The sequence below is a fragment of the Gimesia benthica genome, from assembly GCF_009720525.1.
Taxonomy (GTDB): domain Bacteria; phylum Planctomycetota; class Planctomycetia; order Planctomycetales; family Planctomycetaceae; genus Gimesia; species Gimesia benthica.
Map to the genome: position 1 here is coordinate 3110858 of NZ_CP043930.1, position 57671 is coordinate 3168528.

At 53.7% G+C, this 57671-nt stretch carries 43 protein-coding genes (1 of these 43 cut by a window edge); 19 read left to right on the forward strand and 24 right to left on the reverse strand.

The features are described from left to right. Positions 1-46 precede the first annotated feature (46 nt). On the reverse strand, positions 47-526 hold the full coding sequence (locus F1728_RS11770) for a CBS domain-containing protein (protein ID WP_145036263.1): 480 nt from the start codon (positions 524-526) through the stop codon (positions 47-49). A gap of 446 nt (positions 527-972) precedes the next feature. Here F1728_RS11770 and F1728_RS11775 point away from each other — a divergent pair, with 446 nt between their 5' ends. Continuing rightward, positions 973-1953, forward strand: a complete 981-nt coding sequence (locus tag F1728_RS11775; protein ID WP_155364263.1) for an AAA family ATPase — start codon at positions 973-975, stop codon at positions 1951-1953. Between the two features lie 69 nt (positions 1954-2022). Here F1728_RS11775 and F1728_RS11780 read toward each other — a convergent pair whose 3' ends face one another. The 7 genes from F1728_RS11780 to F1728_RS11810 all read right to left on the reverse strand — a co-directional run bounded on the left by F1728_RS11780 (position 2023) and on the right by F1728_RS11810 (position 13694). Beyond that, entirely contained in the window at positions 2023-6606 is a 4584-nt protein-coding gene (locus tag F1728_RS11780; RefSeq protein ID WP_228030841.1) for an outer membrane protein assembly factor BamB family protein, read from the reverse strand. 106 nt (positions 6607-6712) lie between these two features. Next, the gene (locus F1728_RS11785; protein ID WP_155364265.1) at positions 6713-7414 is read right to left on the reverse strand and encodes a hypothetical protein; all 702 of its coding nucleotides are present in this window, start codon (positions 7412-7414) and stop codon (positions 6713-6715) included. Positions 7415-7574: 160 nt separating this feature from the next. Then, on the reverse strand, positions 7575-8177 hold the full coding sequence (locus F1728_RS11790; protein WP_155364266.1) for a peroxiredoxin: 603 nt from the start codon (positions 8175-8177) through the stop codon (positions 7575-7577). 58 nt (positions 8178-8235) lie between these two features. Next, entirely contained in the window at positions 8236-10410 is a 2175-nt protein-coding gene (locus tag F1728_RS11795) for an outer membrane protein assembly factor BamB family protein (protein ID WP_155364267.1), read from the reverse strand. A gap of 105 nt (positions 10411-10515) precedes the next feature. Further along, entirely contained in the window at positions 10516-11289 is a 774-nt protein-coding gene (locus F1728_RS11800; RefSeq protein ID WP_155364268.1) for a hypothetical protein, read from the reverse strand. A 298-nt stretch (positions 11290-11587) separates the two neighbouring features. After that, positions 11588-12661 carry a tetraacyldisaccharide 4'-kinase gene (gene lpxK / locus F1728_RS11805; RefSeq protein WP_194242784.1) on the reverse strand — a complete coding sequence of 358 codons (1074 nt, stop codon included), beginning with the start codon at positions 12659-12661 and terminating at the stop codon, positions 11588-11590. Positions 12662-12902: 241 nt separating this feature from the next. Next, on the reverse strand, positions 12903-13694 hold the full coding sequence (locus F1728_RS11810) for a hypothetical protein (protein WP_155364270.1): 792 nt from the start codon (positions 13692-13694) through the stop codon (positions 12903-12905). Positions 13695-14776: 1082 nt separating this feature from the next. Between F1728_RS11810 and F1728_RS11815 the strand changes: the two genes are divergently transcribed. After that, positions 14777-15700: a DUF1573 domain-containing protein gene (locus F1728_RS11815; protein ID WP_228030689.1), complete on the forward strand. Its 924-nt coding sequence runs from the start codon at positions 14777-14779 to the stop codon at positions 15698-15700. A gap of 81 nt (positions 15701-15781) precedes the next feature. Here the strand turns inward: F1728_RS11815 and F1728_RS11820 are convergent, their stop codons facing one another. After that, positions 15782-16177 (reverse strand): sirohydrochlorin chelatase, encoded by a 396-nt coding sequence (locus tag F1728_RS11820; protein ID WP_155364272.1) that lies wholly within the window; start codon positions 16175-16177, stop codon positions 15782-15784. 136 nt (positions 16178-16313) lie between these two features. On the opposite strand from F1728_RS11820, the gene F1728_RS11825 reads away from it, so the two are divergent. Then, positions 16314-18044 (forward strand): serine/threonine protein kinase, encoded by a 1731-nt coding sequence (locus F1728_RS11825; protein ID WP_155364273.1) that lies wholly within the window; start codon positions 16314-16316, stop codon positions 18042-18044. Continuing rightward, positions 18037-18570, forward strand: coding sequence for an adenine phosphoribosyltransferase (locus F1728_RS11830; protein WP_155364274.1), 534 nt, complete (start codon positions 18037-18039; stop codon positions 18568-18570). Before F1728_RS11825 ends, F1728_RS11830 begins: the two co-directional genes overlap by 8 nt. A gap of 11 nt (positions 18571-18581) precedes the next feature. Here F1728_RS11830 and F1728_RS11835 read toward each other — a convergent pair whose 3' ends face one another. The 8 genes from F1728_RS11835 to F1728_RS11870 all read right to left on the reverse strand — a co-directional run bounded on the left by F1728_RS11835 (position 18582) and on the right by F1728_RS11870 (position 29474). Continuing rightward, entirely contained in the window at positions 18582-19379 is a 798-nt protein-coding gene (locus F1728_RS11835; RefSeq protein WP_155364275.1) for a class I SAM-dependent methyltransferase, read from the reverse strand. 24 nt (positions 19380-19403) lie between these two features. Continuing rightward, a complete protein-coding gene (locus F1728_RS11840) occupies positions 19404-20585 on the reverse strand; it encodes a hypothetical protein (RefSeq protein ID WP_155364276.1) in 1182 nt (393 codons plus the stop codon). A 144-nt stretch (positions 20586-20729) separates the two neighbouring features. After that, positions 20730-22625 carry a hypothetical protein gene (locus F1728_RS11845; RefSeq protein WP_155364277.1) on the reverse strand — a complete coding sequence of 632 codons (1896 nt, stop codon included), beginning with the start codon at positions 22623-22625 and terminating at the stop codon, positions 20730-20732. 177 nt (positions 22626-22802) lie between these two features. After that, complete coding sequence (locus F1728_RS11850) at positions 22803-23975, reverse strand: amidohydrolase family protein (RefSeq protein ID WP_194242785.1); 1173 nt, start codon at positions 23973-23975, stop codon at positions 22803-22805. A gap of 125 nt (positions 23976-24100) precedes the next feature. Next, positions 24101-26632, reverse strand: coding sequence for an ABC transporter permease subunit/CPBP intramembrane protease (locus tag F1728_RS11855; RefSeq protein ID WP_155364279.1), 2532 nt, complete (start codon positions 26630-26632; stop codon positions 24101-24103). Further along, on the reverse strand, positions 26629-27399 hold the full coding sequence (locus tag F1728_RS11860; protein WP_145180500.1) for an ATP-binding cassette domain-containing protein: 771 nt from the start codon (positions 27397-27399) through the stop codon (positions 26629-26631). Before F1728_RS11860 ends, F1728_RS11855 begins: the two co-directional genes overlap by 4 nt. Before the next feature lie 154 nt (positions 27400-27553). Next, positions 27554-28684: a cyclic dehypoxanthinyl futalosine synthase gene (gene mqnC / locus F1728_RS11865; RefSeq protein ID WP_155364280.1), complete on the reverse strand. Its 1131-nt coding sequence runs from the start codon at positions 28682-28684 to the stop codon at positions 27554-27556. Next, a complete protein-coding gene (locus tag F1728_RS11870) occupies positions 28653-29474 on the reverse strand; it encodes a menaquinone biosynthetic enzyme MqnA/MqnD family protein (RefSeq protein WP_228030691.1) in 822 nt (273 codons plus the stop codon). Before F1728_RS11870 ends, mqnC begins: the two co-directional genes overlap by 32 nt. Before the next feature lie 304 nt (positions 29475-29778). On the opposite strand from F1728_RS11870, the gene proC reads away from it, so the two are divergent. The 7 genes from proC (at position 29779) to F1728_RS11905 (ending at position 39843) form a co-directional block, all read left to right on the forward strand. Then, positions 29779-30597: a pyrroline-5-carboxylate reductase gene (gene proC, locus F1728_RS11875; RefSeq protein WP_155364281.1), complete on the forward strand. Its 819-nt coding sequence runs from the start codon at positions 29779-29781 to the stop codon at positions 30595-30597. 163 nt (positions 30598-30760) lie between these two features. Continuing rightward, the gene (locus F1728_RS11880) at positions 30761-33538 is read left to right on the forward strand and encodes an alpha/beta hydrolase (protein ID WP_155364282.1); all 2778 of its coding nucleotides are present in this window, start codon (positions 30761-30763) and stop codon (positions 33536-33538) included. Between the two features lie 117 nt (positions 33539-33655). Further along, positions 33656-34645 carry a metal ABC transporter solute-binding protein, Zn/Mn family gene (locus tag F1728_RS11885; RefSeq protein ID WP_155364283.1) on the forward strand — a complete coding sequence of 330 codons (990 nt, stop codon included), beginning with the start codon at positions 33656-33658 and terminating at the stop codon, positions 34643-34645. A 56-nt stretch (positions 34646-34701) separates the two neighbouring features. After that, complete coding sequence (locus F1728_RS11890) at positions 34702-35517, forward strand: metal ABC transporter ATP-binding protein (RefSeq protein ID WP_194242786.1); 816 nt, start codon at positions 34702-34704, stop codon at positions 35515-35517. Further along, on the forward strand, positions 35514-37016 hold the full coding sequence (locus F1728_RS11895; RefSeq protein ID WP_155364284.1) for a metal ABC transporter permease: 1503 nt from the start codon (positions 35514-35516) through the stop codon (positions 37014-37016). The genes F1728_RS11890 and F1728_RS11895 overlap by 4 nt, the downstream gene beginning before the upstream one ends. After that, positions 37016-38344, forward strand: a complete 1329-nt coding sequence (locus F1728_RS11900; RefSeq protein WP_155364285.1) for a metal ABC transporter permease — start codon at positions 37016-37018, stop codon at positions 38342-38344. Before F1728_RS11895 ends, F1728_RS11900 begins: the two co-directional genes overlap by 1 nt. Positions 38345-38478: 134 nt before the next feature. Beyond that, positions 38479-39843 carry a DUF1501 domain-containing protein gene (locus F1728_RS11905; protein ID WP_155364286.1) on the forward strand — a complete coding sequence of 455 codons (1365 nt, stop codon included), beginning with the start codon at positions 38479-38481 and terminating at the stop codon, positions 39841-39843. Positions 39844-39871: 28 nt separating this feature from the next. Here the strand turns inward: F1728_RS11905 and F1728_RS11910 are convergent, their stop codons facing one another. The 5 genes from F1728_RS11910 to F1728_RS11930 all read right to left on the reverse strand — a co-directional run bounded on the left by F1728_RS11910 (position 39872) and on the right by F1728_RS11930 (position 47692). Continuing rightward, on the reverse strand, positions 39872-40150 hold the full coding sequence (locus tag F1728_RS11910; RefSeq protein ID WP_155364287.1) for a hypothetical protein: 279 nt from the start codon (positions 40148-40150) through the stop codon (positions 39872-39874). An 84-nt stretch (positions 40151-40234) separates the two neighbouring features. Next, the gene (locus F1728_RS11915; RefSeq protein ID WP_155364288.1) at positions 40235-41533 is read right to left on the reverse strand and encodes a hypothetical protein; all 1299 of its coding nucleotides are present in this window, start codon (positions 41531-41533) and stop codon (positions 40235-40237) included. 92 nt (positions 41534-41625) lie between these two features. Beyond that, complete coding sequence (locus F1728_RS11920) at positions 41626-42972, reverse strand: NAD(P)/FAD-dependent oxidoreductase (protein WP_155364289.1); 1347 nt, start codon at positions 42970-42972, stop codon at positions 41626-41628. Between the two features lie 174 nt (positions 42973-43146). Then, positions 43147-44625 (reverse strand): DUF1501 domain-containing protein, encoded by a 1479-nt coding sequence (locus F1728_RS11925; RefSeq protein WP_194242787.1) that lies wholly within the window; start codon positions 44623-44625, stop codon positions 43147-43149. A gap of 7 nt (positions 44626-44632) precedes the next feature. Then, positions 44633-47692 carry a DUF1553 domain-containing protein gene (locus F1728_RS11930; RefSeq protein WP_155364290.1) on the reverse strand — a complete coding sequence of 1020 codons (3060 nt, stop codon included), beginning with the start codon at positions 47690-47692 and terminating at the stop codon, positions 44633-44635. 147 nt (positions 47693-47839) lie between these two features. Here F1728_RS11930 and F1728_RS11935 point away from each other — a divergent pair, with 147 nt between their 5' ends. The 4 genes from F1728_RS11935 to F1728_RS11950 all read left to right on the forward strand — a co-directional run bounded on the left by F1728_RS11935 (position 47840) and on the right by F1728_RS11950 (position 54138). Continuing rightward, complete coding sequence (locus F1728_RS11935; protein WP_155364291.1) at positions 47840-48625, forward strand: IclR family transcriptional regulator; 786 nt, start codon at positions 47840-47842, stop codon at positions 48623-48625. Positions 48626-49019: 394 nt separating this feature from the next. Next, a complete protein-coding gene (locus F1728_RS11940) occupies positions 49020-51164 on the forward strand; it encodes a diguanylate cyclase (RefSeq protein ID WP_155364292.1) in 2145 nt (714 codons plus the stop codon). A gap of 469 nt (positions 51165-51633) precedes the next feature. Further along, complete coding sequence (locus F1728_RS11945) at positions 51634-52533, forward strand: hypothetical protein (protein WP_155364293.1); 900 nt, start codon at positions 51634-51636, stop codon at positions 52531-52533. Positions 52534-52623: 90 nt separating this feature from the next. After that, complete coding sequence (locus F1728_RS11950; protein WP_194242788.1) at positions 52624-54138, forward strand: polysaccharide biosynthesis/export family protein; 1515 nt, start codon at positions 52624-52626, stop codon at positions 54136-54138. Positions 54139-54171: 33 nt separating this feature from the next. On the opposite strand, the gene F1728_RS11955 is transcribed toward F1728_RS11950, so the two are convergent. Further along, complete coding sequence (locus F1728_RS11955; protein ID WP_228030694.1) at positions 54172-54975, reverse strand: hypothetical protein; 804 nt, start codon at positions 54973-54975, stop codon at positions 54172-54174. A 19-nt stretch (positions 54976-54994) separates the two neighbouring features. Beyond that, positions 54995-55291 carry an FmdB family zinc ribbon protein gene (locus F1728_RS11960; protein ID WP_145180468.1) on the reverse strand — a complete coding sequence of 99 codons (297 nt, stop codon included), beginning with the start codon at positions 55289-55291 and terminating at the stop codon, positions 54995-54997. Between the two features lie 357 nt (positions 55292-55648). Between F1728_RS11960 and hpf the strand changes: the two genes are divergently transcribed. The 4 genes from hpf to ptsP all read left to right on the forward strand — a co-directional run. After that, a complete protein-coding gene (gene hpf / locus F1728_RS11965; protein ID WP_155364296.1) occupies positions 55649-56023 on the forward strand; it encodes a ribosome hibernation-promoting factor, HPF/YfiA family in 375 nt (124 codons plus the stop codon). Between the two features lie 203 nt (positions 56024-56226). Beyond that, a complete protein-coding gene (locus F1728_RS11970; protein WP_145036190.1) occupies positions 56227-56700 on the forward strand; it encodes a PTS sugar transporter subunit IIA in 474 nt (157 codons plus the stop codon). A gap of 219 nt (positions 56701-56919) precedes the next feature. After that, on the forward strand, positions 56920-57222 hold the full coding sequence (locus tag F1728_RS11975; RefSeq protein ID WP_194242789.1) for an HPr family phosphocarrier protein: 303 nt from the start codon (positions 56920-56922) through the stop codon (positions 57220-57222). Between the two features lie 75 nt (positions 57223-57297). Next, positions 57298-57671, forward strand: the 5' end (the start) of a protein-coding gene (gene ptsP, locus F1728_RS11980; protein WP_155364298.1) for a phosphoenolpyruvate--protein phosphotransferase. 1390 nt of this gene lie beyond the right edge of the window; 374 of the gene's 1764 nt are visible here — the first part of the coding sequence; its start codon is at positions 57298-57300; the stop codon falls past the right edge of the window.

Genomic DNA, 57671 nt, shown 5'->3' on the forward strand with positions numbered 1-57671 from the left:
TCAGGCAAGACTCACTCTTCTTTTTTACTCTGCAACAGGAGACCGATCAGGCAATCGGCGACTCTTCCCGGTTCATAATTCCACTCAGATACAACAGGTTTTTCTCCTGAGGCAGATTGGTCTTGAACTGCAGATGTTTCAGTTCCGCCTTCAACAGATCACGGCGACTGATCTGACCGACCAGGCAGTTTCCATCCCGCACGACCGGCAGACGACGTGTCGGAGTGCTCTGAAAAATCTGCGCGATGGTCAACAGATCCGTGTCTTCCGTGATACACCGCGGTTCCGTATCGATAAACGGAAAGATCTGCGTTGAAGGCAACTGCTCATAGCTGGCTTTAATCAGCACATCCATGCAGCACCGTTCTGAAAAGACACCCAGTAATCTGCGTTCTGAATCCAATACGGGTGCACCGGAAATCCGATGATTTAACAGCTTCCCGATTGCTTCATGTACATCCATGTCCGGAGTTAAGGTGATTAACTTCGTGACCATGATGTCTTTCGCGAGTACAGGCTTATCCATAGCTTTTCCCCCCTTCTAAATTGGCGATTTTAGAGACCAGGTCAGTGAGTCACACAATAAACAGTGACAGGAGATGACTTCAGAACGAGGTGATCAGTGTGAACTCAATATAGAAATGAAATAACGCCTGGCACGTTATTCATAATCGAATGTGGAAAACTTTTATATTCTATCAACCACTTTTTGATTACTCAAAATCTTTTCCGCTGATCACGTATCCGTACATGTGATCTGACCAACGTTATCTTTCACAATTTCAACGACTTAACGATTTCTGCAAAAAATGATTCCTGTGCCTTTTACACCAATTTCTCTCCCATCCTGGAAGTCGAGACCTGACAGATACGCTCCGGGACGCTTATAATCAGGCTTCGCCTACTCAACTTTAGAATCTCCTGCACCAGCGGTGTTTCACAGCCCCTGGTCAGACAATAGAAATCAGGGCAATGTCACAACGCGTGGAAATCGATGGTGTCGGACTGCATCTGGGACGGCCGGACCAGACCGTCAGCGACTGGATCGGACAACATGAAGCACTCAAGCAGTTGCTCGCCTGCTGGCTGGTGATCGACGAAAAAGATATGCCACTCACACCGCGACTGGTGGGCACGCCCGGTATCGGAAAAACATCGCTGGCCATCGCAGGCGCACGCACGCGCGAGCAGGAACTCTACATCTATCAATGTACTGCAGACACACGACCTGAAGACCTGCTGGTCACCCCGGTACTCGCCGAAAGTGGGAAGATCAATTATCACGCCTCTCCACTCGTCAGTGCCATGATTCGTGGCGGCATCTGTGTCCTCGATGAAGGCAACCGCATGAATGAAAAATCATGGGCCAGCCTCGCGCCACTGCTCGATCATCGGCGCTACATTGAATCCATTGTCGCCGGCGTCACAATCCCCGCACATCCAGATTTCCGCTGTGCGGTCACCATGAACGAGGATGAGTCCACCTTCGAAATCCCCGACTACATCCTCAGTCGTCTACAGCCCAGCATTACCCTCGAACATCCGAATCGCGAAGATGAGAAGATGATCCTGCACTATCATCTCCCCTTCGCCGATGAGCATATGCTCGACCTGACCGTCGACTTCCTGCAGCAGTCACACAACCTGAAGCTCGATTTCTCAACCCGTGACGGAATCAACGTGCTGCGACTGGCACTCAAACGTGCCGCTCAGGATAAAGAACACCCCCTCAGTAAAGATACCATCTGGCTCGAGTCACTGAAGAGCTGCCTGGGTGATGATGCCCTCGACCTCGAATCTCTCTCAGAAAAGCGTCAGCAGAATCTGGGTGGCAACATGATGCCGATGGGGCTCGGAGACTTCTTCTTCTCCCCGGATAACCCCCTGCATCCGGACCGGGATGATGACGATTTTGAGGACTTCGAGGATGACGAAGACGACGACAACTATTAAATCGTCATCCAATCCAGTCAGGCACTCGCGCGTCGACTCAGATCATTGGCACCGATTGCCTGAGCTGCCCTACTGAGGGGCCGCTGCAGGTTTCGGCGCGACTACCGGCGGTTCTTCAAAACTCAACCGGATCTGGAATGGTTCGATCAGAATATCTTTCTGCTCCAGATCGGGTACGACCCAGGTTCGCAGACGATTGCTGCTCGTTGTCTCTTTAAGTACCTGCGAACCATCCCGCAGATCGATGACCTCCAGATCAACCTGATTTCCCGAAGAAGTTGAAATACCCATGACCCGACGGATGCCAAACGTCATCACCGGCAAATCGAAGAACTGTGTGAAATCGATCCCCTGTGCCTCAAGCATCCGCGACCACATCAGCTCTCCCGTTTCACGATCGATGGAATACAACATCCCGTTGAACAGGAGAGATGTCATGCTCAAAGGGCGATACGTTACTCTGCTCTTTACGACATACGGCAGACTGACAAACACCAGGTACTGCTTTTTGTTCTCCAGCAGCAGCACACGCATCACATTGGGGGCAGCCTGGCCTTTGACTTCGACCTTCTTCTCGCCAGTCCGCAGGTCTCGTATGGAAATCGTTCCATCCGCTGCCACCATGGCGATTTCATAATTCTGCCCCAGCGTATAATTCGTATCTTTGTTGATCTCGAAACTCCAGACCACTTCATCGCTGACCAGGTCCCGCAATTCAAGTCGACGCGTATCATCGGCGGGCGGCCCCAGTGTCAGCAGGTAGCGTTCAAACGCAAAAATCGCCGAGTGACCTGGCTTCAGTTTGAAAGCATTGACCGACTCTCCATTCTGACCACTCCGAACCACGTACCGCGGCTCAGTCCGGCTCTGAGAAGTCATCAGAATCACATGCTCCGCATCGCCAAAATGCCAGCTGTTGTTGGGCAGTCCCTGACGTTTCCAGAGAATTTCCCCAGTCAGCAGATCGGCGGCGATTAATTCGCTTCCCAGTTGATAGCAGAGGAATTCAGAATTGATTGTGCCAATACGTCCCAGTTGTTCGCGATCCGAATTCCGCGTGATATATTCGCGTAGCACCGGCGCCAAACCACTGCGTTCAATGGAAATGTAATCACGCAGACTCGGCGGACCGGCGATCATCCTCTGTTTCCAGAGCAGGCTTGGCTGACCATCGGTTTTCCGATTGATGGTATCCAGCACAAAAAACTCGGCCCCAAAGTTCACGACCAGATAATTCTCGAAGACGCGGGCCGAGAAGAAAGGCTGTTGCGGAACTTCGATCCCGGCTTCCGACAGCGAGAAGGTCCACAACGGCTTCCCTGCACCGTCAAATGCCAGCAGTTGTTCTTTCGCCGGCCCCACTTCCAGCCGATGGTTTTCGAATAAAGGATTTGTCAGCCCGATAATCTCCACCGGCAGCGAAGTGTTCTGCCCTTTGGACTGCTCATCGCGATATACCTGGGCCGGATAGTCAGGCCAGACAGACCTGGAACGTGACTGTTTCTGAAACTCCGGATCTGACTGCCAGGACTCCACCACCTGTTGACCCGATTTTCCATCCAGACAGATGACATCGGGCCACTTTGTTTTCAGCTCCTGCAACAACTCCTCTGCCTGGGCATACTGATTGAGTGACACATAAATCTCAGCCAGTCTAGCCGTGGCGAAGGCGGCACTCACAGGCTGAGCTGAGTTGCGCAGCTGCTCAAGCTGCTGCATCAGCTGACGACGCAAGACCGACTGCTTTCCCGGAGAAGCTGTTTTCAGCTCTTGCGTCAGCCGCTCAACCAGCAGCATTCGCGCCTGACGTGTGGCCGACAGATTACCACAGCACTTCAGAAATCGCTGTAGTTCATCCTGATCGGCAGAGGCCAGGTGGTTCGTATAATAGCTGGAGAAGAACGCATCGATTTCCTGACGTTGCTCTTCATTCGCCCGCACCATCAACAGTTCCAGCTGCGATCGAATCCAGCGATCGGTGCGAACAAAAGCGCCTCCTTTGGCAGTCTCGGTAGAAAACAGATTCTTCAATTCCGAGAGCTTCAGGTAGTTCTCCAGAGCCGCTTTCAGATTTCCCTTGGACTGGTAATTCGTCGCCAGGATCTGGAAGAAACGACGCTGTTGATTTTCATCAACGAGCAGTGGTTCAATTTTACTGATCTGACTCTCATACTGACTGAAGTCATGATCGAGACTTTCCAGCATCATGTCTGCATACAGTCGCCGTGCACGGATGGTGGGTTTGATCTCAATCGACCGCTCAATTTTCGCCAGGGCCTGATTCACATTTCCGGAGTAAAGATACAACTCACCCCGCAAGAGTTCCGCCTCTGCCTGTTTCGCTGGCTGATCGGACTGACTGGCCAGGCGAATTTGTTCAATAATCGACGCCGCCGATCGAAACCCGACGACTTCGGTCTCATTCTGAGCGACCAGCATCCCGCTCCCGGCTGACAGATTTCCCACCAGCGTGTCAGTCTCGACCCGCGTCCGGGCCAGAATCAGACCATCGTCCAGGCGGATACTCAGGATCTCTCCTGTATCCACAGGTAGAAAATACGTATCCCGCACCACGATGCCCCGTCCGCTGGGAGCTGGAATCTTCTGAGCTTTCGGCCAGGCCGGACTTCCATCACTTAACTTGAGTGCCTCAATTGAACCCGGTCCTACCAGCAGGATATTCCCATCCTGCACCGAGGCAATAAACAGGTATTCCTGCCGCGGTCGCGACCAGATCAGTCGACCATCAAACAGATCCAGGCACTTCAGGTTCTGTCCCGTACGTGACTCTAACAGGACCCGGTCACCCACGATCAACGGCGTGAATTCCGCCCAGCCTTCGGCATTCTCGTTCGCATCGCGACTGAAGGCAGCGTAAGAGGTAATCGCATTTCGGCGTGGCTCCACATTTCTCCAGAGCAGTTGACGTGTTACGGCGTTGATCCCCACCGTACACCCCGAACCGGTCGGACAGACCAGAACGCCATGGGCCAGCGAGGGGCTCAATCCCATGCGGCGACGGATATGGTCCAGCGGACGACGATCCGTTGTATAATCGCGGGCGATCGGATACTCGCTACGAAACAACGACTGCGTCCAGAGCGTTTTCCCGGTCTGCGGATCCAGCACCAGCAGACGAAACTCGCGTCCCTCTTCTGCTAGAGCATACAGCTTGCCATTCAGGGGTAACGGCGGCCCGAGGAAGTAGTGCCCTGAGTAATTAATCGGGTTCTGTAACCGGGGACCTCCCAGTTCCCAGACGAACTTACCCGTGTCGACTTCAAAGGCCATCAGACGGTTGTAGGAGTTGGGTGAGAGAACGCTCTCCTGGTCTTCCCGACTGAAGTGATAGAAACCGCCGATAAAGCCAACGTTTTCCACGCTGAATACGAGCTTGCCATCTGAGCTTAAATGGCCGACCGTGTAATCCTGCCAGGCCCGCTGCGTCAGATATTTCTGTAACGGAGTCTGGGGCGTACCCAGAAATTCTTCATCGGAATTCTGCGGATCCTTCAGCATCTCGCGGAACAACGCATCCGAAACCGTCGTCTCCCACTTCAGTTTGCCGGATCGCAGGTCCAATCCCTTCAGGTTATTGTGCGTTCTCACGACAACCGTGTCGCCCGCCACGATCGGACTGGCAGCAGGTAATACCCCCGACAGATGCTTGCGACGGAAGTCACCCAGTTTCTGCAGGATCGCTTCCAGGGGAGGCAGATTTGGATTCTTCTGTAAGAATGGGTCGCGGATCGTGGAAAACTGCCACTCCGGTTTCGAGGAAGGGACGGCGAACTCTGCGGATGCGATTCGCTCTGCATTACCGCGATAGAGAGTCCAGTCAGACTGTTCCCGGGCTCCCTTCAGATTCAGCGTTCCCACCAGTTGGGATAACCATGCGACAGGGTTCTGCCCTTCCTTGAACAACGCGACCTTTTTGCCATTCGGAAAGACATAGTCTGTACCGTTGGTCTCACGAGCCAGCTTCATCAGCGACTGGCGGCTTTTTCCGAGGTTCCCCAGATGGTACCAGGCGACCGCCAGCTTGAACGTCAGATGTGGTTCCTTCTCAGTGGCCAGATCATGCCGTTCGCTGAGCGATTCCCACAACTGCGCTGCAGCCGGTAAATCACCCCGTTCGTAGTAATAAGAACCCAGCGTGTAAGCAGCCTCGGCTCCCGCCTGGGTATGAAAAAATCGGCGAACGACTTCGCGGAGGAGGTCCTGGTTGTCCTGTTCCCGTGCTTCGCGCAGCATCTGCTCAGCGGTGGGACCGTACTGCACCGAATAGTATTTTTTTCCGTCCGGAGGTAACGCCGCCAGTTGATCCTCGGCAGCCCGTTTCAGGCTGTGAAAGCCCACACCACGATCAATGGCCACAAAATCTTCCGGGGCATCCAGAATCGCCTGCAACTCAGGAATTCCAGCAGAATAGTTCTTCTCATCAATCAGCTGGCGGGCATCCTGATAGCGTTTTGAAAACTGACGACTCGCAGGAAACAGCTCCAGTTGATCGCGGCCATTGGGCCACGCATCCAGGGACTCCTGCCCGAAACAGAAACCGGGCAGCAGTAAACTCAGAATCAGCATGCCCCCATACAGGAAACAGCGGGTGCGTTCTGGTAGTAATCTGGTAGCGTCTGATGCAAACAACATAGGCAAAAGCGGTGTTTCCACGTCCTGTCTAAATAAAATAACTTTGAAATTCGAGCGAGTTTCGAATCTCCTGGCCCTGACCGGAATCACATCCCCGGCAACAGAACTAATTCACCATCAAGCGGGTGTCTTCGACGACTTCCTGAATGCCCGATTGATCCAGCTCCCCGGTACGGAATGCCCGGTTCGCTTTGACAACGCCCTCCCAGAGCATGACATTCACAGCAGCCTCCTGCTTTACGTTATAACCCAGCGGACTGTCAGTGCCTTCATACACCGTCAGCGGTACATGTTGAATTTTCTTCTCGCTGGCGATTTGTTTTAACTTCGATTTCTGCTCACCAGGATTCTCACTCAGCAATACGACGAATGCAGCCAGCTTATCATCTTTGTGAGCGGCCACCTCCTGATCGATCTTCTGAATTAGTGTCTCGGTCTGTGGTCCCAGTTCCCGGACGAAAATCCCCACAACAGGGCGTTCCCCATACAGACAACGGTAGCAGAGTGTCTTTCCCTCATAGGGCCCCGTGACATCTTCCACTTCAAACGGCATCGGGACCTCTCCGACTTCCATTCCCGACTGGAAGGAAACCGTCTCTGTCTGACTCATGTCAGGCTTCGAGGATGCTGATCCCGGGAGAGGCGCTGCTGCCCCCAGTTCGGCTTCGGCGACCGGCGTTTCGGAATCGGCGTCCGATACCGTCTCATTCGACGTTTCCGTTTTCCCGCATCCTGCCAGCGTCATCGCAGCCAGCAGAAGCACAGCGGCGGAGACAGACAGGATTTGATTCAAACGGTTACGGCTCATGGGCTTGTCTCCCTGGTAACAAACAAAAAACAACTCACCCGCACCGTCAATTGTATGCCTTCAGCCGGTTGACTGTCGAGTACGAATGACGATTTTTACGGGTGAGTGAACGCTTCTGAACCGTAGTTTTCGGCCCAAAGAACGGTTTTAGGAGCAGGAACTACTTCAGTTCGTTGACTTTCTTCAGGATGGCTTTGCTGTCATCAGCAGCTTTGACCTTGGTGTTCTTCATGGCAACCTTACCGTCTTTGTCGATCACAAAAGTCCAGCGGGCTGCTGTCACACCACGGGTCAGCTTCTCCTTTTTCCCGTCGATGGTCCGCTCAATCGTGGAACCGGGACGCAGGGGAACACCAAACTTCTTAGCCACACTGCCATCTTCATCCGCCAGCAGCGTGAAGTTCAGATCATACTCTTTTTTGAACAATTGATGATTACGTACCGAATCACCACTGACACCCACAACTTCTACGTCTTTCCCCTGCAGCTTCTTCATGTCATCTCGGAATCCACAGGCCTGCTTGGTGCAGCCACCGGTCATGTCGGCAGGGTAGAAGTAGACCACCAGAATTTTCTTACCAATATAATCAGTCGACTTCCAGCCTTTGCCCGCGTCATCTGTAGCTGTGAAAGCAGGAGCCGCATCGCCGACTTCCACTTTTCCTGGAGGAGCATTCACCTGCCCCTGGACACTGGCAGACAAACCACACAGACAAACCAGACTCAACAGGGAGCCGAGGATATTACGATACGATACCTTCATGTCAATCACCTTGTTTAAAATTAGAATTGGAGTTGGAGCTACATTACATCTTACATTTTCAACGTGCCTGCGTCTCCGCTGCAGACAAATTCTCATTCTCTTTTCGTGATCCAGGGACGATGCCGTGATTCTGGAACGCGGTCACCTTTCGGGGCTGCGCGATCAACAGCTGATCCCCCGCGATTACCAGGTTCCCTCCCGTTTCTCCCTGTAAGGCCTGCAACGGGATTCTCTGCTTGAGTGTGCCTCGCTCAATGTCTACGACCAGCAGTTCATCCCTCAAAGGCCAGTATACGTTCTCTACAGAAAGCAGCCCTCGACCATAGCCGAAACCCTCCGGATCGAGATAGCCTGCCTTCCAGCGTAACGCCCCACTTGCCCGATCGATGCCATACAGTTGATTCCCGCTGACCACCAGGGTCCGCGCCGTGACTCCCAACAGGTTTCGAATCTGCTCCGGCCATTCCCGCTCCCAGAGCAAAAGTCCCGAAGACGCATCGAAGGCCATGAGGGTTTTTGTATCCTGGGGAGCAACGAACAGAATTCCCTGGTCATACAGGCAGGGGACCAGACCACTCGCCATGTGATCGCTCAATTCCCGCCGGGAAACATCGTCTGCGGAAGGGTACGTCACGACCCAGTTGAGTTTCCCATCCTGAGTATTCAGTGATGCGATCGCTCCCATATCCGTTGAGAGATACAGTTGCCCCTCCGCGAGTGTCAGCAGCAGATGGGTGATGTAGTTCACACCTTCTTCGATATTCCTCAGTGCCAGGCAGACCTTCTGATTCCACAGCATCTCCCCGGTCTCGGTAGAGAAACAGGCGACATTCGTCTGCACTTCAGGAAAGCCCCGGTGCAGCACGACGTAGAAACGATCGCCGGCAACAACAGGAGCCCCTTCAAACGACCAGACAAAATTCTGCTCGCGCAACTCGGCAGAAGAAATCTTCCAGAGCATCTTGCCTTCGCCCTCATCCAGGTCCAGGCAAACCAGTTCCGAAAACAGTCCCAGCCGCTCATCTTTCGCCACAGAAGTAACCGGCGATCCCATGCGGGCGTATAACCGTCCGTCGGCAACAGTCATCGTAAACCGGGGGACTCCCACGACAGAGCGAAACGGCAGTCTGACTGCCCCCTGCAGAACGGAAGGATATATAATCGGACTCGCCTGAGGATCCGCGTCAGACCAGGCGGGTGTTCCCGTCTTCCAGTTGAGTGCATAAATGCGCTCTGAGTCATTAATAAAAACATGCTCCCCATGTACGACAGGGAAGAGCCCCGGTGGCACGCGTTGACCAAAGGCAGGTTTCCGCGTGTATTCCTGACTCCAGACCAGAGGCACACGAAATGACCAGGCTGCGGCCCCGACGTTCAGAGCATGTCCGGCCCGGAAATTACGCGTCTGGTGTCCCGCGAATGTCTGCATTTCGTCTTGATCATTCGCCAGTGAGACCTGACCGCGATCTGATAGAATTCCTGTAAGTTGGTCTGCCAGGTTCCCCTGCTTACCGGCGAGTGAGCCTTCCGCATCAGGATAGCGCTCGCGAAACACAGCCAGTTCCGCTTCGGCCTGTTTGAAATTTCCCTCGAACAGACTGACCAGAATCAGACGCGCCAGAATCGGGGGCACGGATAAATCGGAATCGGGATAGTAGAAGAGTCCGGTATCACTGCGCGCTGCAGATCCCGGTTCAGGAGGTAGCAGTTTCCGCCAGTAATCCCGCGCCTGTCCCAGTTCACCGCGTTCCCAGGAGATTTCACCGAGGCGATACAGGGCATCGTCGCCGTAGCTGCTCATCAGTGCCTGATCGACAATCTGCAACAGCGGGCCGACTGACGATTCCGCTTCCGCCTCTTCCAGCCACCTGCGGGCTCGGGGATCAACCTTTTCCCGGTAAATCTGAATCGCTTCCGGGGGAAATCCTGCGAGCAGGTTCTGACAGTAAGTCGCCACCCGCAGATAGCGTCCCGGGGATTCCGGATAAAGCGTGTTGCCGTATTCCTGGGAGATCTGGATCAGACTGTTGATCGCGTCTTCCCATTGCGCGCCAGCCAGAAAATCCTGCACGGAGCCCATCTTCTTGAGCACCGCATTATTCACATCCAGGGAGACCGATTCGCGAAATTGACCGGCGGCTGCCTGTGGCTCTGTCTGAGCCAGGCTGATCTCTGTCGAGAATAAGATCGCTCCCAGCACCAGCAGAGCGATGCAACCGCACGGTTTATGCATGGCGAAAACGACCCCACATCATTCAGCAACAGATCTAAGGGCATTAAAAAGGACACGCCCAATCGGACGTGCCCTGTCTGTACGTTTCTCTGATGTTACAGAGGATTACTCGAAATCAGATGCTTTGTATTTGATCTCGCCCAGGTCGAGGGTTTCCCCGTCCTTGACGTTCACGTTGAAGCTACGATCCAGGTAACCTTTCTTTTCATGCCAAATCCGGAAAGTCTGCTTACCAGCGGGCAGATTCTTGATGGTAAATTTTCCATCTGCATCAGATACCACAGCGTAAGGATGATCTACCACGAACCAGTAAGCGGTCATCCAGGGATGGATGTCGCACTTAACCTGCATCGGCAGAATTTCAGGAATCGGGTTGGATACTTCTTTTCCTTCACGATCTTTGGGAGCCAGGATGAAGTTGACAGCCTGGTTCTTGATCGGGAAGGTGTGGGTGTTGTGAGCGACGGGATCGTCAGATTTAACAATCACTTTCTGGTCGGTACGAACAATCAGAGCGTGAGGCTCGAAAGTACAACCTTTCTGGTCAAACACGACGGTCTTGTCTTTGGATTCCTTCAGATCGGGATGAATGTCTTTTGCCCGACGCATGTAGAGGAAGATATTCTGGATGCCTTTGTTGTCAGGATTGACAACCAGATCATTTCCCAGATGAGTGTCAGCTGCACAGACGGCAGCATCTTTGACGTTGGGATCGCCTTTCTTTCGCTGTACAGGACGCTCGGGGACAGGACCATCGAAAACGAACTTGCCAGTGATTGAACCCCAACCCGCTGCGGAAGCAGCAACAGGCGCGAAAAAATTCAGGCCAGAGATCAAAACAGCGGCGAGCAGAACCTGGCTAATATTTTTCTTTTGCATAACTTAAACACCTCGTTTATTTGAATTATGATTGAACAGACCAATGATGGAGGCAGGGATACGGTCACCACATTCAGTCTAAGCGGCCCGTCGTATTGGTAGGTTTCTGGCAGGAAAAGTTCGTTTACCGGGTAAACGGCCTGCATTGTGTGAAGTTACTCTCTTCTCAGGATGACAGAACGCAGAACCAAAATCAAGTATATCTGAAACGGGATTACAGCAAATTTCGGGATCTCTAAGGTGATTTAACCCAATATATATTGGTTTTCCAATGGTTTGGAGCTGATTCTGCCCCTGACTACGTGTTTACAGACTTATTTCTCTGGCTCCACCAGCCCCGTTTTCCGCAGGATTTCCTCAAAATCAGCCGCCCCTGCACGATTTCCGCACCGATTTCCACTGCCCAAACCGGAAGCCCTGACAGTTTTTGTTCACTAATTTTCACCAGGTCCTTCGCAGTCGTCAAAATCAGCTCGGCTCCCGACCGTTCTGCCTCTGAGCCAATTTCCTGCAGGTCGCCTGCACTATAGTGATGATGATCCGCAAAGACACGCATGCCACAAACCCGGCCTCCCGCATCCACCAGTGTTTGCTGAAATCCGCGAGGATTCCCGATCGCGCAAAAACCCCATACCTGTTTCCCGGTCACTTCAGTCAGTTCTCTGGTTTCCCCAGCGGCATTGACCAGCCCCCGGGGAGCAAAACGCACATGGGCGATCCTGTGCTCGGGCACAAATTGTTTGACTTCCGTTATCAGATTCTCCAGCAACTCAGGCGGACTCTGATCCACCCGCGTGATCAACACAAATCCTGCCCGCCGCAATCCCGACTTCGACTCCCGTAACAGTCCCCGCGGTAATTGATGACCGTAGCCCCAGGGATTCACTGCATCGATCAACACGATATCAAGATCACGTGCGAGCCTGCGATGCTGAAACCCGTCGTCCAGGATCAGTAAGCGTGCTCCTGCTTCGACAGCCTTCTCTGCTGAAGCACAACGATCCGGATTCTGATAATGCGGCACCTGTGGGCAGAGTCGATCCAGCAGCAGTTTCTCATCATTCACTTCACCGGGCAGCGCACGATAACCTCGGCTGAGTAGCGCGACAGAAATCCCTTGTTCTTGAAACCACTGAGACAGCCAGGCAACTAACGGTGTCTTCCCGGTCCCCCCGGTCGTCAGGTTTCCCAGGCTGATCACGGGCACGCTCACCGGTCGTGCCCGTTTAAGGCCCCAGTCAAACAGACGGTTGCGAACAGCGACCGCGGTTCCATAGAAGAGGCTGAGAAACCCGAAACAGGGTTTGAGGCACCGGGCAAGCCAATCATGTCGCGCGCCGGAAATGATGCTCAGATAGTCAACCTCGTTCACAATTCAGCCTGTCTTCCTGGGTTGGCAGAATCAATGTGCGGGCAGAGTTCAACAAAAACACGCCCTGTCCCGAACATGATAGCTGAGATGAGGCTTTCTGGCTAACCAGCGGCCAGACTTCATCAATCAGAATCTACCACGTTCCGGACAGGGCGTGCGTGCACAGGGAGGAATCGAGTCGAACAGGTTCAGCGGTCGTTCCCGGCTCGAGCTGACAGGAACACCTCTGAACCCCGGCACCTTACCGGTGGGTGCCGTCAGTTGGAGGATACGGTTTGTAACTGAGTTCGACGATTCGTCCCATAATCAGACGGACTCGTCTGGTCTGGGGAACATTTCCTGTCTCAGGGAATATCGCATACACCTGATAGACATGCTGAATCCCGGGAATTAAAGGACGCTTGGTCACGAATTCCCAGATATCATCATTTGCAGGATCACGATATCCCACCATCTCATCGCGTTGTCGGTTCAGTGCCACCACGCGAATGTCGGTCGCACCTGGAGCATAGATATCCAGACCGGCATCGCGCGGATGCCCCTCCGGACCATCGGCCGGCATCATCCGCGTTGGTCGACGATAGGCAATCCCCATCGTTCCCGGATAATGCAGAATCGTTGGTCGGACTGCCGGAGCGGGAATTAACCCCGCTTGCGGCGGGAGACCACCACCGGCTGGCATCCCATAAGCACCAGCCACAGCACCTCCAGACTGGCATGACCGGCAGCCACCCTGCGAAACGTTTCCCATACCATAAACGACTCCCTGATAATATTGATCAACGAACGAGTCTCCGCAGCCACAGGAACTCATCCCGCAACCGGAACCACATTTGTGCTTATGACCGCATTTATGTTGAAAGCCCGGACGCCACGGACTGCAGCACGCTCCTTTATGGAACATCGACAGACCGCCCATCTTGCAGTGACCACATTTGTGACCGGCTTCAAGCCGGTCTGAGATCACCAGGCAGGAAATTCCCAGCACAAGCAGTCCGGTCAGACCTGCCCTGGCAGTATTTTTAATTTTCATCTGAATCTATCGCTCCCTGTTTGAATGAGACCGAACTGATATTCCCGCCACCTCGGCGCAGACAGTGACGTTCCTCACACACTTCTTTACTCGAATTAACAACACACTCACACACGATTGGTATGAAACGGACCAGCCTGCACTCCTCTCAGAATGAAACTGATCTGATAATGAAAGAGATCCCCTCTTCCTTATCATGCAGCTGGAACCGTCGGGGACCCGCTGTTGTATTTGCCGGAGTGGATACCCACTCGTAATTCAAGCCTATCACTCCGCGCTATGCGTGCTGGCTCGATTTTGAAGAAACCCACTTTTCCAATCCGTGAGTTAAACTGCTGTAAGCATCCTGCTGAACTGGCAAAAGAACAGGCACGCCTACTTTAGGAAAGCCTGTTAATCTATGAGTGCCATCAGCAAATAGGGAAGCCCATTGAATGAATTTTCACCAGTTGTAATAAAAATACCGTTTGCGGGCAGTAAGTGCTCAAAGCCAGTTATGGAAACTGTTTGCGACATCATGAACAATCGCATCAGGTCATCTGAATCGGGTTCGATTACGCAGCTTAATCCGTCCAGAACCGGTAGTTGCGACCGGAAAGAGACAACATTGACAATTCAACGTATGCGAACTAAATTGCCACAACCAAAGTGTCGATGCCGACTGATGTATTTGTCACACACATGCCATTTACTGATGTTCTGAATCTCAAATTTGATCTCAGAAACTGAAACACAGTATAATACTGGCTAACTGATTCAGGCTTGTGCATCTCGACTGTCTGCTGAACTTTGGCACCACAGTCATCTGCCTACCGAGCCCGTTTTTACAAATAGTGTGAAACGTCTCTGTGAATGGATTCTGCACTATAATGATGTAAGGGTTATGTGCTGAAAGTCGGTTATTGTCCCTGGCCGGATGAAATCGGTCTCAGCGCCTCGACTTGAGTGATACATCGAAGTTAATTCATTTTTTGCAGAAGTGAGATTCAATAATGCTGAAAAACTGTATTTTCCGGTTCGGCGTCCTGAGCCTGTGTCTGTTAGTCTTGAATGCTGCCCCATCATTCGGACAGGACTGGGCGATGAAGATGTTCGATAAAGACAAAATCGACTTCGGCGTCATCGCCCGTGGTTCCGATGCCGAATACCGCCTGAAAATTAAGAATATCTATAAAGATCCCGTCCATATTGCCAATGTTCGCACCACTTGCGGCTGTTCGGCTGCTGAGCCTTCCAAGAGCATCCTGGAAAGTGGCGAAGAAGGATACATCCAGGTCAAAATGGATACCGCCCGCTTCCAGCGTCGTAAAGATTCTAACGTGATTATCACCATTGATGCTCCCCAGTATGCTGAAGTCCGGATCCCGATTACTTCGTATATCCGTACCGATGTCGTCTTCACACCGGGTGCTGCCAACTTTGGTTCTGTCGAAGTCGGTAAAGGTGCAGAGACCACTGTGGCTCTCGCTTATGCAGGCCGTGAAGACTGGGCACTGACCGGAATCGAATCCCGTAACCCACACGTGACTGCCAAGGCTGTCGAAACGAATCGAGGTGGTGGACGCGTCAATTACAACATCATGCTGACTCTCGATCCCAAGACTCCTAAAGGTCCAATCCGGGAGCAGCTCATCCTGAAAACCAACGACGTTAACTTCACAACAGTACCTCTGCTGGTCGAAGCCCGTGTCGAATCTGACATTACCATTACCCCCGAAGTTGTTTCTCTGGGCATGATGGTTCCGGGACAGGAAAAAACAGTCAATGTTGTAATGCGGGGCAAAAAGCCATTTGAAATCACAAAGATTGAATGCGAATCCAACGATGAAGCATTCAAGATCCGCATGCCGAAAGCAGCTCAGCCCATTCACGTGCTGCCGCTGACAATCGTTCCTCCCGATAAACCAGGTGAATACTCAGAAGAGTTTACCGTGACCATCGATGGTCGCAGTGAACCGATCACCTTCAAAGCCTTCGGTCGGATTGCTGAAACAAAAACCAATTAGTGGTTTTCATTGCGAGAAAAAGGACGTCCTCAGGGGCGTCCTTTTTTTGATCTCTGTCGTACAGGCAAGCGACAACTGTAGTCAGTCTTCGTCAGCCTCCCGCAACCGAGCGAGTACAATTTCCAGCATCAGCGGATGCAGTCCCAGATGCCCACACAATTTAAACTCGGTCCCGGGGAATTGTGTCGTAAATTCACTGCGGTGCTCTTCCAGATCATTCTGCACATGCACGCCTGCTGAGAGAAAGTAGGGCAGCATCAACACTTCCTCCGCTCCCGCAGCCACACAGCGTTCCGCCCCCTCAGGGATCGTCGGCTCTGCCAGTTCCAGATAAGCGATCTCGATGATCGGAAACACAGACCGTTCCCGCAGCATCTCTGCGAGCTGCACGAGATCCTGATTTGCCTCCGCACGTCGACTGCCGTGTGCGATCAGCAGAACAGCCTTCCTTCTTGCATCAGACATGGATTCATCCATAATAGAGTGTACTGAAATCGTCTTTCATTTCGCTTGCTGAGATTATAGACTTCAGCCAGTCTCCCGACACTGAACAACCGACAGTCTGACGACGCTTTTCATCGACGACCAACACACTTCAAACCGAGCAGCAACCTTGAATAAACACGAACATGAATCCGCCCCCGAACGTCTGGGGGAATATCTGATCGGGAAAAAAATCGGGGCTGGCGGCATGGGTTCCGTCTACCTCGCAACGAACATCCACACCGATCAGCAGGTTGCCATAAAAATTCTCCCGAGTGCCCTGGCCCGTGAGGCTGGCTTCGTCGAACGCTTCCATCGTGAAATCGAAGCACTCAAGAAAATGCACAACCCGTATGTTATCGAATTCTATGACAGCGGAGTTGAAAACGACATCTACTACTACGTAATGGAGTACGTCGAAGGAGAAACGCTCACCAACCGTCTCCGCCGCGACAAACGGCTCGACTGGAAAATCGTTATCGATATTTCGATTCAGATCTGCTCTGCCCTCAAGGCATCCCACGACGCCGGTATCATTCACCGCGACCTGAAACCGTCCAACCTCATTCTCAAAGACGATAACACGGTCAAACTGGCCGACTTCGGCGTAGCACAGCTCTTCGCGACTGAAAAACTGACCGTCACCGGGGGCATCATAGGCACGGCAGAATACATGTCCCCCGAACAGGCAGAGGGCAAACGGGTTACTCGCCAGAGCGACCTGTATTCACTCGGTGCCGTCATGTATGTCATGCTCACCGGCCGTCCCCCTTTCAGTGGCAAAACCATGCTGGCCATCATCCAGAAACAGAAGTACGGCCAATACGATCGACCCAGCCGCTATGTGGACGATCTGCCAGTCTGGCTGGAAGAGATCGTCTGCCAGCTCCTCGAAAAAGATCCTCAGAAACGTTACCCCGATGCGTATGTGCTCTCGCGTCGTCTGCAGGAAGTGATCAACAAGTATGAGATGTCGACTTCGGAAGACACCTATGCACTTTCCGGCACCAGCGCAGATTCAGCGACTTCCACCCAGGCACACTCTGACTTCTCCGATCAGGGAGCGGGCTCAGGCACCCTGATGCAGGGACTGATGCGGGCACAACTCGAGGCTGAGAGTACCGGCTCCCGGCTGGGACAACTGTTTGACAACACCTGGTTTCTGCTTGGTCTGCTCGCCCTGGTCATCGCCGGAGGCTACTTCTGGTTCCAGGAACGCGAACTGTCCCGCGAGGAAATGTTGCAGCACGCGAAACAGATCCTACAGCAGCCGGAAGGCCCCGACTGGTACATCGCCCGCGATAAATACCTGCTCCCCCTGCTGGAGAATCCTTCTAATGAAGACGAGAGCATCATCAAGGAGCAGCTGAGTCGCATTCAATCTTATGAGCTCCGCTCGAAAGCCGGCATGACTGCCAAGCGCAAATCACGCTCTGGCCTGCAGACCGAACCGCAGCGGTTCATAGCCCTGGCCCAGAATTACCTGGAATCAGGAAACCTGATGCAGGCCGAGATTGTTCTGTCCTCACTGATTGAACTGCTCCCGGAAGAACCGGAACAGAAGGAGATGCGGGATCTGGCCATCCAGATGCGCAACGATCTCCGGCAGGACCCTAACCGTACCGCTCAACGTTATATTATGCTCACGCAATCAATGTCTAAGGCAGACGCTCTGCTGAAAGAACAGAAATACGCTGAAGCTGCTGCTGTCTGGCGTGCGATCATCGTCCTCTATGGACAGGACCCGGCTGCCAGTGTCTTCGTTGAAAATGCGCGCAAACATCTGGATCAACTGCCCGATAACATGTCGGCAGAAACCCCACCCCCTGAACCTGAGAAAGCCAGTACCGAGAATGAATGACTCGCTCAATCTGAAAGATTATATTCGTGAGATCCCCGACTTCCCCAAACCCGGCATCCTGTTTCGGGATATCACACCTCTGCTGGCCGAGCCGAAGGCATTCCAGGCTGTCGTCGATCGTCTGGCAGACTACTACCGCGATAAACAAATTACTGCAATCCTGGCTGCCGAAGCACGTGGATTCATCTTTGCAGCGCCTCTGGCTCTGGCTCTGGGTGCCCGCTTCATTCCGATTCGCAAGCCCGGCAAACTCCCCTTTGAAACCAGAGCCTTTCACTACGAACTGGAGTACGGATCTGACTCGCTCGAGATGCACACCGACTCCATCCATTCAGATGACCGAGTCGTCATCGTAGATGACCTGCTCGCAACCGGTGGTACAATCTCCGCCTGTATCGAACTGGCCCGCCACTCCAACGCGGAAATCGTGGGCTGTGCCTTTCTGATCGAACTGGCATTCCTCAACGGTCGCGAGAAGATGAATGGCTGCGATGTTTTCTCACTGATTCATTACGACGCCGAATAAGCTCAGTTCGACTAAGGGACCCAGAGAGACGAAGATTCCTGTTTCCCGGTATCTTCGGAAATCCGTCGTGCCTTGATTCGTACGTAAGGTGCGACAAAACGTCCCCGGTAGCGAAAATGACCTACCGGTGCACTGGGGTCAGCCCGTAGCGGCTCGCGTAAATCTTCGATCACAAACCCGGTGCGGCACAAGCCCCCCACCAGTTGATCCCAGCGATGCAGGTACTCTGTGGCCCCGTCTTCGCGGTAAGCCCGGTCTTCGACTTTGGGCAATGCGCCCTGCTGATAATATTCCAGACCGATCACATACCGGTTCTGCTGATCCCGATGCGTAATCTGCAGACTGGTGGGCGTCTTATGCTGACTGATATACAGACCACCGGGACGTAACACACGTGCGATTTCGCGGTACACCGCTTCAATATCGGGCACATAGCAGGTACTCACCGGCTGATGCACAATATCGAACTCAGCCTCGTGCAGCATCGACAGATCATCCATCGACGTTTCCACAATCTTGACCTGCAGCCCGCGACGGCGCGCTTCCTGTTCGTCCAGTTGCAGCATCTTGTTGCTCAGGTCAACAACGGTAACCCGGGCTCCTGCTGCAGCATACAGAATCGACTGCCAGCCTCCCCCCGATGCCAGGCAGAGTACCGACTTCCCTTCGACCGAAGCAGGCAGCCAGCCGCGCGAATCCAGCGTCTGCAACGGATTGCGGCACTCTTCATCGGTTGCCAGCTTCGTAAACTGGCTGCGGTTTTCTGCCAACCGGTTCCAGGCGGCTCGGTTCTGAGGCAGGTGGGACATAGACTGTTCTCTTCAAACAGGGAATCAGGATTCCTGAGGCTGCGGTTTGTTCTGAGCGTCCAGCAGTGCCCCCGCGAAGGTCACCAGATCCCCCTTGCCTCGCGCAACTTTCTGCAGGACATCCAGGTGATTTGTCTGACGGCACAGACTCGTGAAAGAGAACGTATTCGGGTCCTCAAACTGGCTAAGGTAAGTTTCCGCCAGCTCAATCGCCCGCTCATTCATTTTCAGACGCGTCAACAGATCAATGAGCACATAGGCAATCATCTGCTTGTCATCTTCATCCGGTTCCATTTCGAGCTTCTTCTCGAAATAACCAATGGCCAGGTTCCGGTCGTTTTCCTCTCCCACCAGTGCCTTGAAGAAATGCAGGTGAGCCGGATAAAAATCTTCAAACGGCGATTCACCCGGATACTGAAACTGCTGGTCAAGTCGCGAACCGTATTCACACAACTCGATCACTTTCGCCAGGTGCGGATCGTCTTCCGACAGGAGCCGCGCAAATCGGACCACGGAATTCAGGTGGGAGACGTCAATATGGTAACTGCCCCCTTCGAACATCCAGTCCCGACCGGCGATCAACTCGCGCAGATTGTCAGCGGGCGGTGCAATCGGCATCTTCTGCTGCACATGATACTGCAAGGATTGGACGAGATCGGTATAGAGCTGATCGACCAGCAGCTGTGCGATTTTTTTCCGGCTCTCTGGCTTGAGCTGGGCATTCATCTGGTCGAAGACCGTAATCGTATTACAGATCCCGTTCGACTGCAGCATGATCTCGAATCCTTTCTCTGGATTCGCTCCCTCATACGCACAGACCTGAATCAGTCCTTCAACCTTGTCTTCGGGCACAGTTCGGGGGTTGATCTTGCTGAGTGCCTCTGAAACCCGTTCCGGTTCCTGAATAGTCTGGAAATAAAGCCAGGCATCGGAATACATTTTTTCGTCCAGGAACAGGTTGCCCACCTTCCGAGCTGCCTCGATGTAGGCTTCTTCGAACTCTCTCTTCCGTTCATCAGGAACATTGTCGAAAGTCGTCGGCTGCAGGACTTCCAGCCCCATCGCGTGTTTCTGTTGCATCAGTAATGCATCAAACAGACGATGATAGTTTTTCTGAGCGGTCAATGTTTCAATCAGCCGCTCCAGGACGGATTCCGGAGATTGTTGTTGTGACTCTTCCAGTGCGGCAAAAACATCTTCTGACATGATTCCTCGCTTGATCCTGATCGCTTCAGTTTCACTGATCTACGCCGAAAACGGCACGATAAGCTATCCATTGTAAGGGTTCCCAGTCCGTCTGAGTACCCTGTCGATCCAGAAAGCATGGATTCAGGCCATTTCAGAGACTCATTATTCCACGAAGAGCAGCGGTGTCAGATCTCCATCAGAATCGAAACGTCCGATCACTGATTCGTAACTGGTATGATGTCCCAGTACGGCCCGGGCCACCTCACCCTTCTTCAGGCTGCGATAGACCAGCAGCTGATGTTTGCCGATCCGCAACCGATGGCCGGAGGCCACATCGCGGGGAGAAATCTTCCCCGCTTCACTGATGGTCAGACTCTGCCAGTCAGCTGGCTTTCGTTTCAGGTCCGGTTCCCAGTCGATCACGAGGGGGACATACAGGGCTGTCGCTTCCGCTGCTGCCTGATGCAGTTCAATCTGTCCCCGCTCATTCAGGCTCAGGCTGCCCGGGTAGAAGAAATCCCGATCCTGAGGTAGCCCCAGCGGAAAGACGCGCGCCGCGAGTCCTTTGGTTTTCAGCGAAAGTTCATGCGTCTCTTCATCCACAGCATCAGTGAAACCAGAGGCCACGGGCAACAGGGAACGGTATTCCAACCGTGCCGCTTCGCTACCATTCACGATGTCTGACAGAAAGACAAAATGCTGATTGCGAGGCAACAGAATCTGACGATCCAGTGTGTAACCGCCTTCCAGATCCATTTGCAGTTCGAGGTAATCGGCGTCTTCATCTGAATTCCAGCAGACAGCGCTCCATTCGCCATCCCCACTGACTTCAGTACCATCGACCGTCAGAGAGAACTCCCAGCGTCCTTCCAGCAACTGTTTACCCAGTGCGGTAAGACTGACAGCCGGCAGGTCACCATTCCAGGTCACCATCAGCAGATTTGATGAGTCAGACCAGTAATTTCGCATCACAGCCAGCGCGGACCAGTCTGACTGATTCGCAGCGTAATCCTCTGTTTGGATAAAGAACTGCGACCGTTTTTTCTTCCCGGAATTCAATGCCTTCAGATACATTCGCTCGGCACTCCGACTCGACAGGCCGGAAAAATAAGCGGCCAGGCCCAGTAATTCGGCATGACCAATTTCATGGATTGGACACAAAGCCAGTTTTCCGGAGGCGTTACTGGTTGCCACCAGCACCTGGAGCGTGAGCTGAAACCGTTCCAGCGCTTCCTTGTCCCAGAGTCGTTTTTTCCAGACCTGACCAATAAACAGCGAACGTGTCATCGTCGCCAGCCAGAAATCGATCCGTGAAAGCATATCCGCATGGGGAGTGCCATCGGTATCCGTCCGCTCGAAGAAACCGTCCCGCAGATTCTGCTGGCCCAACTGCCTCAGGTTCTTCGCTCCTGCGACTCCTGCAAACAGAAAACTGGCCCGCCAGGGAACTTCACCGGAAACAAGCAGGATCTGGTCATCCGGGGTTTCGGAGAAATCTGTCTCTTCCAGTTTGAAACAATGTGCCACTGCGGCGCACAGGCAGGCGCGCCATGTACTGATCAGAGTCGCGGGTGCCAGGCGATAGCCGACATTCTCCAGCAGTTCCATCAGGAGTAATAATTCGAAGGGCTGCATCGGCTCCGAAAGCGCTACCTGCTCCAGCCAGCCAAACAGCAGACGACTGATTTCATCCCAGCTCAGACCGGGAGTTTTTTTCTTTTTACTGGAGGAAGATGCCTTTTTGCTCTTGGCGGGCGCCGTGCTGGCGGACTCCACCAGATGAATCAGATCGGCAGTGCGGCCGGTGTCTTCAACCTTCTCGGCGGACCAGAGCACAGACCACATCATCTCCGAGCTGTGTCTGGTCTGCTTTTTCTGTTTGGCAATCGCTTTTAATCCAGCCGTCAAACCCTGCCCGAACCGTTCCAGGTCGCCAGCTTGAGCCCCTTTCATCAGGTCGCCGCGTGGTTTCGATGCCCAGCCAACTGCAGGCAGAAACTCTTCATCAGAGAGTGACCAGTATTGCTGGGGTACAGCCTGACCAAATTCAATCGACATGATTTCTTCCATTCTTCAGTTCCCCAACAAAGACCGTTGTGCCAACCATAGGCAAAACAGAGCCGCCTGCCCGGCTTAATTTCGAATCACTTCGCAATGACGAAACAGCTGAAAAGTAGTGCTATGCGCGACCTGCGTTAAGATAGACATTATAGGGTAACGTGATTTCAGTTGAAATCAATTGATCCACTGCCCATTCAGCATGACCCGGGCCACATAAGAACGGGAATCTAACAAAAGATCAGTATCCGTTCCCCCGTCAAAATCGTCAGGTAGTTGGATCAGGGCCAGATCTGCTGCTTTTCCTGCCTCCAGCGAACCTGTATCGTCGGAATACCCCAAAGCACGGGCTCCGGCGAGCGTACCACATTCCAGAATGAGTGCCGTCGCCACCTGGGGATACCTTTCACGCAGAAACTGCAGTTCCCTCCAGAGACTCAAATCCGGGTTCGAAGCCCGACTGTCCGTCCCCAGTGCGACATTGATCCCCTGCCCGATCATCGACAGCCACGGATGCTCCGAATGTCCGAAATAGTCATGCGTGCGGGGGCAATAGACCACTGAAATTGAAGGTGCTCCCCTCAGAAATTCCCACTCGGTCGGGCCGAAATAATTGCCGTGCACTGCCAGAGCAGCCGGTAATTCCGCCAGTGGCGCCAGGTAATCGGTCATCCGCATCCCGTCTTTCAAAATCTCGGGATCCCACAGCCCCAGCTCACTCAGAAGGTCAACAAATGCCCCTGATTTGCGTTCCAGCAGATCATATTCCGCCGCCGTCTCCCCCAGATGAATCGCAACCGGCACTCCCTGATCCCGGGCCTGCTGTACCAGATTCAGATATAAATCGGGATGAACGCTATACGGAGCATGCGGACTCAAGCCCGGGCATAACCGCTCGACTGCCGCTGGTGCGAGGGATTCCGCCAGGAACTCAGCAGCGACCTGCTCCTGCCCCGCCATACGATCGGAGGTAAACCCCAGGCATTCTCGAAATACAATTGCCCGGGGAACCTGGGATTCCGTATTAAACAATCGCAGACTCTCGACGCTTGTCGCAATTTCACCGACCAGAGTCGTTCCCGACAACAGACACTCTGTGATACCCAGCTGAATCCGTTCTGTGACCGGCTGCTCGGTCTCAAATCGGGACTTCATAATCGCCCGAATCCAGTCAGTGAACGGGGAAGCTGGTTCCAGGGGGGCACGCAGTTGACTGAATTCGAGATGCGTGTGGGCATTTACCAGGCCCGGAATCAGAGCCACATTGCCCAGATCGATCGCGCGGGGATGCGTACCTGCATAGACGGCCGCAATGCGGGTCCCTTCAATTTCGACAGTGGCATCTGGCAATGGTGGCCCCGCAACGGGGAATACCCAACGTGCTTGATAAATCTGACGTTCCAAGAGACTGTGTTTTTCAAAACAAAGGTCAGCGGCGGATAACAGGGACGTCGCCCATTATATCAGCCCGACACTTATTTGGTATCCGTCAGTCGACGGTTGAAGGTCGGAGACGTCAGAGAATCCGTGGAAGAGATATTCGGAGCGACGGCCGGGCGTGACTGTAGAATCGTCCACCGCAGCAGCAGAAATGCCACCACAGCACACAGGACCAGCAGCGGCCAGGAATACCTTAACCCCTCAGGCTGCATACTGACAAAATACTGCAGACCGTGTGTCGGTTCCCATTTTTCCGGGATCCGTTCGCGAAAGACCGACAGCGAATTATAAATCATATGGAACGCGATCCCGGGAAACAGACTGCGGCTGTGAACCGCGACCAGCCCCAGAGCCAGCCCCATCAGGGTCGCATTAAATACCTGTTGTGGAATCTGGTGCATCACACCAAACGTCACACTCGAGAGAATCACAGCCAGCCAGACGCGGCCCCGGCGGCCAAACCCGCTCAGCATAAATCCACGGAATGCGATTTCCTCACAAATCCCCGGTGCGATTGCAAATGCCAACAGAATAAACCACAAAGACTGATTGGGATCAGACATTTCTTTGATAATCGCCGCCGCCCCGGGTGGCAATTTTGGAAAGAACCACTGCAGACTCGCCGACAGTTCCAGCGACAACGGATGCAGCATGAAGGGCAACAGAAGTCCTACGCCCCAGAAACCCCAGCTGGGCAAAAAGAGACGAAACGTCTTCCGCACGCTGGTCGTCAGCATGATCCCCATGATCAACGCTGGTGTCGCAATGATCGCCAGCTGCTGGATCATCAGCAACTGCATGCTCCGTACCGCCCGCATCGATTCCGGCGCGGTCAGAATCGCATCCCGCATCGTATTCATCACGGCAAACTGCAGTAACATGATGATCACGAAACAGAAGCCGGCCTCCGCAAAACTGGGTAACGCGTCTTTGGTCCGCATCAGGTGCTTGAGCCACAATCCCAGTTCGAACCGTTCCGCCTCCCGGAACAATACGTCTTCCCGCTGAAACTGATCGATGGCCCACCAGAGTGCCAGCAGACTATAACCGATACTCGATACCAGCACCGGAATCGCATACACATATAAGGTACCCGCATTCACCGCAGACAGCAGCATTCCTTTCAACAGCAAAGCCACCCCGACGATCGGCATCATACTGTAAAACGCATTGATCTCCACTGCCGGAGAAAGACAGAACACCGTCAGCCCCAGCGTCACCATCAACAGCGGCGTTAAATAATACTGTCCCTCTTTACTACTGCGGGCAAAGGTCGCCAGTGACAGACACAGTGCACTGAATAACGCCGAAAGCGGAATCAGTAGAATCACAATCCAGAACAGTGCAGAAGCAGAAGGAAAGGACAGATCACCGATCTTCGACAACGCGCCACTCCCTGCCACATTCACCATATGCTTGCCGGTGAAACCCATACTCGCCAGATTCAACAGTGCCGTCGAAACACTGAAGATCATCACTGTCAGGAATTTACCCAGCACGATCTCTGTGCGACGCGCGGGTGAAATCAGCAGAGTCTCCATCGTACCCCGCTCTTTTTCACCGGCCCCCAGGTCGATCGCCGGGTAAAAAGCCCCCGTCGCTGCCATGATGATCAGCAACGCCGGAAACAGCTTGCTCCACAGGTTCGCAGCCAGTTGATCATCCTGTGCCAGGTCGATCACATCCGGATTGATCGGATTCGGCAGATTTTCCGGTAACCGGGCACGGCTCAGTCGGTCTCGCAGAATCGCATTTTCCCAGGCATCCAGCGCTTCCTGAACACGAGTGAATGCCAGCCGCGATTTTTCATCCGCAGTATTTTCCAGTACCAGTGGCCGCAGGGAGACGGCTGGATCAAAATCGATCGGCTCATGTCGGGCCAGTTTTTGACTGACCAGTTCCAGCTCTTTGGAGAGATTCGGGGGAAACAGAATCAAAACCTGAATCTGACTCTCAGCAAACTGCTTACTCAGACGTGCATTGCTCTGGGTAATCTGTTCAGCCAGCTCGATCTTCTCAGTACCCAGTTTTTTCTGCTCTTGAACCAGTTGCTGCTTTTCTTCCGACTGAGTGTCACCCTCAGTCGGTTCTTTCTGATTCTGCTTCGGATGTTGATCTAACTTAGTCTGTATTTGACTCAGTCGAACCTGCAACTGATCCCAGGTATCCAGCAGTTGCTGATGCAGTTTCAGATCCACTTCCAGTTTATCGGCCTGCTCCAGCAGTTTTTCCCGCTCTTCACTATCAATGTCGGACAGGTCATCCCCGGCACCCTGTGCATCGGTAATCACCCGCAATTTTTCCGCGTCGGCTGGATTCATAAACCAGTTGGAGACAAATCGATCCCCTTCCAGCAATTGTGGATGCTGAGGCAGATCTTTCGCCCCGAGCAGCACAACATTCCGTGGCTGCTCCGAAAACATCACCGTCATCTGCACCATCCCGATACCCATCGCCGGATAGAGCAGCAGTGGGAGAATGGCAACCATAAACAGCGTCCGCCGGTCGCGGAGCTGGTCGCGCAATTCACGCATCAGAATGAGCTTGATATTCTTCCACTGTATCATTGGTCTGTCTGTGCCTTCATCGCCAGCTCATCTTCATGCTTCTGAATGAGATGGAAAAACAGTTCTTCCATATCCGATTCGTGATATTGTTCCTCGAGCTCCGGAATACTGCCGATTGCAAGGATGGTACCTTTATAAATCACCGCCACCCGGTCGCAGAGTTTTTCCACTTCTCGCATGATGTGTGTCGAAAAGATGATGCACTTACCTTCTTCGCGCAAAGCTTCCACCGTCTTCAGAACCGCTCGTGCTACCAGCACATCCAGGCCGGAGGTCGGCTCGTCAAAGATTAACACCGGCGGATCGTGCACGATCGTTCGGGCAATTGAAACTTTCTGCTTCATCCCCGTGGACATCTTCGATCCCAGCATGTCCCGGATATCCTGCATCTGCAGCGTGGTGAAGATCCACTCCAGCCGCTCCTGCAGGGGGCCTTCTTCAATGCCGTACAGACGCCCGAAGTATTCGACCATCTCCCAGGCCGTCATCCGGTCATAGATTCCCGTATTGCCCGACATGAAGCCGATATGGGAACGGACTTCCTGGGGATGCGTTCGCACGTCGTAACCGGCCACCGTCGCGGTTCCGGATGTGGGCTGCAGCACGGTGCTCAACAATCGTAGACAGGTCGTCTTACCTGCACCATTGGGTCCCAGCAGACCAAAGATTTCTCCGGCCTGGACATCGAAGCTCACTGAATCGAGTGCGACAATGCTGCCACGTCGCAAATCATCGAAACTTTTACTCAGTTGCTCGATGTGAATCATATTCGTCCATTATTCCTGCTGCCCGATACACCTGTCGACCTTCAACAGGAAATCGACAGACTGAAGAGGCTTACCGATATTTCATTAATATAAGCAAGCATAACCTATCATGGCGAATCGGCTGCACTGAGCTGTTTCTCTGACCGATTTTCTCTCAGTTCAGCACGGGCAGAGGAACGCGACCTGAACCCCTTGCAGGACCATTAGAATCAGGATCATCGATATATTCATAAAAGACATTCCGCTGCCGGGGAATGTATCCCGATTCCGTAATACAGCGACGAATTGTCTCAACTGTCAGATGATGAGTCGTTCCCGCCTGGGAGACCACATTCTCTTCAATCATCAGGCTGCCCATATCATTGGCGCCAAAAAAGAGTGCCATCTGCCCCGTTTTTTCTCCCTGGGTGACCCAGGAGGACTGGATATTTTTAAAGTTATCCAGGTACAGGCGGCTCACAGCCTGGGTCTTCAGATACTCGAATGCTCCCGCGGGTGGTACGTAATCCATATCGGTATTCTCGGGCTGGAGTGTCCAGCAGATGAATGCCGAAAAGCCGCCCGTCTTATCCTGCAGTTCACGCAGTCGATCCAGGTGCTCAATCCGCTCAGCCAGTGTCTCGATATGGCCGAACATCATGGTGGCACTCGAAATGCCCCCCAGCTCGTGCCAGACCCGATTCACTTCCAGCCACTCGTCGGTCAGTGCTTTGCCACGAGTAATTTCTTTGCGAACCCGGTCCACGAGGATCTCGCCTCCCCCTCCGGGCAGACTACCCAGGCCGGCATCTTTCAACCGCTGCAACACTTCGCGCAGAGGTAACTTGTTGACCTTGGTGAAGTGATGCAGTTCCGGCGGACTGAAGCCATGCACGTTTACCGTGGGATACCGTTCCCGTAGATCGCGGAGCAGATCTTCATACCACTCCAGTTTCAACGTTGGGTGCAAACCTCCCTGCAGCAGGATCTGGTCCCCGCCCAGTTCGATGGTCTCTTCAATCTTCTGATACAGCTGCTCGGGTTTGAGCACATACACGTCCGGCGACTTCGGATTCCGGTAAAACGCACAGAAATCACAGACCGCCGTACAGGAATTCGAATAGTTGATATTCCGGTCGATGTTGTAGGTCCGGTAAGGCTCGGGGTGCAGTCGCTTCGTGACTTCGTTGGCTGCCTTGCCCAGCGCAACCAGATCGTGAGACTCCATCAGCTTGAGCCCCTCTTCTCGGTTCAGACGTTCGCCGGCGACTGCTTTATCCAGCAGAGATGCAATTTCGGAAGACAAGAGGAACCCCCTCGGGAGCAAGTCCCGTTTTAATGGCTAATTCTTGAAACAGCTGCAATCCGCAACGCTCTGCAGATCCCAGATAAAAACTCAGATTATTCTTCAGATAGCTTTCTGCCACCGCCACGTCAATGCCCAGCTTAGGTGCTTCCCGTCGGGCAATCTCGTCCAGCATTGAAACACCCCTGTCGCGTGCCTGACATAACGCGGTCTCCAGCGATCCGGTATCCTGATCCAGACGGACGGCCCACATCGCGAAGACGAACGGCAGCCCAGTCCAGCGCAACCACTCTTCGCCCAGGTCCCAGGTCGCAGCGAACTTCGTACTTGGCGTATGAATCGCCCGATCGCCGATCAGCAGGATTGCATCTGCGGTTGTCGCTTCAATGGTCTGTTCGATCGGCAGCGGTTCCACTTCCGGAAACACGCCGTACTGCTCCGCCAGCATGATTCTGACCAGCGTCGCACTCGTCCGCGAGCCCATGTCCAGTGCCAGCCGCTTGATTTTGCCAAGGGGCACGCGGCTATACATTTTCACACTCAACACCGGCCCCTGTGTCGCCACACAGGCATTCGAAATCACTTCATAGTGGGGGCTGCGAATGACTTCAATCGAGGGAATGAGCCCCACATCAATTCGCCCCTCAGCCAGATCATCAGCCAGCAGGCTGGGATAATCTAACATCAGTTCAGCATTATCCGCGAGATCTTCCAGATCCTGAATCAGCGGTTTCGAATTGAGATAAGAGACCGCCCCCACACGAATCGGGGGGGGAACCACGTCTGACATTCTCGTTTGGCTTTCATTCCCGGTTGCATTTTGCAGCTTATTATAACCGGCCGTCTTCATCTCGCAATCAGCTCGCATTTATGGATCAACACGTCTGAAACGGGCACTGATGCACATTCCGATCGTTGGTGTTACAATTCAAAGTTACTTACGCTTACATTGATATCGTAGACGCAGATAGTAGTATTCTAGCAGTTTACGTCCTCTCTATCAGGGACTATCCGAAGGAAAATTTGAGGACAGCACGAAATAGCCTCAAATTACAGTCGAATTGACAGCTACAGACAGCAGAAAGCCCCCCAGAATGTCAGACAGTAGACAAATAAAAGTCGGTTTTATTGGTGCAGGACGCATGGCGACCGCCCTGGCAGGAGGCCTGATTTCCTCCGGTTTTACCTCTGCAGAAAACGTCTGTGCCAGTGACACTTACGAGTCGGCCCGGGAAAAATTTGCCCACGAAACCGGTGCAACTACTCTTGAGGCCAATATCACTGTCGCTGAACAGTCCGACATTGTGATCCTGGCTGTCAAACCGCAACAGCTCCCCGACGTCCTGCAGGAACTGAAAGGCACTATTACCGGGAAACAGCTGCTGGTCTCCATCGCCGCCGGTTCTCCACTCTCACTCTTCCTGGAGACTCTCGGGGATTCCATCCGCGTGATCCGTGTCATGCCCAACACTCCCTGCCTGGTCAAACAGGGAGCTTCTGCATTCGCCCGGGGCGGTAAAGCGACAGAAGCCGATGCCAGCCTGGTCGATTCCCTGCTCTCCACCGTCGGCATCGCCGTCGAAGTCCCCGAGTCACAACTGGACGCCGTCACCGGACTGTCCGGCTCCGGCCCCGCTTACATTTATCAAATCATTGAAGCCCTCAGCGATGGTGCCGTGCGGATGGGACTCCCCCGCCACGTCGCCACTCAGCTCGCCGCACAAACCGTCAAAGGCGCCGCGGAGATGGTGCTCGAAACCGGTGAACATCCCGGTGCCCTTAAAGACGCGGTCACCAGTCCAGGTGGTACCACGATCGCCGGCATCCACGCCCTTGAATCGGGAGGCCTTCGTAGCAGCCTCATGAACGCCGTCGCTGCGGCCACACTCCGTTCCATCGAGTTAGGCAAATAGTCCTGACCAGAACCTTGCTGAAATCTGGCCAGTCACCGGGGTTCAAACTGCGCGTGCTGTTTATTTAATTTTCCTAACGAACTTGTGTTCCCTGCCTGTTTTTCGCAGAATGAATCAATATTGATTTATCAGATCCCACCAGAATTCATCGGGAGTTCCAGCCATGAGGCACCATTCTGTCCGCACTCTACTCGTCTTCTGCAGTCTGCTTTCACTCAGTATTTCGCTCCTGTCAGCTGCTGAACCCGACCTGCAGAACTGGCTGAAACAACCGATCCTGGAAAAAGATCAGCCATGGAAAGAGGTCCAGGCATTTATCGCTCCCAAAGTCCCCGGCATGCCTGAAGTCAGCAGTGTCACCCAATGGGAAAAGGTCAATCACCGCATTCGCAAAGAGGTTCTGGACAAAGTCGTCTATCGTGGTGAAGCCGCCAAATGGCGCGACACGAAACTGAACGTCGTCTGGGGAGAGACCATCCCCGGCGGTCCCGAATACAAAATCCAGAAACTTCGCTTCGAAGCCGTCCCCGGACTCTGGGTCCCCGCCCTGCTTTACATTCCCAATGACCTGACGGGCAAAGTTCCCGTCGTGATGAATGTCAACGGCCATGATCGCAATGATGGAAAAGCCGCCGACTACAAACAGGTCCGCTGTATCAATCAGGCCAAGCGAGGCATGCTGGCTCTCAACGTCGAATGGCTCGGCATGGGTCAGCTCAACTCTCCCGGCTTCACACACTATAAGATGAACCAGCTCGACCTGTGTGGCACCAGCGGGCTTGCTCCCTTTTATCTCGCCATGAAAAAAGGGCTCGATGCTCTACTCGCGCATCCTAACGCTGATCCCCGGCGCGTCGCAGTCGCAGGCCTCTCTGGAGGTGGCTGGCAGACGATCTTTATCAGCTCCCTCGACGAACGGGTCACCCTCTCCAATCCGGTAGCCGGTTACTCCAGCTTCCTCACCCGCGATTATCACACTAAGGACCTGGGTGATTCCGAACAGACACCCAACGACCTGGCGCTCTACGCCGACTACACGCACCTGACCGCGATGCGGGCTCCCCGTCCGACCTTGCTGACGAACAACTCGAAAGACAACTGCTGCTTCGAATCGGGATACGCCCAGCCCCCACTGCTCAAGGCTGCCTTCCCAATCTTCAAGCTCTACGACAAAGAAGAAAATCTGCAGAAGCACATCAACGACGATCCCGGCACGCACAACTTCCTCAAAGATAATCGCGAAGCCCTCTATCGCATGCTCTCAGCACACTTCTCCGAACCAGGCAAACCGCTGCCAGTCGAAGAAATCCCCTGTGACGAAGAATTGAAAACAGCAGAGGAACTGCAGGTCGAACTCCCCGCTGACAATGCGGACTTCCACACTCTGGCCCTCAAACTCAGTCAGAATCTGCCTCGCCCCGCGAAAAAGACCACACCTGAAAAACAACGGGCAGCACTCAAAAAACTCATCTCCGCTCCAGAGTCAAAAGTCATCGGCACTAAGGTCGACCACAAGTCAGCAGGCGACACTAAAGTCACCTTTTGGAAACTGAAAGTCGATCAGGACTGGACCGTTCCTGCCGTGGAATTTTCACGTGGCTCCGCGAAATCCACCACTATCATCGTCGCAGATGCAGGCCGCCAGAGTCTGGCAGAAACAGTTGAAACGTTACTGGCACAAGGACAAAACGTGCTCGCCGTCGATCCTTTCTACTTCGGCGAATCGAAAATCAGTCAGCGTGACTTCCTGTATGGTCTGCTCGTCGCAGCCGTAGGAGAACGCCCCCTGGGCATTCAGGCCGGTCAGCTCGCTGCCATCGCCCGCTGGTTGAAAGCCGACCAGAAACAGTCCACCGTTCGGATCCAGGCCGTCGGCCCCCGCAGCAGCCTGTTCACACTCGTCGCCGCTGCGATCGAGCCTGCAGCCATCACAGGTGTCAGCCTGCAGGACTCTTACGGGTCCCTCAAGGAAGTACTCGAAGAGGATAAAGCTGTCAGCCAGGCCCCCGAACTCTTCTGCTTCGGTCTGCTCAAAGCGTTCGATATTAAAGAACTCACCGAACTTGCAGGCCGGGACCGGGTCACGTTCCTTTCCCCCTCCGAACGGGTCAAACGTGAACTTTCCGAGGTAGAGATTCAAAAAGACGTGGACTACCTGGGTGCAGGCCGCGAGGAAAAACTCGATCTCTATCTTCCCGATGCCCGCTTGCGGAAAGGCCCCTATCCCGCTGTCGTGATTATCCATGGCGGGGGCTGGCATGGCGGTGACAAAGGCGCCCGTCGCGAAATCAACATCGGCACCAACCTGGCCAAAGCCGGCTACGTCTGTGCCAGCATCAACTACCAGCTTGCGAAAAAACAGTCTCGCTTTACCGATAACCTCAAACAGGTCTGGCCTGGTCATCTGCAGGATTGTAAAACCGCCGTTCGCTTCCTGCGAAAACATGCCGATAAGTACCAGGTCGATACCGACCACATCGGGGCGATCGGTGGTTCCGCCGGCGGACATCTGGTCGCGATGCTGGCTGTGACCGGCGACGATCCACAGCTCGAACCTGAAGAACCCTATACAGGTTTTTCATCCCGCATCCAGGCAGTGGTCCCCATGTACGGCGTACATGACCTGATCGCCCTGGCACAATCACGTGACCTGCTGAGTTCCTTCTCGGAAGAAGAAAAGTCACTCAGCAAACAGGCCTCTGCAGTATCGCATATTTCAGACGATGATCCTCCCTTCCTCGTCCTGCACGGAACCCGAGACGCGCTGGTCCCGGTAGAACAGTCAGAGCTCCTGCAGACCGCGCTGAAAAAAGGTGGTATCCCCGCTGAGCTCATCATTATCGAAGGCGCTCCACACAGCTTTCACCTCCAACCTAAACAGCGCGACCTCCGACCTGCGGTCATCGGCTTCTTTGATCAGCACCTCAAGCCACAGAAGTAATGCATTTCCGTGGAGTTGACATTCCCGGGGTACCTGCTATAAAATCATAAAAAATGTAGCCTTGGCTACATTTAAGCACTCCGCACACACTAAACCTTTACCGGAGCATACCTTATCATGAGAAAGCTCTTCGCTTTCGCCCTGGTGTTAATCGGCCTGGCCGGCTGTCAGTCACAGGATAATTCGACGCCTCAGACCAAAAAAGAGAAATCCGGTACCAATATCCAGTACCCGATCCCTGTCGCAGCGACCGTGGGAATGGTCGCCGATCTTGTCAATAATGTGGGACAGGAATATGTCGATGTGAAACAGATCATGGGTACCGGCGTTGACCCCCACATGCATAAAGCGAGTCGCGATGATGTTGTGGCGATTATGAACGCAGATGTTGTCTTCTATTCCGGCCTGATGCTCGAAGGCAAAATGACCGACACCCTGATTAAGGTCTCGCGCAATAAACCAGTCTATGCGGTGACCGAACTGATCAACGAAAAAACGCTTCTGGAACCGGACGATTTTAACGGTCACTACGACCCCCATGTCTGGATGGACGTCTCCGCCTGGTCTCAATGTGTCGACGCCGTTAAAGACGCCCTCTCCCAATATGACCCGCAACACGCGGATGTCTATGAGAAGAATGCTGCTACCTATAAACAGAAACTGGAGCAACTGCACAAGTACGGCCTGGAAACATTGAAATCGATCCCGGAAGACAGTCGCACATTGATCACCTCGCACGATGCTTTCAATTATTTCGGTCGAGCTTATGGACTCGACGTTCAAGGCGTACAGGGCATCTCCACCGAATCAGAAGCCGGTCTGAAACGGATTAACGAGCTCGTCGATCTGCTGGTAAAGAAAAAGATCAAAGCGGTCTTCGTGGAAAGCAGTGTCTCTAAAAAGAATATTACCGCTCTGATTGAAGGAGCCCGCGCGCAGGGGCATCAAATCGAAATCGGAGGAGAACTGTTCTCAGATGCTATGGGAGAACCGGGGACATACGAAGGAACTTACCTCGGGATGCTCGACCACAATATCACCATAGTGGCCCGGGCGCTGGGGGGCACTGCCCCGGAAAAAGGCATGCAGAATAAACTCACTCCCTGAGAAACACAGCTCAGTCTCTACTTTTCTTCAAACCCAACATGAATCGATCCAGTTCGATGAATTCGTCCGAAAACCAGAGCCCGATAACGCAGACTGAAATATCGCCTGCAGAGATCCCCCTCTCCGTGTATGACCTGACGGTCGCTTATCACCGTAAGCCTGTAATCTGGGATGTCAGCTTCGATATTCCGCCGGGGAAACTGGTCGGAATCATTGGTCCGAACGGGGCGGGTAAAAGTACGCTCATCAAAGCCATCATGGAACTGATTCCCAGAGCCTCGGGCCGCGTCAACATCTTCGGAAAACCATATCAGAAAAACCGGCACCGCGTGGGCTACGTGCCTCAGCGGGAAAGCGTTGACTGGGATTTTCCCGTCGATGCTCTCGATGTTGTCACGATGGGACTCTACCGCGAGATCGGCTGGTGCCTGCCTGTCCGCAAGAAACATCGCGAACGCGCGCTGGATGCCCTCGAACGCGTGGGGATCGCCGACTATGCCCGGCGTCAGATCAGCCAGCTCTCCGGCGGACAGCAGCAACGGACTTTCCTTGCCCGTGCCCTGGTTCAGGATGCCGACCTGTATTTGATGGACGAACCGTTCGCTGCCGTCGATGCCGCCACCGAAAAAGCCATTGTAAAAATCCTGCAGGAAATGAAACAGGCCGGCAAAACGGCCCTCGTGATTCATCACGACCTGCAGACCGTCCCCGAGTATTTTGACTACGTCATTCTGCTCAATATGCGTGTCATCGATCACGGTCCGACCGAGCAGGTCTTCACACCGGAGAACCTGCAAAAAACTTATGGCGGCCGTCTCACTCTGCTGGAAGAAGCCACCGAAACGATGCGCCGCAGGGAGCAGTCACTATGAGCCTCAGCGCGCGGATGCTGATCCTGTTGCTCATGCTGAGTCCCGGACCGGTTCTCCTGGCTGCCGAAGGCAAGTCCATTCAGACACAGCGGTCCATCACAGATCGCAGTATTGAATGGCCTGCCTGGGAAGACTGGCGACGCGTCTTCTTCATGCAGGACTATAACACCCGGGTTGTCATCCTGGGCACCACGCTTCTGGGAATGTCTGCTGGCATGATCGGCAGCTTCGCCCTGCTCCGCAAACGCGCCCTGATGGGTGACGCCCTCAGTCATGCGACACTCCCCGGCATCGCGATCGCCTTCATTATCGGCAGCACCCTGGGCCTCAATGGGAAGTCGCTGCCGCTGCTGTTAACCGGGGCCGCCATCAGTGGTCTACTGGGAATTGCCGGTATCCTGATGATTCGCAATCTGACCCGACTCAAGGAAGATGCAGCCCTCGGCATCGTGCTCAGCGTCTTCTTCGGTGCAGGAATCGCGCTGCTCAACATTGTACAGCAAATGCAGACCGGGCACGCTGCTGGTCTCGAATCATTCATCTATGGGAAAACCGCCTCCATGATCGCCAGCGATGCCTGGCTGATCGGTGGCGCCGGCCTGAGCTGTGTGCTGGTAGCCTTGTTATTGTATAAGGAACTGACGTTACTCTGCTTCGATGAAGGCTTCGCCGATTCTCGAGGCTTTCCGGTGGTACTGCTCGACACACTCCTCATGGGACTGGTTGTAATCGTAACGATCATTGGGCTGCAGGCAGTGGGTCTGATCCTCATGATCTCTCTGCTCGTGATTCCCCCTGCCGCCGCACGTTTCTGGACCGAAAAAATGCTCTGGCTGACAGTGGTCGCTGTGGTGCTGGGAGCCTTAAGTGGGATGATCGGTTCGGGCATGAGTGCGATTTTTCCCAATCTCCCCTCCGGTGCAATGATCGTTCTCGTCGCGACAGCCATGTTCCTCTTCAGCATGATTTTTGGCGTCCCTCGTGGGATCCTGGTTCGCAAGTACCGTCGTTATGAACTGAATACCAAGGTCAATCGCCAGCACCTGTTGCGCGGCCTTTATGAATACCTCGAAGCACATCAGCAACTCCCGATCGGCGTGACTGACAGTGCACCACCCGTCTCACTCTCTGCCCTGGAGCAGCTGCGGAGCTGGTCCCTGCCTGCCCTCAAGAAAATCATTCGCAGTGCCCAGGACGAACGTCTGGTGACGTTACTCTCAGACAATCGCGTGCAGCTGACACTCTCCGGATTGAAAGAAGCCGCCCGTGTCGTGCACGAGCATCGCCTCTGGGAACTCTACCTGATTACCTACGCAGACGTCGCTTCCAGTAAAGTCGATCAGGATGCCGATGCGATTGAGCATGTCCTGGAACCGGAAGTGATCGCTGAACTGGAATCCCTGCTGGTCCGCCAGTCAACCGAAGGAATTCTGCAGAGTCCACATGACATTGATCTGCCACAATCACTGAGTGCCCCCACTTTCAGGAGGACCAACTGATGGGCGGACTCGCACAATGGAGCTGGACTCTGGATGGCTGGATCATCGTCGCGGGCATGTTGTGTGCCGCCGCGACTGCCCTGCTGGGCAACTTTCTCGTACTACGTAAAATGAGCATGCTCGGCGATGCGATCACGCACGCCATCTTGCCGGGTCTGGCCGCAGCCTTCTTAATCAGTGACTCCCGCAGCAGCCTGCCCATGTTTGTCGGTGCTGTTATTGCCGGCATTTTGACTGCGCTGTTCACCGAGTGGATTCGCGGCTTTGGAAAAGTGGATGAAGGTGCCTCGATGGGCGTCGTCTTCACCTCCCTGTTTGCCTTGGGACTGGTGATGATTGTCCAGGCAGCCGATCGTGTGGATCTCGATCCGGGTTGCGTCCTTTATGGAGCGATCGAACTCACTCCCGCCGACACCGTCCTGATCGCGGGCTGGGAAATCCCCCGCGTGGTCTTTGTCCTCTCCATCGTACTGCTGATCAATCTGCTGTTCGTGATTCTATTCCTTAAAGAACTGAAGCTCAGTTCGTTTGACCCGGCCCTGGCTACGACCACAGGCTTCAATGCCACGTTCATTCATTACGCGTTGATGACTCTGGTCGCGATCACCGCGGTCGCCAGCTTTGAAGCAGTCGGCAATATTCTGGTCGTCGCCATGTTCGTCGTTCCTCCCGCCGCTGCTTATATGCTGACCGATCGACTGGGAGTCATGCTGATCCTCAGTGTTCTGCTGGCGATGTTCTCAGCCATCATCGGGCACATTAGTGCCATCACCGTCCCCTACTGGTTTGGTTTTCAGAGCACCTCGACAGCCGGCATGATGGCGGTCGCCGCCGGTCTACTGTTTATCATCGCTGCCCTGTTCAGCCCCCGACATGGCGTAGTGATCGTCTTTCTGAGACGCCAGTTTCTGGCCTGGCAGATTCTCGCGGATGACATCGTCGCCCTGATGTACCGCATCGAAGAACGGGACCCGGAACTCAGGCCGGACGCCTTTTACCTGCGAGACATCCTCTTCTCACGACCGCTGCCCACCAGCCTGACACTCGGCTACCTCGTGCGACACAGCCAGCTCGTACACGCCAACGGAACCTATACCCTGACCGACACTGGTCGGGACCGTGCCCGACAACTCGTCCGCTCACACCGACTCTGGGAACACTACCTCGTTGAACACGCAGGAATGTCGACAGAAACGATTCACCGCCAGGCCGAACAACTCGAACATTTTACCGACAGGGAACTTCGCGACCGCCTCAACGCCGACACCCTCGATACCGATCAGGATCCCCACGGTCGCCCGATCCCTCCCGAAGAACATGCTCCCTGATTCCGTTTCAGATTCAGCCGCTGCCCGGCAGGTTCCTCTGGCATTTTTCAAACCACACACATATAATCGTCCATTGATATTTCAAAGTTCCACCCGAGTGCGTCGTCGGGTGCACCAGAACGGGACGAAATCAAATGACGGGCAAATACTGCAGTGGACCGGTGAACCGACGCGAGTTTATGCGCATCGGCTCACTCTGCCTGGGAGGATTATCGCTCCCGCAGTTGCTGTCTCTTCGCAGTGAAGCCGCCCCAACCCGACCGGAAACCTCCGTCATCCTGCTCTTCCTGCATGGCGGTCCTTCGCAGTTGGAAACCTATGACCTCAAGCCTGATGCCCCCTCGGATTACCGCTCCCTGTTTAATCCGATCTCCACGAATGTTCCAGGAATGGATCTCTGCGAACTCTTTCCTCGACAGGCTAAGATCGCAGATAAATTCTCTCTTGTCCGTTCCCTGCACCACGACGTCGGCATCCACAGCGATGGGGGGATCATCGTTCTCACCGGCAAACGTCCCTCGAAACTGGATCCCACTTCGCAATCGAAAAGCGAACACCCCGACTTCGGTTCGGTCACCAGTGTTGTCCGCGGTCTGTCCGATGCGGGAACGCCCCCCTATGTCTCGATTCCCTCGAAGTTCTACATGGTGCAGCCCACTTACCTGGGTCTGCAGCACGGACCTTTTGAATCGACTGAGCCATCGGCAACCAGCTATCGCCCCCCTTCCCTGAAACTGCAGGCCGGCATGGATGGGAAGCATTTGCTCGAACGCCGCCAGTTGCTCAAACAGTTCGATCAACTGCGCAGCGATCTCGATCTCACAGGAGACTTGCACGGCAATGACAAATTCCGCGACCTCGCCTTTCAGATGCTGACCAGCCCCGATGCCGCCCGTTCGTTCGACATCGACCGCGAACCAGACAGCCTGCGCGATCGCTACGGACGCAACATGTGGGGTCAGGGCTGCCTGCTCGCCCGCCGCCTGGCGGAAGCCGGCTGTGGCGTCGTCTCTCTCTTCTTCAACACCCCGAAGACCGGGCAGGAATTCACGAACTGGGACGATCACATTCTCAACGCAGGACGCCCCGGTCACTTTGCGAAATACATGCAGACCCGTCTCCCGTACATGGATCAGGCCCTGGCCACGCTCATCGAGGACATCCACGAACGCAGCCTGGATAAGAAAATCATGGTTGTCGCCGTCGGTGAATTCGGTCGCACTCCCCGACTCTCTTCCAACAACTCGGGGACGGGACGCAACCACTGGCCCCAGGCTTACACGGCGCTCTTCTCAGGAGGCAATCTGAAAATGGGACAGGTCGTTGGTGCCACCAACTCCAAAGCCGAATACCCGACTCACAATCCTCACACGCCACAGGACATGCTGGCCACGATCTACCGTCACCTGGGCATCGATTACTCTCGCTCCCTCGTCGACCATCAGGGACGACCGATTCCCATCCTGCCGCACGGCAAACCGATTGCCGGGCTGATCTAATAAGCCACTTGGCTGTGGTTCTTTCTACTTAATAAAATGCCCTTGGACCTCGAAAGGGTATTCCATAATCTTCTGCAACACGCGTAAATCCTGTGAGATCAAAGTTATCAAACTCAATGCTTGTCATTAATCGTGTATCGTGTTTTACATGATCGAGCAAAAATTGATAGATCGCATTTTTCACCGTCTCTTCACTCACTCCCCCAATAGAGAATTCTGTAAAACGATCATCTTCGTCTCTTAAGATCTTGCCCAGGTTCAATACTTCTTTTTTCTTGATAGATACTAAATAAGCTTGAATCGACATATCCTGACTCTCTTTCTCACTTGGATTCTTGATTAGAAATTGGAGTGACAATATATAGAGAGATTTTCTGCAAATAAGTTCAGCTTACTTTTGCATCAGTTTCTGAATTCCCCGCATCAGATGCTGATCCACTTCCGGGCCACTGAAAGCCACACTGACTTCATAGCCCCCCTGGAAGTAAGCTTCCGCAGTCGGCAGATACCAGGGACCGCCGTCCCCGTAGCCGGCCACCGCCATGAATCGTTCGGGGTAGAGCATCTGGGTCCGAAGCTGATACTCGATAAACGGCTCGGCTGGCAGGTACAGCAGGGATATCTGGTTGACGTGCAACCCGCTCAACGTAATCGGCTTCTGAGCGGCATGCCGTCGCAACCAGGCCAGCGTGAAAGCAGGCCGGTTCCGATGCACCACCCGCCGACTGTGATCATTGATCTGTTTCTCCAGTTCAGCGATGGAGAATGCCCGGTTGACCGGGGGCAGGAAATCAGCGGTCGTCCACTGCAGCCGCTTGATCGGTTCGGGACGGAGTTGTGCGGACGCCCGTTCCATCGCCGCAAAGATCCGTTGCGCCAGCACCGAACGATTCTCGTGGTGATCGCTGTTGTTATATTTGCCTGCATTGATATTGCCCGCACAGCCGGTGAAGTAAACGTGCAGGCAATCGGGAGCATCGTGCTCGGCCTTCAGCTTGCGCGCCTGCCCCACGAACTCACTGTTTACATGCCCCTCGGTACAACAGTAACTGATGGGATGCACGGCGTAGTAGTAGCAGGCGGCGACTTTCTCTTTTCCATCATAAAAGGCGACCGTCTTCAACCAGGGATCGATCACGCCGGCCGGCAGATCACGAATATCATCGCTACTGGCCGCCACACTTCGATTCTTCAGGATCTTACCCTGGTCGTTCAACACCCGCCTGTTGGAAGCCACTTGCTCCACCTCTGCCTGGGCCGAAGCAACGTGCGTCAGTCGCCGCGGTGATTTCAGACTCTCCTTTACCGCAGTCTCCGCCCGCTGGAGACAGGTCTGAAAAAACTGGGGATCCATGTTGGGTGGCAGATCACCTTGTGCCCGCACAATCCGATCCGTCTCCAGGCAGGCAAACGGAGCATCGTGTTGATGCACGCACTGCACGGCCACCCGGTCCGCGGTGGTGCCGGCGGCCTTTGCCAGTGCCTGCCGCAACTGCAAATGGGCATCGTTACAGAGCCCCGTCCAGTCCAGAGTGCAGACAACTACAGGCTGTGGCTCGGTTAACAGCACAAACCCCAGTGCTTCCAGCGGTGAATCAATCCGTGATGCGGCAGGAATCCAGCCCCCGCATAACGAGTGCCCGATCGGCACAGTGACATCAAAGCGGAAGGGAGCGATCTGATATGGCATGGCGTCCTCAACTGAATCAAGAATGAAGCATCCCCTTCAGCATAAATCGCCGTACCACGAAAAACGAGTGTTTTGGCCTTTTCAGTTCCCGTTTAGTGCTCTGACGAAACAGGAACTTCCTCGTTTTCGTGTTCGTGCTGCGGCTCCTGCACCGGCTCCGGATCCCATTCCTTGCCGACAATCAGTCGAGCGCCTCTACGAAAACTGAGGTAGGACCAGGCCCACTGCATGACGACCAGCACCCGGTTCTTGAAGCCAGTCAGGTAGAAAACATGCACGACCAGCCAAACCACCCAGGCGAAGAAACCGGCTAATTTGAATTTTCCCATCTCGACAATGGCTCGACTGCGACCGATGGTCGCCATCTGCCCCTTGTCCCGGAAACGAAACTCACTGCGGGGTTTACCCTGAACTTCTGCGCGGATATTTTTTCCGATGCAGCGCCCCTGCTGCAGCGCCACCGGTGCGGTACCCGGCAAGGGCTTTCCTGTCTGGTGTGTATAACAGGCCTGGTCACCGGCAACAAACACGTTGGGATAATTGGTCAGACTCAGGTCTGGTTCAACCATCACGCGGCCCCGGTTATCAGTCTGCATCCCCTCTGACTGCCCCAACTTGGAAGCCTCCACGCCTGCCGCCCAGAGCACTGTCGCAGCCCGGATTCGTTCGCTCCCCAGTTCGACGCCATCTTCGTTGATGTTAGTCACCACAGACGAAGTCCAGAGCTGAACTCCCAGGTTCTCCAGGTCGCGGGCTGCTCGATTCGCCTGCTCTTCGGAGAACATCGGCAGAATTCGTGGCCCCGCTTCGACCAGGATCACGCGAGTATGACTCGGATTGATGCGGCGGAAATCCTTGGAGAGGGTAAATCGGCTCATCTCGCCAATCGCCCCTGCCAGTTCAACCCCCGTCGGTCCACCACCCACGATCACGTATGTCAGATATTTCTTCTGCTCATCGGGGTCGGTAATCCGCTCTGCATGCTCAAAGGCCGACAGCACCCGCTTGCGAATCTCTGTGGCCTGCGAGATGTTCTTTAAGCCTGGCGCGTAAACTTCCCACTCATTATGACCAAAATAACTGTGAGTCGCACCGCAGGCCAGAACCAGGTAATCATATTCCAGTTCGCCAAAATCAAACTGGACTTTCTTGCCAGGCAGATCGATTGACTGGGCTTCTCCCAGTAGTACACTGGTATTCTTATAGCGGGACAGCAGGCTGCGAATGGGCGTCGCGATATCTGCAGGACTCAGGCCAGCCATGGCGACCTGGTAGAGCAATGGTTGAAACAGATGGTAATTATGGCGGTCAACCAGGGTCACTTCGACGCCGGGAACGCCTCCCAGTTCTAACGCGGCATTCAAGCCGGCAAAACCACCACCGATAATCAGGACCCTTTTAGAGTCTGCCTTGCTGCCGGGGTTTTGTATAGTATTCATCTCAGTAATTATTCAGACAGGACGTTAATGTCAATCAGACAGAAGTAAGCGCCCTCCTCGATGCCGATCACGAAAACACACTATAGCTATTCTAGTCGATCCGTCCATGCACACAAAATAAGTTCCTGAAAAAATCAGCCGGTTCGCAAGAGAATCGATAAAAACAGATGAAAATCAGGCCAGAATTTCATGAAGCACTTCACCGTGCACATTGGTCAGCCGGCGTTCGATCCCGTTGTGATACCAGGTCAGCCGGGTGTGATCGATGCCCAGCAGATGCAGCACGGTCGCATGATAATCGTGCCAGGGAACAACTTTCTCGACCGATTTCCAGCCGAATTCATCAGTGGCTCCATAGCTGAGCCCATGCTTAAGACCACCGCCTGCCATCCAGACCGAGAAACCATTCATATTGTGATCGCGGCCTGTGCCCACCGTATTTGAAGCTGACTGCGTGAAAGGCGTCCGGCCAAATTCAGTCGAGAACAGCACCAGCGTGTCCTCCAGCATCCCCCGTTGACGTAAATCCTTCAATAGCCCCGCGACAGGCTGATCGATGCGCGTCGCTTCCCGCAGATGATTCCGCTTTACATCCTCATGCCCGTCCCAGTTAATGCGAGGTGAGCCGAAGGGGCCTCCCGAAAAGAGCTGCACGAAACGCACACCCTGCTCCAGCAGCCGCCGGGCCAGCAGACAGTTGCGGGCAAAGGGAGCGGTTTCCTCCCGGTCGAAGCCGTACATCCCCCGGGTCGCGGCAGTTTCTCCTGAAAGGTCCGTCACCCGTGGGACGGCCAGCTGCATTTTTGCAGCCAGAACGTGACTGCGGATCCGGGCTTCCAGGTCACTGTTGGCACCAGCCCGTTCGAGGTGTGCCTGATTGAACCGGTTCAACAATTGTCGACTGGCCAGTTCGGTCTGCTCTGAAATCTGCCGTTCAGGAAACAGATCCCGAATGGCGGGGCCTTCGCTCTGAAAGGGAACCCCCTGGTGCTGAGCCGGGAGGAAACCGTTGGACCAGTTAATTGTCCCCGCAGCGGGATAGCCACGGACATCCGGCAGCACGACATAAGAGGGCAGTTCATCGGTCTCGCAACCGAGTCCGTAAGACAACCAGGCCCCCAGCACCGGAAAACCGTTGAGTCGAAACCCGGTGTTCTCCTGAAATGTGGCTGGCGTATGATTGGCGGAATCTGCTTTCATCGAGCGGATTAGCGTTAATTCATCCGCCTGTGACGCGATGTGCGGGAACAACTCTGAAATCCACAGACCGCTTTCACCCCGCTGCTGAAACTCAAAATCGTTCTTTCGCAACAGGCCCACTTTGCCGAAAAATGTCTCGGGCTTCTTGTCGGTCGGCATTTCCTTGCCATGCAGTTTATTGAGCGAAGGTTTATAGTCAAACGAATCCAGATGACTCAAGCCACCGATCAGACAGATATGGACCACCCGTTTCACTCGCGGCGAAAAATGTGGTGCCGGAACCGTATTTTGCTTCGGTGTTGCGCCGCGCACAGACTGCTGACGGAGTAACAGATCCATCAGTGCGGTCCCCGCCAGTCCGGTCCCGGCCCAGGAAAAGAAATCACGTCGGGACAAAGATTCGTTTTCCGGAGGTGGATTCAAATTCTTCTGCTGTGGTTCTGAAAATGACATGGCAGTTTCAATTCACATATAAAAATTCGTTACTGTTCAGCAGCACCCGACATAAGGCAGACAGACCATGTTGAGAAACAAACTCACGTGACACGGCTGCTTCCTCCAGTCGTGGCGGCCGCTGATAAACCAACTCAAAGAGTTCAACCACCTGCTGCCCGGAGTCGGCACCTGAGCGCTGCTTGACCCGCGCGGCCAGCTGATCCGACATGCGCAACACAAAGGAATCGTTCATCAAAGCCAGTGCCTGCAGGGGCGTGGTTGTCGATGCCCGGTCGGGAGTGGTCGTAGAAGGATCGGGACAGTCGAACGTTTCCAGAAGCGGATGCCGTCCCCCGCGTGCTGAAAATCGATAAATCGACCTGCGATTAAATTCTTCACCCACAGGATCCAGTGGTTCATAAAACTGGGTCCCCTTGAAGAAATACGATTTGACGTCCTGGTAACCGCGGCCCCCGACTTCGGGATTCAATTTGCCCGCGACTTTCAGGATCGAATCGCGAATTGATTCCGCTTCAATCCGTTGCGGACTCTTTCTCCATAGCCAGCGATTGTCAGCATCTACCAGCATCGCCTGCGAATCGACTTCAGAGGATTGCCGAAACGTTGCCGAGAGCAGTATCTCACGCTGCAGCGATTTCAGGCTCCAGTCATTTTCTTTCAACTGAATCGCCAGCCAGTCGAGCAGTTCGGGATGACTGCAGCGTCCGCCATTAAAACCGAAATCATTCGGTGTATTCACCAGCCCCTGACCGAAATGATAATGCCAGATCCGATTCACAATTACTCGTGCAAACAGGGGATTGCGGGCATCAGTCACCCAGTTGGCAAATTTCAGGCGGCGTTCCTGATCCGAACTGTCAGCGGCCAGTTTCAAATTACCATCCAGCCCCTCAATCGCCTGCAGCCCGCCCGGTTGGACGACACCCGCCGGTGCCGCCACACTTCCTCGCCTGAGCAGATGCGAGACTCCCGGATCACGGGACAAGGCGGCATAGACCTTTGTTGGTTGCACGGCCTGCAGCTTTTTGATTTCTGCCTGCAGACCGGAACGCTGTCGACGTAGTTCCCGCCATTGTTGGCGCTGTGTTTCATTCAGAGTCGCCTGCAGTTCTTCTTGAGAAAAGAAGACGCCTCCCCAGCGGGCAGAAGCCTGAATTTCTTCCTGCGTTAACGCCCGATCATACAGGCGTGCCTGACTGACCACGCCTTTGAGCAGTCGATTCCCCCCCGGAGAACCATGGCGTAAACCGAAGAGGACTTCTGTCTTCCCAGCGGGAAATGTCTGCAAACCTTTGGAGCGGTAACCACTCCCGTAAACGGCGCCATTACGATAAGCGGTGATGGTCCCATCCGCGGCATACACCAGGGCAACCTGCACCTCTTTTTCTGAAGCGGTCTTCTCTTCGGGGCCTTGGAATGACTTTGTACGATTAAAATGATCGCTCCCCGCCAGCCAGTGTCCCGGCTGCTGCTCGCCAAACACAATCGCATCGAAAATATTACCATCGGTTGTCTGTACGCTCAGGACTCCTCCACCTCGCTGCTGCAGATCGGAGAGTTTCACCCAGGCTTCCAGCGTCTTTTCCCCCAGAACTTCAGGCAGGGGCTCTGTTTTCAAAAAGGAACGGTTCCCGTCGAGCACCAGTCCCTCAGGCGTCTGCTTTGCAGAACCGTGCAGCGTCCCCGAGAGACCTCCCACCAGATCGTCTGTCCCTTTGCGAAAATCCCAGGCAGCAATGGGAGAAGATACCAGCGACGCTTCCGTTGTGTCTGCCCCTTGATTGCGTTTCGCCAGCACACGTTTTCGGGCAACCGTCTCCAGTTGAAAGAGCTGTCCCTGAACTTCTCTCAGTGTCTTCTCTTTCTGAGCGAGGGCTTGTTGAGCTCGATTATAGGCTGGATCTGGTAGATTCCGTTCTCCATGGACGACGCCTGCCAGCGCTGCGGCAAACTGGTAATATTCCTGCTGACCGATGGGGTCAAATTTATGATCGTGACAGCGGGCACAGTTCACGGTCAATCCGAGGAATGTCTGCGCGGTCACGCCAACGATATCTTCCAGTTCGTCCTGTTTCATCGTTGCCCGCATCAATGTGCTTTGTGGAATCACGACATCATGGGGCCCCGCCACCAGGAAACCGGTCGCTTTGACCGCTCCGGGACTGTCGGGATCAAGCAGATCACCGGCTAATTGCAGCCTGACGAACTGATCGTAGGGCAGATCTTTATTCAGGGCCTGAATCACCCAGTTTCGATAATGCCAGGCATTCTCACGTGGCTGATCGCGTTCAAACCCGTTGCTTTCACCAAACCGGACTACGTCCAGCCAGTGTCGCGCCCAGTGCTCGCCGTAATGTGGCGATGCCAGCAGGCGATCAACGATCTTCTCATACGCGTCAGCCGATTTATCATCGACGAACGCTTCCACCTCTTCCGGTTCCGGAGGCAGACCAATTACGGAATAATACAGCCGACGAATCAAAGCACGACGATCCGCTTCAGCACGCGGCTGCAGGCCATGCTCTTTCAGCCGCCGCAACACGAAGGCATCGATGGGATTCTTTCCCCAGAGTTCGTGTTTCCCAGTCGCGACAGGTACTTTTGGTTTTTGCAGAGCCTGCAGCGACCACCAGTCGTAACCGGCCCGCTTTTCCGTCGTCTTGCTGAAGGCATCAATGGGATCAGTGCCCCACGGCGCGCCTGCCGCAATCCAACGCCGGAACAACTGCTTCTCTTCCGCAGACAGGGGATGTTCGGGGGGCATCGCGTCCGATTCGATGTATTGCCAGAGCAGACTCTCATCCGGCTTACCTGCCTCTACCGCAGCTCCCGTTTCGCCTCCCTGGAAAGTTAAGTCGCGGCGGGAAAGATTCAGCCCCGCTTTCGGATCCAGTCCCGCGTGACAATCCAGACAGTGGCCAGCAATCAACGGTGCGATCACACGGTCGAAGTCCGCCTGCATACGCTCAGGTGTTTCGAAGAGATCGTCTGCCCTGCTGAGTCCCGGTAAAGCCAACCCGAGGAACAATGCCAGCGTCACCCATACTTTCTCGCCTGCGTGCATATCAGAGCTGCTTTCTGCTGCCGTTCGAAAGGAGTGTTGATTCGATAACTTCAATCTTAAACCGATCCCAAAGTGCTTGACACCTTAATCTCGCCCCTTTAAGATATTTCACTATTGAAACCTATTTCATATATGAAGTCAACAACAATGCCCGCTCCCGATACCAATCAAAAATCGGCGGCTGCCGCCTCCCCCAGCCTGCAACGGGGAATCGCCCTGCTCGAATATCTGGCGAAGCACTCTCACGGCTGCACGCTCAGCGAACTCAGCGAGGAACTCTCTGTTCCCCAGGCATCGCTGCTGCGGATTGGGAAAGCACTGGAAGAAATGGGATACCTTTCCCGCGACGTAGCTTCCAAAAAATACTATCTGACCAATCGCTTCCTGCAGTTGATTCCCCCCAGCGTCCAAGATCGACCGCTATCGGAATGCGCGATTGGCCCGATGCGGGAATTACGTGATCTCACCGGCGAAACAACGCAACTCTGCTGCCTGATCGATACGGAAATTGTGATTCTGGAACAGCTACTGGCACGGCATCCGTTTAAATATTCCGCCGAGATCGGTGCCCGGGCTCCCTGTTACAGTTGTGCTCCGGGCAAAGCTATCGCTGCTTTTCTTCCGGAAAACGAACGCGAAGATCTGGTGAACCGCATCCGCTTTAAACGATTCACCCCGCACACCATCACCTCGAAACGGGCCTTCCTGAACGAGCTGGACCTGATTCGCAAACGGGGCTATGCCCTGGATCACGAAGAAGGACTCTCCGGGATTCGCTGTGTGGCTGCTCCCATCCTGGACCGTAACGGCATTGCCATTGCAGCATTCACAATCACCGGTCCCGCAGAACGCATTCCCCAGGACGAATACGAATCGCTGGGGGATATCGTCCAGTCGCGGGCAACTCAGGTCACGCTCGCCTTCAATACCTGATGTCACCTGAGGCCTGCCCCTGCAAAGGCGGCACAGTCGTCATGACCAGCAGAGCCACTCCATTCACGCCAGGCGTTCTACACAGACGATCTCTAACACTTGGCAGCGATCCATCCTTACAGAGGTATGTTGCAATTTGACATCTTCGTAACGCGACCTAGCTTTAGGTAGTCATTCAGATGTATCTCTATCATCGCGATGACCGTTATGCCCTGAAAACAGACCAAACCGTCTGAATCGGTTTCCCCGGAATGCAAGTTACTCCAGTGTTCAATGCGGGTGACGATGAAATGCATCAAGCAAATGTCTGTTTAAAGAGCATTGAAATTCAAATTTACGCCAGACCAGTTCGGGCAGTACCTGTCTCGGGTTGTAATCTCGTCAAGGTTTTCCGATGAATAGTTCCCTGATAGCCAACAGTCAAACCGTGCCACAGCAGCAGTCTGTGCATGGCAGCTATCATATGGGCTCTTCACAGATCCTGAGGGAACTGGTTGCATTCTCGGCCGAATCCGACGAACTGGCACTCAATACACAACATACGGACGACGTCGATCAGGTCATCTGTCGTAAACACCTGCGCAAACTGTTGACTGCGCTACAGGCACGTGATGCTGTCACACTCGGTCACTGCCGACGTGTCGCTTTCCTGGCCAAAGGGATTGCCAACAATCTGGGCTGGGAAGGTATCCACCTGAAACGCCTGGAAGTAGCCGCACTGCTGCACGATATTGGTAAAATCGGCGTCCCCGACCACATCATTTTCAAGCCGGGTAAGCTGACATCAGATGAAATCGAACTGATGTCGCATTACCACCACATCGGTCTCGATGTGTTACAGGCCTGTCGCACCGACCATGAAGTGTTGACTATCCTCTCGCAAACCCGTTTTCACTTCAGCGGGGCGACCAATGGATATCAATGCATCGGCAGTGAAGTTCATCAGGGGGCACGCATCCTGGCGATCGCTGACGCCTATGATTCACTGGCCACCGATCAGGTCTATCGGACCGGGAAGAAACACGAAGAGATCATGTCGATCCTGATGGGGGCCGCAGGCACTCAGTTCGATGGCAACATCATCTGTGCCCTGTCCCGCTGGGAACAGACCGAACGGGAAACCTTCCACGAAGCCATTCAAGAGGTCAACCGAAACTTTCAGCCGAAGCCACTGAATGAGCGGGAGATAGTGGAAGCGAATCTGATCAGTAATATTTTCTCCTACCTGTTTCAAATCGAAAGTCTTTATGATGGTTTTTATATCGTCAACTCGGATTTTCAGTTTGTGCTATTCAGCCCTGGTCTGGAACAACTGACTAACCTGCGATCCGGCGACATGCTGGGCAACTCCTGGACCAATCACAGCGTCCCGGTGACGAATCAGGATGGAACGATGCTCGCCTCATCCGAGCACACCATGAACCGGGTCATCGCCAGTGGAAAATCAATGACCACGGAACTAATGCTGAAACGACCGGACGGCCGGCTGATTCAGATCGAAGTTCAATCCGTCCCCATGTTCGGGGAAGATGGTCGTCTGGTTGGCGTAGCGGAGATCTTCCGTGATCTGTCACGGAGCCTGAAGCGTCCCCAGGAATTTAACCAGCTGAAAATGGCTGCCAGCCAGGATGCACTGACGTCCGTTGCCAACCGGGGAGAACTGGAAACTCAGCTGGCAATCATGTTGAACCAGGCCAGCCAGAACCAGAACACAGCCCCTTTAAGCATTATCTTCATCGACGCCGATCACTTTAAAAACATCAACGACACTTATGGCCATGCGGTTGGCGATGAAGTGCTCATTGAACTGGCCCGACTGTTTCAGCATGAAACCTATTCCGGAGAACTGGTGGGGCGTTACGGGGGTGAAGAGTTTGTCATTCTCTGCCCGGAAACCGACCTGGAACATGCACGGCAAAAAGCAGAACGCCTGCGACTGGCAGTGAATAATCTGAAACTGGAAAATTTAAACAATAACCGCATCACTGCCTCGTTTGGTGTCGCGCAGCTGGAGCCGGGTGACTCCCTGGAAAGCCTGTTCCATCGTGCCGACAATGCCCTCTACCAGGCGAAAGAAACAGGACGTAATCGGGTCTGTTCCTTGACCTGTGAAGAACAGATGTCGGGCGCGGTTCCTGAAGCCGTCGCTCCCGACCAATCCAATGCAGGCAAAATGGTCTTCGAGAGCTCCTTCAGCGCTCTCATCTCATCAGATATTGTTGTTTACAAGCTCGGAGGCTTCGTCAATGACAATGATGCACACCTCACTGAAGTCAATCCGAATCGAGCTGTCATGCGTCTGGGCAAAGCCGGGCTACTTCCCTTCTGGGGAAAAACGGATGACCGCCGCCCTATCGAGGTGGAACTGGTCTTTGATAATGCCACCCGGAAATCCACTTCCGGCTCACGAAATGCGACACCCCGCGTGGAAGTCATGATCAGAATGACTCCCCTGGGCTGGATCAAACAGCCTGAAGTCTTCCAGAAACGGGCCGCTCGTGTCTTTCGTCTGCTGAAAGATTATTTCGTCGCTGACTGAGCAATCCAGCCTTGATCGGCAGATTCTGCCTGTGCCTCGCCGCTGTCCTACCGCCCGCAACAAACCAGGCAAAATGGCCAACCTTTTCCAATCACGCATCCTGCGTCAAACATTGAATATCCAACGATTTTACCTGTCCTGCACCCCCGGATAATCGTTAAGAACCGAAAAACCATACACACCGCTGGAATCGGCATCCGATAAATCAACCGTATAGCTTAACACTCAGTCTGCGCACGGTGGCCTAATTGTGGATTCCAGATCTCGAAACAACATGATTCAAACCCGCTTGATGAGTTCAGATAGACTCAGGTGTGTTCCCCTGCTTCTGTTTTTCACTCTTGTGGGACTGACAGGCTGTGCCCATAACAGCTGTGGCGAAGCAGATTCGTGCCCGACGGTCTCCAGTCGTGTGAAGAAATGCTTTCTCTTCCATCATGACAAGTGCTCTCCGAAACCATACTGGTCTATGGAAGGGTACCAAACCGACCTCGATAAATTCTTTGTGAAACACGCCGCCAAAAAGTGTGCCAAAGAATCGCTGAAGACCATGTCCGCCGATTGCCAGGACAAACCATCCAAGTCCTTTCGAAAGGGTTATCAGCAAGCCTACATGGACATTGCCCTGGGCGAATCGGGAGTTGTTCCCCCCGTACCGCCTGAGGAATACTGGGCTGCCCACTATCGGACCCCAGAAGGCTACATGGAAGTGCAGGAATGGTTCACGGGATACAAACTGGGCTCAGAACATGCCCGCGCTGACGGACGATACGACTTTAATCGGATCGCGACCCCTTACTCACTGGCCGCCTGGGAACAACCAGCTGCGGAACACTGGGATGGAAACGTAGCTTATCCAGAGGCGTCCATGCCGAGTCAGCCCCCACTTGAAACACACCCTGCACCAGCGGCAACACCCAGCCATAGATTGCCTGAAACAACACTGCCACCTCCACCGGTCTCCGGACCACAAACACCATTGAAGACAGTACCACAGAGACACTTACCAGAACCGCCTCCGGTACAGACTCTGCCTGACAGAACCCCCAGCGCACAACCGCGACCACTGGTTCCACAGCCCAGGATTCAACCTCCGACCGCGAAACCGGCGCGGAGGCCATCGGCCGGGATTCAACATACGCCTCTGCCTGATCAGAAAGCGAAACAGATTCGTCCTCAGGTCAAAGAACCGGCCTTGCCCGCTTATATCAATGATGATCCGCCCCCCAGTCCGTACTCATTACAGTCTTACCCATATACACCTTTGCCCGGAACAGGGGCGCGACTGGACACGCAAGGTGCGATCAATCAGATGAATGGACAGCAGCGGTATTCTGATTCCAGCATTGAATATTACCCTTACAGATAAACCCGACACGTTTTAAGAACAGGACGGGAAGTCTTTCCTGTCGAGAGTAAATCAACAGCAGAAATGAACCACAGAATGGCACGACACAACATGACAACAATCGAATGTAAAGGTTCGATCAAAATGTTGAGACTCTACACCACTGACTTCGTACAGCGGGGCCAGTTCTGGTGCGCACTGGTCTTACTGCTGGCCCTGAATGGCTGTGCCGCCATTCATCCACTCAAAGGTGTCCCCGCACAATACCTGCCGAATGAATACAAAGGTGAAGTCCGTTCCGGCAAGGAAACCATTGACCTTTCACTGCTCCGTCAACCCGCCCCCAAACACTACCTGCTGGACTCGGGCGATGTATTGGGAGTTTATATTGAAGGCGTTCTGGGACAGTTTAAAGAAGTGCCCCCCGTTCATTTTCCTCAGACACAGGAAGTCGCGCCTTCATTAGGTTACCCGATTCCTATTCGTGAAGACGGTACAATCTCACTCCCCCTGATCGGCACTGTATTCGCCCGGGGACTCACGCTGACTCAGTTGGAAGAAACGATTCGCCGCAAATACACGACCGAGAAGGACATTCTTCGCGAAGGACGGGATCGAATCCTGATCAGCCTGCAGAAGCCACGTTCGTATCGGGTGCTGGTAATTCGCCAGGAAAATGCCAATGATCTGGTGGGAGCCACCGTCGGAAACCTGAATATTGGTCGCTCCAAGCGGGGAACCGGCCGGGTCATCAATTTACCCGCTTATAATAATGACGTCCTGCACGCCCTGGCAGAAACAGGTGGTCTGCCCGGACTGGATGCAGAAAACTCGATTTATATTATTCGAGGCGGTGCCAATGAGATGAATCAATCCGTTTGCCCCCCACCGGTGCAGACCGGTTCCCATAGTATGAACGAGCCGAGAAACGCTCAGAAAATCCAACAGGTCTCTGACTCATACACTCCGCTGCCGGCCCCAACTCAGCTTCCATCAGACACCGCCTTCCAGGTGGGGCAGCCCCTGTATCCGTTTGAGGGAAACAACTATTACTCCGGGGACTTCCCTGCTCCGACCATGATCAACGATTCCACCATGCAGCGGCCCGGCATCGTCAAAATCCCGATCCGACTCAGCCCGGGTGAGCAGGTCAACCTGACACGCGAAGACATTATCCTGCACGATGGGGATGTGGTGTTTATTGAGTCGCGCGATACGGAGATCTTTTATACCGGCGGTCTGCTGGGAGGGGGACAATACACCCTGCCCCGCGATTACGACCTCGATATTCTGGGCGCCATCTCCATTGCCCAGGGAGGCAACAATTCCAGCAATGGTAAATCAACGGGAGGTCCTTCGGCACTCAACCAGGACGTGACAATCAGTGCCAGCAACGCGATCATCCTCCGGCAACTTCCTAATGGCACCCAACTCCCCATCAAGGTTGACCTCTATCAGGCAGTCCGCGATCCGAGTCAACGTGTGCTGATTCAGCCCGGCGACTACATCATTCTGCAATACACCAAGTCTGAAGCGATCGCAGCCTTCATTGAAAGACATCTGCTGGAAGGTGCATTGTTCGGGCTGGCAGCCTCGAATCTCCAGAACGGCGGAGGCAACCGCTGAACCGGTCTGCCTGAGCGGGGCTGAAAGCCGAGACTACTTCTTCTCGATGACGAAGCCCTGTTTTTCGTCGGGTTTAGCCAGTAGAACTTCACCGATGTGCTGCTTGTCTTTGAGTGTATCCCGACCAATCAGTAAAAGATCGTCTGAGATCCGCTCTACGCCCAACGCGCAATCGAGGGGGAATTTCGCTTTGAAGGTATAGTTTATATCGGCCTTCAACAGTTCCGAACCATAACAGCCAAACCACCACTGCTGATTCGCAAAAGTGGCCGTCTGAATTCCCAGCAAAGTGTAGCCACTCTGCAAGACATGTTTCTTGACGAACTTCAGATTCTGATCGTATTCGTAGAGATAGTTCTCCTTGAACCCTTTTGGCAATCCACCTACGACCAGGAACTTGCCCCCATGGTGTGCGATTCCTCCGGCTCCATAGATCACTTCCGGTGTTTTGTGCTTGCCAATCAGCAGCAGTTTCTCCGCGTCGTAAACGTAAACCCAGGAATCTGCCTTCCCCTCGGCATTATTGAAATCGCCAAAATTCACAGCGACATAGACTTTGCCATCCACATGACAGAGATCTCCATGGTGATTACCAACCGGAATCTTGATCAGGACCTTCCCGTCAGCATTGGTTTTTACCAGCTGAGTCGTAAAGCTCCAGAAGATATTTCCCTGGCCATCAACACAAACCCCCTGCAAATGATGCGGATACGTTCCCTCACAGCGGGTATTGTGATAGGGAGTCTGTTCCGGCTTTGTTTCCGCCTGGGCGATAGTACCGAGACCACAGACCAGAGCAATTACCAGCAACCATGACTCACACTGCAGTTTCTTCACCAGCAAATCTCCTCAACAGCTAATCGGCAGAAATCAGGTCCGGTCCATCGCCGGCCCGCTTCTCGTACTTTCCGCTGGAGGATTTCACATACTTAGTGAATCCCAGCTCTCCCAGACGTTTGTCATCGTTTAAGGTACGCTTCGCCTCGGCATCTGACCATTTTCCGGAAATATTCGCAGCAGTAATGACACGTCGAACCGGCTCTCCGGTCTCTGGATGCTGCGTTAAAATTGGTTCACTCATCCGTTGAATGACTTCGAATCGTTCACCAGCCGACCCATCAGGGTTGACGACTTCATACACATAAGTAGGCATTGCTACCGGATAACCTCAAAAAAGGGGGGCAGAAATCAAGAATCTGCCAGCCGACACACTGGCCATCAGGCCACTGCCAGTTTATATTCCCCACCGAGTAAACGGGCGAAATTGGGGGCCAAATCCCTCCCCAGGCAGCAGACTGCACAGACTATAACTTCATCTGATCTATTGAAATCATATCCGAACCCGCATGCAAGGAAAAGGTCCTGAAGTTTGCAGCGCGAGCTTGAGATTTAGTGGCTGGTATATCTGGACCTCCCCAGCTAGAATCTGTTAGCATCTTCTATTGTTGAACCCAGACAAACTCACATAAGTACACACAGCGTGGGTAGTTTTTTAACAGGAGAATTTTCCGTGCAAGTTGCGATTACTTGTCGTCATGGCAGCGTCTCAGATGGTCTGCGTGAATATATTACTGAAAAGTCTGAGAAGTTACTGACTTACTTTGAGCGGGTAACGGCAATCCAGATCACAATCGATCAAGGCGAAAACCAGAACCGGGTCGAAATTCTCGTTGATGCAGAACACAAACACAATTTTGTTTCGCATGCAGAAGGTGACGAAGTTAAACCCAACTTCCACGCCGCTTTGAGCAAGATGGAACAGCAGATTAAAAAATACAAACAAAAGATTCAGGATCACCGCCGCGATCTCCCCATGAATGAAATCGCTGAGAACGGAATGGCCGAGGCGGAAGCCGAGACCGAAGAAGAAACCGAATCTGAATAATTTATTCCTCGCAGACTGATTTTTGCTGAGGAATGAGACGAAACGTCTTACAATTAAATATCGTGTGAACAGCCTCCCCTGAGCGAAAGAATCCATTTCCGGGGCCGTCATAACTTAACAATCATGTCTTGCGTACCATCCGTTCTCCTCGAGAAGGACGCAAACACCGACTTTTTTGCAGATGTAGTTAGAAGGAAAAATACATGAAGTTAACAGACTTCGTGGTTTCGGAAGCGATCATTCCGGAATTGAATGTGACAACCAAAGAAGAAGCAATCCGCACCATGGTCGCCAGCCTGAAAAATGCAGGTAGCATTTCGGCTGATGACGAAGAAGGTATCGTATCGGCAATTCTCAAACGGGAAGAACTGGGATCTACCGGAATTGGTAACGGCGTTGCAGTCCCCCACACCAAACATTCTTCTGTCGAAAACCTGACAGCAGCTGTGGCCCTCTCTTCAGACGGGGTCGATTTTGCCAGCCTGGACGGCGAAGATGTTTATATTCTGTTTTTGCTGATCTCCCCCCTGGATCGTCCAGGAGATCACTTACGCGGCCTGGAGAATATTTCTCGCCACCTGCGGAATCAGAACTTCTGTAAGTTTCTCCGCCAGTCCAAGAACATCGAAGACATTGTTGAACTGCTCAATGAAGCGGACAGCAATCAACTGGACTAAGCTGAGAGACCTGATTGTCAGGGATCCCCCTGCTCAATTGAAACTGACACTTCCTGCTGAGTTGAGTTGATGACTGTCTGGGAGGAGTATACGCTTCGCTGTGCTCCTGATTGATCAAACTAACAGGAAAGGGGTAATTACGAAACCTCACTGAAAACAAAAGCCTTAATGCGGTCTATGGCCTGTTTTCAGCCAGCTTCTGTAGTTATCAAAAGTGCCATGCAAGAATCTGTTTGCCGTCAGATTGTCACCGTCAAAATGAAACAGGGTCTGCATTTGCGCCCGATTTCTGAAATTGTCAGAATGACCCGTGACTATGCTTGCGACTTTAAAATTTCCAATGGAGATCGGTCGGCCAATGCCCGGGAAGTCTATGACCTGCTGGAACTGCAGGCGCTCCCGGAAACCGAACTGGTTCTGGAAGCAGTCGGCGACGATGCCACGAAACTCATGGAAGAAATCGTTCAGTTTTTTGAATCAGGATACAAAAAATTTGAAGAAGTCTCTGATCTGTCTGACTAGCCCCTGAACACACCAACCCGATGGTTCATCACCGGTTGCCTGTCTGTCGAAAGCGCCATAGTAGGCCCTGATTGAATGCTTGTAAAACGTGGAATTGCAGTTTCTCCGGGAGTAAATTTCGGTCCCGCCCTGATTCTGGGTGCGGAGGACTTTCGCATACCGCGGCAATTCGTCAGCGTCAATGTGATCGAAACCGAAATCGCTCGCCTGCGTTCTGCGCTCGATGCGGTCTGTGAAGAGATCGCCGTAAATGAAAGACTTGCCTCTGACAAACTGGGGGAACAGTACGGTGCCATTTTCGCCGCACACCTGCAGATGGTCAGTTCTCCCCGGCTTCGTGAAGAGATCGAGACTCTGATCCGTGACAAATGCTATTCCCCTGAGCACGCTTCCAGTCGCGTCTTCAGACGTTACACCAAGCTGGTACAGCACCTGGGTGACAATTACCT

What these genes read in the sequence shown, in the direction of transcription:
- F1728_RS11770 (WP_145036263.1), bottom strand. Translation starts at nt 526, where the DNA reads ATGGATAAGCCTGTACTCGCGAAAGACATCATGGTCACGAAGTTAATC.
- F1728_RS11775 (WP_155364263.1), top strand. Translation starts at nt 973, where the DNA reads ATGTCACAACGCGTGGAAATCGATGGTGTCGGACTGCATCTGGGACGG.
- F1728_RS11780 (WP_228030841.1), bottom strand. Translation starts at nt 6,606, where the DNA reads ATGTTGTTTGCATCAGACGCTACCAGATTACTACCAGAACGCACCCGC.
- F1728_RS11785 (WP_155364265.1), bottom strand. Translation starts at nt 7,414, where the DNA reads ATGAGCCGTAACCGTTTGAATCAAATCCTGTCTGTCTCCGCCGCTGTG.
- F1728_RS11790 (WP_155364266.1), bottom strand. Translation starts at nt 8,177, where the DNA reads ATGAAGGTATCGTATCGTAATATCCTCGGCTCCCTGTTGAGTCTGGTT.
- F1728_RS11795 (WP_155364267.1), bottom strand. Translation starts at nt 10,410, where the DNA reads ATGCATAAACCGTGCGGTTGCATCGCTCTGCTGGTGCTGGGAGCGATC.
- F1728_RS11800 (WP_155364268.1), bottom strand. Translation starts at nt 11,289, where the DNA reads ATGCAAAAGAAAAATATTAGCCAGGTTCTGCTCGCCGCTGTTTTGATC.
- F1728_RS11810 (WP_155364270.1), bottom strand. Translation starts at nt 13,694, where the DNA reads ATGAAAATTAAAAATACTGCCAGGGCAGGTCTGACCGGACTGCTTGTG.
- F1728_RS11815 (WP_228030689.1), top strand. Translation starts at nt 14,777, where the DNA reads ATGAAGATGTTCGATAAAGACAAAATCGACTTCGGCGTCATCGCCCGT.
- F1728_RS11820 (WP_155364272.1), bottom strand. Translation starts at nt 16,177, where the DNA reads ATGGATGAATCCATGTCTGATGCAAGAAGGAAGGCTGTTCTGCTGATC.
- F1728_RS11830 (WP_155364274.1), top strand. Translation starts at nt 18,037, where the DNA reads ATGAATGACTCGCTCAATCTGAAAGATTATATTCGTGAGATCCCCGAC.
- F1728_RS11835 (WP_155364275.1), bottom strand. Translation starts at nt 19,379, where the DNA reads ATGTCCCACCTGCCTCAGAACCGAGCCGCCTGGAACCGGTTGGCAGAA.
- F1728_RS11840 (WP_155364276.1), bottom strand. Translation starts at nt 20,585, where the DNA reads ATGTCAGAAGATGTTTTTGCCGCACTGGAAGAGTCACAACAACAATCT.
- F1728_RS11845 (WP_155364277.1), bottom strand. Translation starts at nt 22,625, where the DNA reads ATGTCGATTGAATTTGGTCAGGCTGTACCCCAGCAATACTGGTCACTC.
- F1728_RS11855 (WP_155364279.1), bottom strand. Translation starts at nt 26,632, where the DNA reads ATGATACAGTGGAAGAATATCAAGCTCATTCTGATGCGTGAATTGCGC.
- F1728_RS11860 (WP_145180500.1), bottom strand. Translation starts at nt 27,399, where the DNA reads ATGATTCACATCGAGCAACTGAGTAAAAGTTTCGATGATTTGCGACGT.
- F1728_RS11870 (WP_228030691.1), bottom strand. Translation starts at nt 29,474, where the DNA reads ATGTCAGACGTGGTTCCCCCCCCGATTCGTGTGGGGGCGGTCTCTTAT.
- proC (WP_155364281.1), top strand. Translation starts at nt 29,779, where the DNA reads ATGTCAGACAGTAGACAAATAAAAGTCGGTTTTATTGGTGCAGGACGC.
- F1728_RS11880 (WP_155364282.1), top strand. Translation starts at nt 30,761, where the DNA reads ATGAGGCACCATTCTGTCCGCACTCTACTCGTCTTCTGCAGTCTGCTT.
- F1728_RS11885 (WP_155364283.1), top strand. Translation starts at nt 33,656, where the DNA reads ATGAGAAAGCTCTTCGCTTTCGCCCTGGTGTTAATCGGCCTGGCCGGC.
- F1728_RS11890 (WP_194242786.1), top strand. Translation starts at nt 34,702, where the DNA reads ATGAATTCGTCCGAAAACCAGAGCCCGATAACGCAGACTGAAATATCG.
- F1728_RS11895 (WP_155364284.1), top strand. Translation starts at nt 35,514, where the DNA reads ATGAGCCTCAGCGCGCGGATGCTGATCCTGTTGCTCATGCTGAGTCCC.
- F1728_RS11900 (WP_155364285.1), top strand. Translation starts at nt 37,016, where the DNA reads ATGGGCGGACTCGCACAATGGAGCTGGACTCTGGATGGCTGGATCATC.
- F1728_RS11905 (WP_155364286.1), top strand. Translation starts at nt 38,479, where the DNA reads ATGACGGGCAAATACTGCAGTGGACCGGTGAACCGACGCGAGTTTATG.
- F1728_RS11910 (WP_155364287.1), bottom strand. Translation starts at nt 40,150, where the DNA reads ATGTCGATTCAAGCTTATTTAGTATCTATCAAGAAAAAAGAAGTATTG.
- F1728_RS11915 (WP_155364288.1), bottom strand. Translation starts at nt 41,533, where the DNA reads ATGCCATATCAGATCGCTCCCTTCCGCTTTGATGTCACTGTGCCGATC.
- F1728_RS11920 (WP_155364289.1), bottom strand. Translation starts at nt 42,972, where the DNA reads ATGAATACTATACAAAACCCCGGCAGCAAGGCAGACTCTAAAAGGGTC.
- F1728_RS11925 (WP_194242787.1), bottom strand. Translation starts at nt 44,625, where the DNA reads ATGTCATTTTCAGAACCACAGCAGAAGAATTTGAATCCACCTCCGGAA.
- F1728_RS11930 (WP_155364290.1), bottom strand. Translation starts at nt 47,692, where the DNA reads ATGCACGCAGGCGAGAAAGTATGGGTGACGCTGGCATTGTTCCTCGGG.
- F1728_RS11935 (WP_155364291.1), top strand. Translation starts at nt 47,840, where the DNA reads ATGCCCGCTCCCGATACCAATCAAAAATCGGCGGCTGCCGCCTCCCCC.
- F1728_RS11940 (WP_155364292.1), top strand. Translation starts at nt 49,020, where the DNA reads ATGAATAGTTCCCTGATAGCCAACAGTCAAACCGTGCCACAGCAGCAG.
- F1728_RS11945 (WP_155364293.1), top strand. Translation starts at nt 51,634, where the DNA reads ATGGAAGGGTACCAAACCGACCTCGATAAATTCTTTGTGAAACACGCC.
- F1728_RS11950 (WP_194242788.1), top strand. Translation starts at nt 52,624, where the DNA reads ATGACAACAATCGAATGTAAAGGTTCGATCAAAATGTTGAGACTCTAC.
- F1728_RS11960 (WP_145180468.1), bottom strand. Translation starts at nt 55,291, where the DNA reads ATGCCTACTTATGTGTATGAAGTCGTCAACCCTGATGGGTCGGCTGGT.
- F1728_RS11970 (WP_145036190.1), top strand. Translation starts at nt 56,227, where the DNA reads ATGAAGTTAACAGACTTCGTGGTTTCGGAAGCGATCATTCCGGAATTG.
- F1728_RS11975 (WP_194242789.1), top strand. Translation starts at nt 56,920, where the DNA reads ATGCAAGAATCTGTTTGCCGTCAGATTGTCACCGTCAAAATGAAACAG.